At 42.0% G+C, this 57,671-nt stretch carries 52 protein-coding genes and 1 tRNA gene (1 of these 53 running past the window's edge); 21 read left to right on the top strand and 32 right to left on the bottom strand.

The window, feature by feature from the left end; translation table 11 throughout:
- The 4 genes from DYU05_RS00280 to DYU05_RS00265 form a co-directional block, all read left to right on the top strand.
- Positions 1-389, top strand: the end of a protein-coding gene (locus DYU05_RS00280; RefSeq protein ID WP_117381001.1) for a TonB-dependent receptor. It extends 1,936 nt beyond the left edge of the window; the window shows 389 of its 2,325 coding nt (coding positions 1,937-2,325); its start codon lies off the left edge, out of view; its stop codon occupies positions 387-389.
- 175 nt (positions 390-564) lie between these two features.
- Entirely contained in the window at positions 565-1,008 is a 444-nt protein-coding gene (locus DYU05_RS00275) for a DUF417 family protein (protein WP_205771744.1), read from the top strand.
- 30 nt (positions 1,009-1,038) lie between these two features.
- Complete coding sequence (locus DYU05_RS00270) at positions 1,039-1,332, top strand: putative quinol monooxygenase (RefSeq protein WP_117380999.1); 294 nt, start codon at positions 1,039-1,041, stop codon at positions 1,330-1,332.
- 174 nt (positions 1,333-1,506) lie between these two features.
- Positions 1,507-2,286, top strand: coding sequence for a hypothetical protein (locus DYU05_RS00265; RefSeq protein WP_117380998.1), 780 nt, complete (start codon positions 1,507-1,509; stop codon positions 2,284-2,286).
- 118 nt (positions 2,287-2,404) lie between these two features.
- On the opposite strand, the gene DYU05_RS00260 is transcribed toward DYU05_RS00265, so the two are convergent.
- The 5 genes from DYU05_RS00260 to DYU05_RS00240 form a co-directional block, all read right to left on the bottom strand.
- The gene (locus DYU05_RS00260) at positions 2,405-3,820 is read right to left on the bottom strand and encodes an efflux transporter outer membrane subunit (RefSeq protein WP_117380997.1); all 1,416 of its coding nucleotides are present in this window, start codon (positions 3,818-3,820) and stop codon (positions 2,405-2,407) included.
- A gap of 131 nt (positions 3,821-3,951) precedes the next feature.
- Positions 3,952-7,146 carry an efflux RND transporter permease subunit gene (locus tag DYU05_RS00255; protein WP_205771743.1) on the bottom strand — a complete coding sequence of 1,065 codons (3,195 nt, stop codon included), beginning with the start codon at positions 7,144-7,146 and terminating at the stop codon, positions 3,952-3,954.
- 160 nt (positions 7,147-7,306) lie between these two features.
- Complete coding sequence (locus tag DYU05_RS00250; RefSeq protein WP_317127846.1) at positions 7,307-8,521, bottom strand: efflux RND transporter periplasmic adaptor subunit; 1,215 nt, start codon at positions 8,519-8,521, stop codon at positions 7,307-7,309.
- Positions 8,522-8,760: 239 nt separating this feature from the next.
- On the bottom strand, positions 8,761-9,363 hold the full coding sequence (locus DYU05_RS00245; protein ID WP_117380995.1) for a TetR/AcrR family transcriptional regulator: 603 nt from the start codon (positions 9,361-9,363) through the stop codon (positions 8,761-8,763).
- Between the two features lie 211 nt (positions 9,364-9,574).
- On the bottom strand, positions 9,575-9,880 hold the full coding sequence (locus tag DYU05_RS00240) for a hypothetical protein (RefSeq protein WP_117380994.1): 306 nt from the start codon (positions 9,878-9,880) through the stop codon (positions 9,575-9,577).
- Between the two features lie 151 nt (positions 9,881-10,031).
- On the opposite strand from DYU05_RS00240, the gene DYU05_RS00235 reads away from it, so the two are divergent.
- The 4 genes from DYU05_RS00235 to DYU05_RS00220 all read left to right on the top strand — a co-directional run bounded on the left by DYU05_RS00235 (position 10,032) and on the right by DYU05_RS00220 (position 14,220).
- Positions 10,032-11,087 (top strand): glycoside hydrolase family 130 protein, encoded by a 1,056-nt coding sequence (locus DYU05_RS00235; RefSeq protein ID WP_117380993.1) that lies wholly within the window; start codon positions 10,032-10,034, stop codon positions 11,085-11,087.
- A 66-nt stretch (positions 11,088-11,153) separates the two neighbouring features.
- Positions 11,154-13,361 carry a glycoside hydrolase family 88 protein gene (locus tag DYU05_RS00230; RefSeq protein ID WP_117380992.1) on the top strand — a complete coding sequence of 736 codons (2,208 nt, stop codon included), beginning with the start codon at positions 11,154-11,156 and terminating at the stop codon, positions 13,359-13,361.
- 108 nt (positions 13,362-13,469) lie between these two features.
- Positions 13,470-13,790 (top strand): ArsR/SmtB family transcription factor, encoded by a 321-nt coding sequence (locus tag DYU05_RS00225; protein WP_117380991.1) that lies wholly within the window; start codon positions 13,470-13,472, stop codon positions 13,788-13,790.
- 1 nt (position 13,791) lies between these two features.
- A complete protein-coding gene (locus DYU05_RS00220; RefSeq protein WP_117380990.1) occupies positions 13,792-14,220 on the top strand; it encodes an SRPBCC family protein in 429 nt (142 codons plus the stop codon).
- 64 nt (positions 14,221-14,284) lie between these two features.
- On the opposite strand, the gene DYU05_RS00215 is transcribed toward DYU05_RS00220, so the two are convergent.
- Both DYU05_RS00215 and DYU05_RS00210 read right to left on the bottom strand, forming a co-directional pair.
- Positions 14,285-14,704: a hypothetical protein gene (locus DYU05_RS00215; protein WP_205771740.1), complete on the bottom strand. Its 420-nt coding sequence runs from the start codon at positions 14,702-14,704 to the stop codon at positions 14,285-14,287.
- Between the two features lie 156 nt (positions 14,705-14,860).
- Positions 14,861-17,188: a glycoside hydrolase family 31 protein gene (locus tag DYU05_RS00210; RefSeq protein WP_165851962.1), complete on the bottom strand. Its 2,328-nt coding sequence runs from the start codon at positions 17,186-17,188 to the stop codon at positions 14,861-14,863.
- Between the two features lie 212 nt (positions 17,189-17,400).
- Here DYU05_RS00210 and DYU05_RS00205 point away from each other — a divergent pair, with 212 nt between their 5' ends.
- Positions 17,401-20,133: an alpha-L-rhamnosidase gene (locus DYU05_RS00205; RefSeq protein ID WP_117380988.1), complete on the top strand. Its 2,733-nt coding sequence runs from the start codon at positions 17,401-17,403 to the stop codon at positions 20,131-20,133.
- Positions 20,134-20,143: 10 nt separating this feature from the next.
- Here DYU05_RS00205 and DYU05_RS00200 read toward each other — a convergent pair whose 3' ends face one another.
- On the bottom strand, positions 20,144-20,938 hold the full coding sequence (locus tag DYU05_RS00200) for a phosphatase PAP2 family protein (protein ID WP_117380987.1): 795 nt from the start codon (positions 20,936-20,938) through the stop codon (positions 20,144-20,146).
- 294 nt (positions 20,939-21,232) lie between these two features.
- On the opposite strand from DYU05_RS00200, the gene DYU05_RS00195 reads away from it, so the two are divergent.
- The 4 genes from DYU05_RS00195 to DYU05_RS00175 all read left to right on the top strand — a co-directional run bounded on the left by DYU05_RS00195 (position 21,233) and on the right by DYU05_RS00175 (position 24,700).
- Positions 21,233-21,817, top strand: a complete 585-nt coding sequence (locus DYU05_RS00195; protein ID WP_117380986.1) for a fasciclin domain-containing protein — start codon at positions 21,233-21,235, stop codon at positions 21,815-21,817.
- 74 nt (positions 21,818-21,891) lie between these two features.
- Positions 21,892-22,380 carry a cupin domain-containing protein gene (locus DYU05_RS00190; RefSeq protein WP_117380985.1) on the top strand — a complete coding sequence of 163 codons (489 nt, stop codon included), beginning with the start codon at positions 21,892-21,894 and terminating at the stop codon, positions 22,378-22,380.
- 82 nt (positions 22,381-22,462) lie between these two features.
- On the top strand, positions 22,463-23,875 hold the full coding sequence (locus tag DYU05_RS00185; protein WP_117380984.1) for a glycoside hydrolase family 125 protein: 1,413 nt from the start codon (positions 22,463-22,465) through the stop codon (positions 23,873-23,875).
- A gap of 459 nt (positions 23,876-24,334) precedes the next feature.
- Positions 24,335-24,700 carry a YtxH domain-containing protein gene (locus tag DYU05_RS00175; RefSeq protein ID WP_117380982.1) on the top strand — a complete coding sequence of 122 codons (366 nt, stop codon included), beginning with the start codon at positions 24,335-24,337 and terminating at the stop codon, positions 24,698-24,700.
- A gap of 62 nt (positions 24,701-24,762) precedes the next feature.
- Here DYU05_RS00175 and DYU05_RS00170 read toward each other — a convergent pair whose 3' ends face one another.
- Positions 24,763-26,649, bottom strand: a complete 1,887-nt coding sequence (locus DYU05_RS00170; RefSeq protein ID WP_117380981.1) for a M1 family metallopeptidase — start codon at positions 26,647-26,649, stop codon at positions 24,763-24,765.
- 499 nt (positions 26,650-27,148) lie between these two features.
- Between DYU05_RS00170 and DYU05_RS00160 the strand changes: the two genes are divergently transcribed.
- Positions 27,149-28,093 carry a Smr/MutS family protein gene (locus DYU05_RS00160; protein WP_117380979.1) on the top strand — a complete coding sequence of 315 codons (945 nt, stop codon included), beginning with the start codon at positions 27,149-27,151 and terminating at the stop codon, positions 28,091-28,093.
- Between the two features lie 6 nt (positions 28,094-28,099).
- On the opposite strand, the gene DYU05_RS00155 is transcribed toward DYU05_RS00160, so the two are convergent.
- The 3 genes from DYU05_RS00155 to DYU05_RS00145 form a co-directional block, all read right to left on the bottom strand.
- Positions 28,100-29,449 (bottom strand): glycoside hydrolase family 140 protein, encoded by a 1,350-nt coding sequence (locus DYU05_RS00155; RefSeq protein WP_117380978.1) that lies wholly within the window; start codon positions 29,447-29,449, stop codon positions 28,100-28,102.
- A gap of 2 nt (positions 29,450-29,451) precedes the next feature.
- Positions 29,452-31,599 (bottom strand): pyrroloquinoline quinone-dependent dehydrogenase, encoded by a 2,148-nt coding sequence (locus DYU05_RS00150; protein ID WP_117380977.1) that lies wholly within the window; start codon positions 31,597-31,599, stop codon positions 29,452-29,454.
- A gap of 98 nt (positions 31,600-31,697) precedes the next feature.
- Positions 31,698-32,120: a GNAT family N-acetyltransferase gene (locus DYU05_RS00145; protein WP_117380976.1), complete on the bottom strand. Its 423-nt coding sequence runs from the start codon at positions 32,118-32,120 to the stop codon at positions 31,698-31,700.
- Positions 32,121-32,370: 250 nt separating this feature from the next.
- Here DYU05_RS00145 and DYU05_RS00140 point away from each other — a divergent pair, with 250 nt between their 5' ends.
- The 5 genes from DYU05_RS00140 to DYU05_RS00120 all read left to right on the top strand — a co-directional run bounded on the left by DYU05_RS00140 (position 32,371) and on the right by DYU05_RS00120 (position 35,377).
- Positions 32,371-32,763 (top strand): hypothetical protein, encoded by a 393-nt coding sequence (locus DYU05_RS00140; RefSeq protein ID WP_117380975.1) that lies wholly within the window; start codon positions 32,371-32,373, stop codon positions 32,761-32,763.
- 60 nt (positions 32,764-32,823) lie between these two features.
- Positions 32,824-33,477, top strand: coding sequence for a hypothetical protein (locus DYU05_RS00135; RefSeq protein ID WP_117380974.1), 654 nt, complete (start codon positions 32,824-32,826; stop codon positions 33,475-33,477).
- Positions 33,444-34,253 (top strand): sensor histidine kinase, encoded by an 810-nt coding sequence (locus DYU05_RS00130; protein WP_117380973.1) that lies wholly within the window; start codon positions 33,444-33,446, stop codon positions 34,251-34,253. Before DYU05_RS00135 ends, DYU05_RS00130 begins: the two co-directional genes overlap by 34 nt.
- On the top strand, positions 34,250-34,915 hold the full coding sequence (locus DYU05_RS00125; protein ID WP_117380972.1) for a response regulator transcription factor: 666 nt from the start codon (positions 34,250-34,252) through the stop codon (positions 34,913-34,915). The genes DYU05_RS00130 and DYU05_RS00125 overlap by 4 nt, the downstream gene beginning before the upstream one ends.
- 201 nt (positions 34,916-35,116) lie before the next feature.
- Complete coding sequence (locus DYU05_RS00120; RefSeq protein ID WP_117380971.1) at positions 35,117-35,377, top strand: hypothetical protein; 261 nt, start codon at positions 35,117-35,119, stop codon at positions 35,375-35,377.
- 38 nt (positions 35,378-35,415) lie between these two features.
- On the opposite strand, the gene DYU05_RS00115 is transcribed toward DYU05_RS00120, so the two are convergent.
- The 14 genes from DYU05_RS00115 to DYU05_RS00050 all read right to left on the bottom strand — a co-directional run bounded on the left by DYU05_RS00115 (position 35,416) and on the right by DYU05_RS00050 (position 44,919).
- Positions 35,416-35,856: a phosphatidylglycerophosphatase A family protein gene (locus DYU05_RS00115; RefSeq protein WP_117380970.1), complete on the bottom strand. Its 441-nt coding sequence runs from the start codon at positions 35,854-35,856 to the stop codon at positions 35,416-35,418.
- Between the two features lie 9 nt (positions 35,857-35,865).
- Positions 35,866-36,681 carry a TerC family protein gene (locus tag DYU05_RS00110; RefSeq protein ID WP_117380969.1) on the bottom strand — a complete coding sequence of 272 codons (816 nt, stop codon included), beginning with the start codon at positions 36,679-36,681 and terminating at the stop codon, positions 35,866-35,868.
- Between the two features lie 122 nt (positions 36,682-36,803).
- Positions 36,804-37,769 carry a hypothetical protein gene (locus DYU05_RS00105; protein ID WP_235853917.1) on the bottom strand — a complete coding sequence of 322 codons (966 nt, stop codon included), beginning with the start codon at positions 37,767-37,769 and terminating at the stop codon, positions 36,804-36,806.
- A gap of 4 nt (positions 37,770-37,773) precedes the next feature.
- Positions 37,774-38,919: a toxic anion resistance protein gene (locus tag DYU05_RS00100; RefSeq protein WP_117380968.1), complete on the bottom strand. Its 1,146-nt coding sequence runs from the start codon at positions 38,917-38,919 to the stop codon at positions 37,774-37,776.
- A gap of 21 nt (positions 38,920-38,940) precedes the next feature.
- On the bottom strand, positions 38,941-39,555 hold the full coding sequence (locus DYU05_RS00095) for a TerD family protein (RefSeq protein WP_117380967.1): 615 nt from the start codon (positions 39,553-39,555) through the stop codon (positions 38,941-38,943).
- 11 nt (positions 39,556-39,566) lie between these two features.
- Positions 39,567-40,121 carry a TerD family protein gene (locus tag DYU05_RS00090; protein ID WP_117380966.1) on the bottom strand — a complete coding sequence of 185 codons (555 nt, stop codon included), beginning with the start codon at positions 40,119-40,121 and terminating at the stop codon, positions 39,567-39,569.
- On the bottom strand, positions 40,111-40,956 hold the full coding sequence (locus DYU05_RS00085; RefSeq protein WP_117380965.1) for a phosphoribosyltransferase family protein: 846 nt from the start codon (positions 40,954-40,956) through the stop codon (positions 40,111-40,113). Before DYU05_RS00085 ends, DYU05_RS00090 begins: the two co-directional genes overlap by 11 nt.
- 1 nt (position 40,957) lies before the next feature.
- Complete coding sequence (locus tag DYU05_RS00080) at positions 40,958-41,656, bottom strand: HAD family hydrolase (protein ID WP_117380964.1); 699 nt, start codon at positions 41,654-41,656, stop codon at positions 40,958-40,960.
- A gap of 107 nt (positions 41,657-41,763) precedes the next feature.
- A complete protein-coding gene (locus tag DYU05_RS00075) occupies positions 41,764-42,204 on the bottom strand; it encodes a Fur family transcriptional regulator (RefSeq protein ID WP_117380963.1) in 441 nt (146 codons plus the stop codon).
- On the bottom strand, positions 42,204-42,620 hold the full coding sequence (locus DYU05_RS00070) for a MerC domain-containing protein (protein ID WP_117380962.1): 417 nt from the start codon (positions 42,618-42,620) through the stop codon (positions 42,204-42,206). Before DYU05_RS00070 ends, DYU05_RS00075 begins: the two co-directional genes overlap by 1 nt.
- Positions 42,621-42,677: 57 nt before the next feature.
- Positions 42,678-43,148, bottom strand: a complete 471-nt coding sequence (locus DYU05_RS00065; protein ID WP_117380961.1) for an inorganic diphosphatase — start codon at positions 43,146-43,148, stop codon at positions 42,678-42,680.
- Between the two features lie 4 nt (positions 43,149-43,152).
- A complete protein-coding gene (locus DYU05_RS00060) occupies positions 43,153-43,629 on the bottom strand; it encodes a CinA family protein (protein ID WP_117380960.1) in 477 nt (158 codons plus the stop codon).
- A gap of 9 nt (positions 43,630-43,638) precedes the next feature.
- A complete protein-coding gene (locus DYU05_RS00055; RefSeq protein WP_117380959.1) occupies positions 43,639-43,890 on the bottom strand; it encodes a hypothetical protein in 252 nt (83 codons plus the stop codon).
- Between the two features lie 168 nt (positions 43,891-44,058).
- Complete coding sequence (locus DYU05_RS00050; protein ID WP_117380958.1) at positions 44,059-44,919, bottom strand: N-acetylglucosamine kinase; 861 nt, start codon at positions 44,917-44,919, stop codon at positions 44,059-44,061.
- 355 nt (positions 44,920-45,274) lie between these two features.
- Between DYU05_RS00050 and DYU05_RS00045 the strand changes: the two genes are divergently transcribed.
- Positions 45,275-45,348, top strand: a tRNA-Arg gene (locus DYU05_RS00045).
- A 1,129-nt stretch (positions 45,349-46,477) separates the two neighbouring features.
- Here DYU05_RS00045 and DYU05_RS00040 read toward each other — a convergent pair.
- Positions 46,478-46,927: a hypothetical protein gene (locus DYU05_RS00040; RefSeq protein WP_117380957.1), complete on the bottom strand. Its 450-nt coding sequence runs from the start codon at positions 46,925-46,927 to the stop codon at positions 46,478-46,480.
- A 237-nt stretch (positions 46,928-47,164) separates the two neighbouring features.
- On the opposite strand from DYU05_RS00040, the gene DYU05_RS00035 reads away from it, so the two are divergent.
- The gene (locus DYU05_RS00035; protein ID WP_117380956.1) at positions 47,165-49,981 is read left to right on the top strand and encodes a TonB-dependent receptor; all 2,817 of its coding nucleotides are present in this window, start codon (positions 47,165-47,167) and stop codon (positions 49,979-49,981) included.
- Between the two features lie 18 nt (positions 49,982-49,999).
- On the opposite strand, the gene DYU05_RS00030 is transcribed toward DYU05_RS00035, so the two are convergent.
- From DYU05_RS00030 to DYU05_RS00005, 5 genes are all read right to left on the bottom strand, one after another.
- Positions 50,000-50,701: an HlyD family secretion protein gene (locus DYU05_RS00030; RefSeq protein WP_117380955.1), complete on the bottom strand. Its 702-nt coding sequence runs from the start codon at positions 50,699-50,701 to the stop codon at positions 50,000-50,002.
- Entirely contained in the window at positions 50,702-52,879 is a 2,178-nt protein-coding gene (locus DYU05_RS00025; protein ID WP_117380954.1) for a peptidase domain-containing ABC transporter, read from the bottom strand.
- A 6-nt stretch (positions 52,880-52,885) separates the two neighbouring features.
- Entirely contained in the window at positions 52,886-53,692 is an 807-nt protein-coding gene (locus DYU05_RS00020) for a hypothetical protein (RefSeq protein ID WP_117380953.1), read from the bottom strand.
- Positions 53,693-54,395: 703 nt separating this feature from the next.
- Complete coding sequence (locus DYU05_RS00010) at positions 54,396-55,976, bottom strand: vitamin K epoxide reductase family protein (protein ID WP_117380951.1); 1,581 nt, start codon at positions 55,974-55,976, stop codon at positions 54,396-54,398.
- A 486-nt stretch (positions 55,977-56,462) separates the two neighbouring features.
- The gene (locus tag DYU05_RS00005) at positions 56,463-57,392 is read right to left on the bottom strand and encodes an ArdC family protein (RefSeq protein WP_133300134.1); all 930 of its coding nucleotides are present in this window, start codon (positions 57,390-57,392) and stop codon (positions 56,463-56,465) included.
- Between the last annotated feature and the right edge of the window lie 279 nt (positions 57,393-57,671).

The following is a 57,671-nucleotide window of genomic DNA, read 5'->3' as shown; positions in this document are numbered from 1 at the left end:
ACACTCACGCCCGTTATACCAACCTGCAGGTACCTAGTAATGGTGCGGTAGTGAACCTGAATGGCAACCACCAGGTTTACACGCCTGATATTACGAGCATGCTGGCAGCGCAATATGCTTATCCATTGGATAACAAGCAAACAAAACTCATCCTGCGCGGTGAATGGCGCTACCTGGGCGATCAGTACTTTGATTTGGCTAATCAGATAAAACAGGATGGCTATAGCACTTTCAATGCACGTTTTGGCGTAAGTACAAAGCGTTTTGACCTGTTTGTTTGGGGAAGCAACTTAAGCAACAAACACTATATTGATTATGCTTACGATTTCGGTGCGGCGCACCTGGGTAACCCAAGGGTATATGGTGCTACATTATCTACCAGGTTTTAAACCGGATTACAGTTAATAATAAGCAGAGTTCAAAATATTCCGATTCCAATTTTAGCGATCGCCCCGGCTGTTTAGCCGGGGCGATTTTGCGTTTGTTACAAGACATTAATCAGTGAGTTAAATTAATTGTAAGGTATTTGCCACTTGCTGTACTAAGCGGTAAAACATCACAACAATGAAACTTACAAAAACAGGCTACACGCTGGGTGTAGTATCAACCTCACTCATCCTGCTGTGGATTGGCATTTTTAAATTTACCGTTACGGAGGCAAACGCTATAATGCCTTTAGTTGAACACAGTTTTCTGATGAGCTGGATGTATAAGGTGGCAACCGTACAGGCAGTATCTAACTTCATTGGGGTTTTTGAAATAGTTACCGGTGCTTTGCTCATTGCGTCATTTTGGAATGATAAGCTGGGCAGCATTGCAGGATACCTTACGATAGTAATCTTCGCGACAACTCTTAGCTTTTTATTTACCACTCCCGGTGTGTGGAAGATAGTTGAAGGCGTACCAACAACCGAGTTTTTCATCTTGAAGGATCTTGGTTACCTCGCCATGGGACTAATGGTCCTGGGGAAACATTCTGCTCATAGCAAAACCATTACTATTGCTTAAACGTAATTGAATCAAAGCCCTACATCCATTATGATAAAAACCGGATTACTAGTAAAGCTCGTGGCCAAGCCCGGTCACGAGTACGATTTGGCGCAATTTTTAAAAAGTGCCCAGCCTCTTGCCGAAGATGAACCCGAAACCATTAACTGGTATGCTTATCGCGTTAGTGAAAGTGTATTTGGCATATTTGATACCTTCCCGGGCGACGAAGGCCGGCAGGCCCATCTGGCAGGTAAAATTGCCGCGGCCTTAATGGCCAAAGCTCCAGAACTGCTGGCGCTGGAACCCTTGATAGAACATGTTGAGATACTGGCAAGTAAGTAACTTAGTAACAAGTTTTTTGAAAAGCCCTGTTTGTTGTGCAAGCAGGGCTTTTTACGTAAAGAAAATGTGAACTAATCTTTTATAATATCTTCTAAACTGATTATCAATACTTTGAAAATTTTGCACTTTTTACTTAATTTTACAAGTGAAAAATAAACACCGAATCTTTATCACATGAAAAGAAAATTACTCTCTTGTATTCTTGCCGTTGTTGCCATTGTATTTCTTTATACTTCTTGTACAAAGGACCCGGTAGATTATGGCACCAGCAGTGTATCTTCCAAAGAAGTAAGCCAGCAAATTGCATTGAACCTGGCGCAAAGCCTTTATGGTGGCCTTGGCGGCTTTAGCTTAAACGATGGTTTAAGTCCGCAAATAAATGCCACTCCACCCAACCGTCCTAAAATAAGAATCAATTCTGTAAACCCAGAGTGCGGCATGCAGGTGGATACGACAATGAGTTTTGATTTAAGTGTGGATACTCTTAAGATGACCGTTGGAGGCCGCTTTAAATACAGTACTATTTGCACCAATGATCAGCCAAGTGGGTTAAGCGCTTACGACAGCCTGCTGGTAGCCATGACCACCCCAAGCATGGAAGCAAAGTACAACCTACTGCAAAACATCAATATGAGCAGTGTAAATCCTCAAAACCCGGATGCGAAACTAACATTCAGCGGGGTGCTGAATACCAAAGCTAGTCTTCAGTATAAAACAGGATCAAAGCAAAAATTAACGACTTTGTTTAATTACAAGCTTGTTTCGTTAATTATAGACCCAACAAAAGACGGTGATGTCGAAAGCGGCACCGCAACATTTGAAACTACCGGCGATACCCCTCAAGGTAAATGGAACTACAAAGGCAGTATTGTGTTTTTAGGTAATCACAAGGTGAAGATCACTATTAACGGAACTGTTTACACTGTAGACATACAAACAGGCCAGATAGTGTAGTACAGCGATAGAGTATACATTGCCCCTTTAAAGGCTGAGATCATATCTAGAGGCATTAAACTAAAAACGCCCCGCGAAAACCGCGGGGCGTTTTATCTGAACTAATGCTCATCCATCATTATTTCCAACCGCCCCCGAGGGAGCGATAAAGTTCAGACACAGCACTCAACTGTTCTCTTTTCACCGATGCAAGTTCCAGTTCGCTTTGCAGCACGTTGCCTTGCGCGGTTATTACTTCCAGGTAATTAGCCATACCATTCCTGAACAATAGGTTTGCGTTGATAATTGCCTGCTGTAGTGTTTTTACACGATTAGCCGCAATCGCCTGCTGCTGTTTTAACTTTTCTATACGCACAAGCGCATCGCTCACCTCACCTACTGCGTTCAATACCGACTGGCGGAACTGCAGCACTGTTCTCTCACGCTCAACCTTGGCAACCTCGTACTGGGTGCGAAGCTGCTTGCGTGCAAACAGCGGCTGGGCAACACCGCCCACCACAGTACCGAACAAAGATGCCGGCACATTGAACCAGTTACTTGCCCGGAAAGAGTTTACACCACCCTGCGCGGTAATGGTAAGTGCAGGGTACATTTGCGCTTTAGTAATGCCTACCTGCGCGTTGGCAATGGTAAGTGCCAGTTCAGAACTCTTTACATCCGGCCTGCGGCTTACAATAGCTGATGGCAAACCTGCAGAAATGTTATCCGGAACCTGTTGATCGTTAAGCCTTGCAGTGCGTTCTACCTTGTCAGGCAAAGCGCCAGTGAGTATGCGTATAGCATTCTCCTGTATAGCTATGTTCTGCTCAAACTGCGGCACCAGTTGCTGTGCTGCCTGGCGTTGTGCTTCGGCTTGTTGTACAGCCAGTGAAGTTACCTGCCCGGCATCAAACTGCAGGCGGATGATGCGCAGTGTGCTATCATTTAAGGTGACATTCCTTTGTGCAATGTTTAGCTGCTCGTCCAGCATCAGCAGGTTGTAATAACCCTGTGATACGCTGGCAACAATATTTGTTTGTATTGCCTTTTTAGCTTCGGCAGTTTGCAGATAGGTTGCTAAAGCTGCACGCTGGCGGTTTTTTATCTTACCCCAAATGTCAGCTTCCCATGAAAGAGCAAGGTTAGCATTGTAGTCCTCAATGTGCTTTGTGCCTACAAACTGGTTTAGGCTAAGGCCATTGAGGCTGTTATCACTAGGGCGGTTTGTTGATGCGGTAACATTAAGACCTACTGATGGCAGATAATTCCACTTTACCTGTTTAAATAGCAGTTGCGCAGATTCAATGTTCTTGACAGCGATCTGCATGTCGTAGTTCCTGGTGATAGCGCTGTCAATCAGCTTTTGCAGGGTAGCATCAGCAAAGAAATTCTTCCATTCTATATCTGCAATGCTGGTGGTGTCGGCTGTGGTGGTAGCCGCAGCATTCCTGAAGGAAGCAGGCAACTCTGGTTTAGGTGTATTGACATCTTTCGATACCGAACAGCCGGTAAGTACCACCAGTATTATTGCCAGCCTGTTTATTAACGTTTTCATTGTTTTATACTTTTTCTCATCTGGCTAAGTCTGCTTTCAAGACCTGGACTGTAGCTGGAATGAGTATGTTTTTGATTATATGAATCTCTGAATTCAACCCCTACTGAAAAGTAGAGGTTGAATTCTAAGTGTTATGCCAATTCTCCTTCTAATTGCTGTTGTTTTACGCCATGCTCGTCGCGGTGCCTGTCAAACGGTACGCCGCTGATCTTTTCCTGCAGGTGCTGAAATATTACAAACAGAACCGGGATGATGAACAAGCCCAACAGTACTCCGGACACCATGCCACCCGCAGCACCTATACTAATAGAGTGGTTACCCTGTGCAGACGGGCCGGTTGCTATACTCATTGGGAACAACCCGAACACGAATGCAAGCGATGTCATGATAATTGGGCGAAGCCTTAATCGAGCCGCTTCAATTGCTGCGTTAACCAAGCTTAAACCTGAGCGCCTTTTCTGAACAGCAAACTCAACGATAAGGATGGCGTTCTTGGCCAGCAACCCGATAAGCATGATGAGCGCTACCTGTACGTATATATTATTTTCAATACCGGTTAAGCCCAGTACAGCAAACACACCGAATATACCTGTAGGGATAGACAGGATAACCGCCAGTGGCAGGATATAGCTTTCGTATTGTGCAGATAGTAAGAAGTACACAAATATTAAACAAAGCATGAATACCACTGCTGATTGCCCGCCTGATGATATCTCTTCGCGGGTTTGGCCGGAGAATTCGTAAGTGAAGCCGTCAGGCAGTTGTTCTTTAGCGGTTTCCTCAATTGCCTTGATAGCATCGCCAGAGCTGTACCCTGGTTTAGGAATAGCGTTTACTTCGATAGAGTTGAACAGGTTATAACGTGAGGCGGTTTCGGAACCATATACACGGGTCAGTTTTACCAGTGTGTTGATTGGCACGCTTTCACCAGCATTATTTTTAACAAAAACACGGTCGATAGTTGTGGGGTCGGTGCGGTCGGCGACGTCAGCCTGTACCACTACGCGGTAGTATTTACCAAAGCGGTTAAAGTCTGATGCTTGTGCCGTACCAAAGTAAGCCTGCATGGTAGAAAGGATGTCCTTCACGTTAACACCCAGCTGACTTGCCTTTTCATCATCAATCTGCAATTCCAGTTGCGGATAATCTGCTTTGTACGATGTGAAAGCGTAGGCTACAGCAGGTTTCTGCATTAACTTTGCAATAAAATTATTGGTGATACCGCTGAATTTATCCAGCTTTCCGTTTGTTTTATCTTGCAGTACCACGTCTAATGCTTCCACATTACTAAAGCCCGGAACAGTTGGAAAACTAAACACGAAGAACGTACCGCCGGGTACAGCGCCTAATTTTCCTCTTACAATGTTCTGTATCTCGTCGATATTTTTAACGTCTCCTCTTTCATCAGTTGGTTTTAACAAAAGGAATATAACACCTGCAGACGGGCTGCTTGATTGTGTTAGAAAGTTAAAGCCGGAAAGGGCGGTAACAAATCGTGCTGAAGGCAACGTTTTTAGCTGATCTTCTGCCTGTTTAAATATCTTGTTTGTACCGCTTAACGAAGTACCTGACGGTGTTGACACTGCTATAGCCACAAAACCCTGGTCTTCTGTAGGGATAAAGCCGGTTTTGGTTTTGTTAACCATGAATACGGTAGCAACAATTACCAGCGCCAGGCCTGCCATACTCACCCATTTATTGCGGATAAGCAGCTTTATACCATCAACATACTTGTTGGTCATGTAGTTAAAGCTCCCGTTAAAACCAGCGTAAAACTTGTCTGCGAAGCCTTTCTTAGGTGCATCATGTCCGTCAGCAGTATGTTTATTCTTCAAGAACAGAGCTGCAAGCGCGGGGCTTAAAGTTAAAGCGTTAACAGCCGAAATAATAATGGCTATAGCCATAGTTAATGCGAACTGCCTGTAGAATATACCGGTAGAGCCGGTCATGAAGCTTACGGGCAAGAACACCGCCGCCATAACTAAGGTAATAGATATGATGGCGCCTGTGATCTCGTGCATAGCCTCAGTCGTAGCTGTTTTAGGGCTCAGGCTGGGGTCATGTTCCATTTTGGCGTGTACGGCCTCGACCACCACAATGGCGTCATCTACCACAATACCGATGGCGAGTACGAGTGCAAACAACGTTAACAAGTTAACGGAGAACCCAAAAAGGTTCATGAAAAAGAAGGTACCCACAATTGCCACCGGAACCGCAATGGCAGGGATAAGCGTGGAACGGAAATCCTGCAAGAAAATGAACACTACTATAAACACCAGGATAAAGGCTTCTACAAGTGTGTGCTCAACCTGGTTTATAGATTCGTCAAGATCCGTTTTAGTGCGATAGAACTGATTGTATTTGATGCCGGCAGGAAAGCTCTTTGAAGCTTTTTCCATCAGCTTATCAATTTGTATCTGGATTTCGTTGGCGTTTGAACCTGATAGTTGTATGATACCGATAATTACACCATCGTGCCCGTTAAGGTTGCTATAGCTGTTATATGAATAAGCGCCTAGTTCCACACGTGCAACATCCTTTAGGTGCAGCACGCTTCCGTCTGCGTTAGCACGGATAGCAATGTTCTGGTATTCTTCAGGCTTGGTAAGTTTACCTTTATATTTAATAATGTATTCAAACGATTGATCGCTGCGTTCGCCAAAACGGCCCGGAGCTGCTTCCAGGTTTTTGTCCTGTATAGCGGCCATTACTTCTGCGGGAGTGATTTTGTATGCAGCCATCTGCGCCGGGCTAAGCCAAACACGCATGCTGTAATCCTTAACGCCGCCAAACACCTGTGCCGAACCAACACCCGGGATACGTTTGATCTCGGGAACAATGTTGATCTGCGCGTAGTTGGCAACAAACGTTGCATCGTACTTTTTAGGATCGTCGGTATAGATAGCCAATGCACCAATAAAGCTATTTTGCTGTTTGGTGGTGGTAATACCATACTGTACAACTTCGGCAGGTAACTGGCTTGTTGCTTGCGATACACGGTTTTGCACGTTTACAGCGGCCTGATCCGGGTTGGTACCTTGTTTAAAGTACACCGTAATGGCCAGCGAGCCGTCGTTACTTGCCGTAGAGGTCATGTAGGTCATGTTCTCTACACCGTTAATTGCTTCTTCCAGGGAAGGTGTTACCGAACGTAGTATTGTTTCGGCATTAGCGCCCGGGTATACAGCGGTTACTAACACAGCCGGAGGTGCGATGTTCGGGAAACGCTCCAGGGGCAGTTTGGTAAGGCCGAGTATACCTACTATCACCAATAGGATAGAGATAACGGTTGATAGTACCGGCCTTTCTATGAATTTCTTAAACATGATTTTTGATGTTGTAGAGCCAAGAATTAAGATGCAAGAGCCGGGACGAGAGCTTATACCTCGTTATCTCCCCTGCTAATCCTGATCCTCGATTTCCTTTTTAAAGATTTCTGTTGTAGATCAAAGTTGCGAGTGCGCGCTGTTAACTTTTATCCAGCACTTAGTTACTTGCAATGGCTTTTTCAGCTGCTACGGGTTCCGGTTTGATAACGGCACCTTCCTGCAGTTTGTCAATGCCGCTAAGTACTATCCGGTCACCTACTTTTATGCCGTCTTTAACCAAATAGTTGTTGCCGCTTTTGCCTTCAATGGTGATAGGTAATTTCTTCACCTTATTGCTATCTGCAACTGCCCAAACAAATACCTTATCCTGCATTTCAACAGTAGCCGACTCAGGTACTATCAATGCGTTGGTATGCTGAAGGCCTAACCTCACTTTACCGGTGTTGCCGCTACGGAGTAAACCCTGCGGATTGGCGAAACTCGCGCGCACAGTTATTGCACCGGTAGTTTTATCAAACTGACCGTCTACAACATCAATCCGGCCTTCTTTAGCATACTCGCTATTATCAGACAACAGCAGTGTTACAGGTGGCAGGCGCTTAAGTTTAGCTGCTATAGTTTCACCCGGATATTGGTCTTTAAAGTTTACAAAGTCCTTCTCTCCCAGAGAGAAATAAACGTGCACATCGTGAACGTCAGACAATTGGGTTAATGCCTCAACATCCTGAGGAGCAACCAGGCTGCCCTGCTTCTTAATAAGGCGGCCAATGTAACCGCTTACAGGTGCTTTTATTAAGGTATACCCTAAGTTAATCTGCGCGGTAGATACATTTGCTCTTGCAGATTCAATGTTTGCCTTTGCTACCTGGTAAGCAGCTTTAGCGGTTTTAAGCTGATAGTCGGACACCACTTTATTAGCAACAAGCGGGGTAAGTTTATCAACCTCAAGCTGTGCATTAACAGCTGCGGCTTCTGCCGCGTGCAGGCTTGCTAATGCGTTGTTTAAAGCAGCGCGGTATGGCTGTTCGTTTATTTTAAATAATGATTGCCCGGCGTGTACAAATGCACCTTCGTCAACAAATACGCGGTCTAATGTGCCGCTTACCTGTGGGCGAACTTCTACGTTAACAGTTCCTTCGATAGATGCAGGGTACTCTTGGTAAGTAGTTTGGGTACCGGCTGTAATGCTGGTAACCGGTAATGATGGCGGAGGCGGAGCCTGCGCCGTTTCTGGCTTTGGCGAACAGCTAAATAAAGCTATCGCTATAATTGCAATTAAGATACTTTTCATGATGAGTAGTTTTGATGGTGAGCTAATAGGGTCTAGTGCTGCCCGAAGGCTGTTTATATATATAGAGTCGGTCGTTTTCATTTCAGTAGTGTTGCATTTATTACAGTGTCATTTATCGGCGCTGAATAACCCGGCTAATGACATTTACTGGATTTAAATGCTACAACATCGTTAAAGTATTTAACAGTGTTAGATGTTGTGGACATTAAGGAGCTTATGCGTTTCATTTATAATACATTCAAAAATTAGCTGCTTTTATTAACAAATTTTAATTAACACTGTTAAATAAACTAACTGTGTTAAAAATTTCTTAAAAAAACTTACGGAGTGATAGACCGGATAATTCCGGTTATCGCATCGCGAAGTACTTGTTTGTTTATGTCGTCACCTGAGTCGCGGTTTAGTAGGTTAATAGAAACCAACCCATGCACCACCGACCAAAAGGTGTAATACTTAGTACAGATGATGTCGGAGTCGAGATCATCAATCTTCATCAGTTCACCTATAGAACTGCTTATCAAATCCCACGGTAAAGAGGCTTCTTCAAGCTTGTTCACCATTTCGCAACTACAGGTAGTAGTAATGCCAAACATTACCTGGTACAACTCTTTATTAGCGAAAGCATAGTTCCAATAGGCAAGCCACATATCTTCCAGCTGTTTAGCCGGAGAGGTGTGCTTATCTTTAGCCTCCTGTAATTCACGAGCCAGTTTCAGATAACCCATTCGGGTTAATTCTAACAGTATAGCTTCTTTATTAGCAAAGTACTCGTAAATAATAGGTGCGGTGTATTCAATCAAATCAGCTATCTTACGCATGCTGAGTGCCTGCCAGCCTTCCTCCTTCACAATACGTAAAGCAGCAGTCAGGATGTTACACCTGGTCTCTTCTTTTAAACGTAATATCCTGTCTTTACTTCCCATTGCTAAAACGCCGATAACTTATTTAACAGCGTTAAGCAAATGTACAGCGATAAATCAACGAGCGTATCATTTATTTGTCATTAACATTAATGAGTTGATTATTAATTAGTTATTGTGATTTAACCAGCCGTAATCCGGTTGTAACTACTGGAAAGAATAGCTTTTAGAAGCTACAATCATGTTACAACATGGCTAAAAAACCGCGGAAACCTTATTTACGCATAAGCGGCAGCACAATTCTGCTTACAATAAGGTGTGCTACCAGCGATAACGCAAACGTAAAAAGTAGGATCATCCCTAATTTGATGGCAGTGTTAAAGTAGTCGAGGAAACCCGAAATACCATGGCCGCTGTAAAACAAGGCCAGCAGAAACACGCAGCCACCAGTAAGCCATAACGTAAGATGCGAATAGAAGTACCTGCGGGTGAGCAGTGCACCGTTTTTAAAAGAGATCAGTAAAAAAACTACATGCAGTACAAACAGTAATACCGCGGCAAATACAAGAACATACAACATAACTAAATATTAAATGATCAACAACATAAGCTGAGCGGCAAAATCGCCGCTACGTGCATAAAAAGGCTTCAGGTTAACTAATCAGATCACCAAATTTATAAAACTCATTCGTTTTTTGCCTGTTAGTTTATTATATTATACTGTTACTGTTATGCCCGACATTGCCAAGCGCTTCCCGCAAAACCCTCTGTTATCGCCTTCACACCTGAAACCCAGCCAACAAGGTTTACACATTGCCTGCTTGCTTAATCCCGGCGTGTTTAGATACGAAGGTAAAACATGGTTACTGGTACGGGTTGCAGAACGGCCCGAGCAAACAGAGGTGCATGTATCCTTCCCTATATTGACCGACACAGGCGAAACAAAAATAATGGAGATCGCCCTGAACGATGCCGACCTTATTGCTACTGATGCACGGGTGGTACGTTATAAAGGTGTAGATTACCTGACTACTTTATCGCACTTGCGCTTGTTATGTAGCGACGATGGCGTAAACTTTCACGAGCCGGAGGGTTATAAATACCTGTACGGATCTGGGCCATTACAAACCTTCGGGATAGAGGATTGCCGTGTAACCACTATTGAAGGAAAGTTTTACCTGACCTTTACAGCCGTTAGCGACAGTGGTGTTGGTGTGGGCATGCGCACCACAACCGACTGGAAAACGTTTGAAAGCCACGGCATGATACTGCCTCCTCACAACAAAGACGTAGCAATATTCGAAGAAAAGATAAATGGTAAGTACTACGCTTTACACCGCCCCAGCAGCGTTGATATTGGTGGTAATTATATCTGGTTGGCCGAGTCTCCTGATGGTGTACATTGGGGAAATCACAAATGCATTGTAAAAACCCGTGAAGGGATGTGGGACCGTGCGCGGGTAGGCGGCGGCTGCTCGCCTATAAAAACGGAAAAGGGCTGGCTGGAAATTTATCACGGTGCGAACTTTGAACACCAGTACTGCCTGGGCGCTTTCCTGCTTGACCTTAATGATCCATCAAAGGTAATTGCCCGTACACAGGACCCGATTATGATCCCTTCGGAGCCGTACGAACTTACCGGATTTTTCGGCCATGTGGTATTTACCAACGGCCATATTGTGGAAGATGATGGCGATACCATTACCATGTACTATGGCGCGGCAGACGAACATGTTTGCGGCGCACATCTTTCAATAAAGGAAATATTCACCGCTTTGGGTGTATAGCCAAAATCAAACAATTTTATAGCATGTGTGGTTAGCTATCTGAAACAAGAATAAATCACAATTACTATGAAAGGAATTTCTCCATGGGCTACCGTGGCCAGCAATATCTTTTCCGATACCAATTTAACGTTTACAGATACTAGGGCTTACGGGGAAACAGAATTTAGCATTTATTGTTCTACCGACTCACTATGGTGTATTGCTACCTGGCCTAAAGGTGGCAAAATCGCTTTCCGCATGGCCTATGCACCTGATGGCGGAATTGAACTGCGGGACAGCAAAGTTGATGGCAGTACCGTTACTTACCACTTAAACTCGCTGATAGGTAGCTATAAGGTAACGGTGTCCTTCCCTAACCTGGCAACCGGCGGGGTGTTACACTATCAAACCAAGCTTACACCAAAAACCGATTTGCTTATCCCTTACTGGCCAAGGGACATTGTTATTCCTGGCAAAGACGGCAAGCCTGAAAATACAGCCGGAAAAATACACATGAGCCAGGAGGGCACGCGTTCCGGCATGGTGTTCTTTAGCATGACCAGGCCAAAAGCAGGTTCGGTACTTTACCTACAAAATCTTACAGCACTTGCAGATTACTGCCAGCAAACTGAAACATCTGCAGGCAACGTTGTAGGCGGCAACTGGCCCGAACTGGGCTTTGCTTTACCCCCCAGTACTGATAAGCCGCTTGCCGAAGGCAAAGAGGTTATATTATCTGACGCGTTTATAGCATTTAATCCTGATGTACCCGATGGCGAACCTACTATGGTACGCTTGTTTTTGGACACCCTTGCATTGGTGTATCTGCAATTACCAAAGCCGGGTACAGAATACCATAACTGGCCGGAAATACTGGACCTTGGCTTACGCGATCTGCTGCACAGCCCGGGGTGTTGGTCACAGGCTGACGGTCACCACTACTTTAACGCTTACGTAAGCGACTACACCACTCCGCCAGAAATAATGGTTCAGCTGGCTGTGTTGTTGCCGTTAACGGATTATGTAGAATGGAGCGGCAAGACACTTGATGCAATAAAGATAATTAAAGACGGCTTACCTGCTTTTTACGACGATAAACTTAAAACCATAATGAGGTGGCTGCCGGCCAACGTAGATCAGCTGGAAGGTGAAGAAGAGCAGAAAAAACCTTTAGTGATGGATTCGTGGTACCTGCATCACCCGCTTTTAAACCTTTCGCGGCTAGCTTTGACCGGTGACAAGGAAGCCGAACGCCTGTTTATGGGTTCGATAGATTATGCTATTAAGGTTGCTCACCATTTTAAATACCAGTGGCCGGTGTTTTACAAGATGGACACGCTGGAAGTGTTAAAACCTGAAACAGAACCCGGCAAAGGGGGCGAAAAAGATGTACCGGGGCTTTATTGCCATGTGATGTTGCAGGCTTATGAACTTACAAAAGATAAAAAGTACTTAAGAGAGGCCGAAACTGCCGCCAAAAAACTCCAGGGCCTTGGTTTCGAACTGTTCTACCAGGCTAACAATACCTCTTTTGGTGCCGGTGCCCTGCTACGCTTATATAAAATAACAAAGGACAAAACATACCTAGACATCAGTTACTTGTGCATTGCCAACGTACTGCGCAACGTACAGCTATGGGATTGCAATTACGGCAACGGCAAGTTCTTTTCATCGTTCTTTGCCATGTTCCCGTTACAAAATGCGCCATACACTGCGGTTTACGAAGAACAGGAGGTTTTCTGCGCTTTACATGATTTTCTCCGGCACGCAGAAGACGTGGAAGAACTATTACCATCTATAAGGCTGTTGCTTGCAGAATACATTCGCTACCTGGTGTCCAGGGCAGTGTATTATTATCCGCCAATGCTGCCTAAAGAAGTGCTTGCAGACAAGCCCAAAATAGGCGAATTGACGCCTCACCTATGGATAGCGCTGGAGGATATGCAGGATGGATGGGAAAAATGCGGACAAGTGGGCCAGGAGGTTTATGGCGCAGGTAATGCTTTCGGCATATTACCAAGGCATTACATGAGAGTAAAGGATGAAGATTTTATGATCTGTGTAGACTATCCTACTTCAGGTTTCTCGCCTGTTAAAAAGAACCCGGTTTCATTTACGGTTCTTGGTGATAAGCGGCTTACCTGCAGATTGATGATCATCAAAGGCGAAAAGAAGCTGCCTAAGCTAAGTGTCGCCATCAAAGGTAAAAAACACGTGTTTGAAGGTAAACCAACTAAGGACGGCAACATAGAGTACCAAATACCGGGGAATACATCCTTAAAGATCTCCTGGTAGCAATTGTATTATCATTAATCCTGCCCTGCATCAACAAGAGCAGGATTTTTCTTAATCTAATTGCGTAACCGAATGGTTTCATTAAATTTGAAACCATTCGGTTACAATATGAGAAGAGATGTTTTCCAGGCAATTGCCGACCCTACCCGGCGCGAGATTATAAATATGCTCGCAAACCGGCAACTTAACCTTAATGCTGTCGCCGAAAATTTCAATATAAGCAGGCCTGCTGTATCTAAGCATATCCGAATATTGACCGAATGCGGGCTTATCACCATTCAACATCAAGGCCGCGAACGCTATTGTAAAGCTAATTTGAAAAAACTGAAGCAGGTGGCTGACTGGGCGGCGCAGTATCGTAGCTTTTGGAACAGCAAGTTAGACGCTCTCGAGAACTTTCTTAACGAAGAACAAACCAACAATCTATAACATGGAAACACAACCGTTAATTGTAGAACGCACCTTAGCTGCGCCGGTAAGCAAAATATGGCAGGCACTTACCGACAACGAAAAAATGAAAAAGTGGTACTTTCAACTTGAAAACTTTGAGGCCCGTGTTGGTTTTGAGTTTGAGTTTGTGGGCCAGGGCCGCAAGGGCGAAAAGTATTTACACAAGTGCAGGGTTACAGCCGTTGAATTTCAGAAAAAGCTGAGTTATACCTGGGCCTATGAAAATTATCCCGGTAGTAGCGAGGTGAGCTTTGAGTTGTTTCCGGAGGGCGATAGCACGCTGGTGCGAATCACACATAGCGGACTGGAAACTATGCCGGACAGCCCCGACTTTGCAATATCAAGCTTTACTGAAGGCTGGACATACATCTTAGGAACAAGCCTTAAGCAATTTGTAGAAGAAGTATAACTTAAATAGAAACCAAAAAGGCCCGCATTAGGAGCGGGCCTTTTATATTTAATTAGTCGGCTAATTAGAACGGCCTTGTTGGCGGAGTTGATGGCGCTGTAGGGCTGCTTGGAGTAGTCGGACTCATTGGTGTTGTAGGAGTAGTCGGGCTAGTTGGCGACGTTGGACTTGTAGGCAACGTCGGACTAGTTGGACTTGTAGGTGATGTTGGTGTCATTGGCCTGGTTGGTGTTGTTGGATTAGTAGGTGTTGTTGGATAGCTCGGGTTGGTAGGGTTTGTCGGGCTATTTGGTATTGTTGGCGACGTTGGTGTAGTTGGCACCGGAGTAGTTGGCATTGTAGGGCTTGTTGGAGACGTAGGCGTGGTTGGAGTAGTTGTACGCGTACGTTGTTTTGGTTTAACAGATGTATCGCGTCTTGTTTGGGCTTCGGCTGCAGTTGCAAATGCTAATGCGAATACTGCTGCTACAATTATCTTTTTCATAATAGATGTGTTTTGGTGAATATTTATTAACTATAGGTATAAATACTGTGCCAAAAACTCACATCAATAAACTTATAATAAATTAAATGCAAAACGCCCGAACAAAGTCCAGGCGCTTATTAGTTTTAAGTAGGGCAACAATTTTTTGTAGTACTATTATAATTTCACCGTTAAAGGTTTGCCATTATACACTACGCTTTTTTCGTAGGTACGGGTTTCCCCGGCATCTGCACCATGCGCACCCTTTACCATCACAATGTTAAAAGTATGCTTTTTCAGCATGCCCGCATAGCTGCCATTGGTAGCCGAAATGCTCAACTGCCGAAGCTTATCATTCCAGTTTAATGTAAAGGTCGCCCTCGCGCCTTTTTCATAATTGTAATTTTCGTTCTCGTCCTCGTACATCTTAAACTGGCCGTTTGCACCCGGGTAAATACGCAGTTCAATTTTATCTGCAGGCTTTTCCGTCGCGTATTCCATAACCGGGCCCATCGGGATTATTGATCCTGCCCTTACATACAATGGCATGGTTGCCATGGGTACATCAACTGTAAGTTTTTTACCGCCGTTAAGCACCTCTCCTGTCCAGAAGTTGTACCACCTGGTTCCCGCAGGCAGGTACACTTCCCGCGTTTTTGCTTTGCCTGCAGCGCCTGTACCTGTATATAGCTGAGATGTTACCGGGTTCACCAGGAAAGCCGGGCCAAACATATACTGATCTGGTATGCTGTACACGTTTGCATCCTTTTGAAAATCAAATGCCAGTGAACGCATCATGGTGTAGTTTTCGGTGTTCACCCTACCGGCAAGTGAATAGATGTAAGGAAGCAAGCGGTAGCGCAGTTTATCGTATTTTAAAAGTATAGCACGTGTGTCTTCGTCCCAGTTCTTAGAGAAGATAGCACGCTCGCCTTTGCCATGGATGCGGAAGATAGGTGAAAAAGCTCCAAACTGGAACCAACGGGTAAACAGCTCACGGAACTCCGGTTTCGACCAATCCGGCGCTGTCCAATGCCAATGGTAGCCGCCTATGTCCGATGTCCAATACGGTATGCCCGATGCACATGCGTTAATACCCTGCGGCACCTGGTTCTTGAAATTAGCAAAGGTACACTCAATATCTGACGACCATAGCGTAGAGGCATTGCGCTGTTCTCCGGCGAACGATTGCCTAACCAGGAAGAACGCCCTTTTACCGGGGATATCCCTGCGCCACCCCTCGTAAACACCTTTTGTATGCTGTAAGGAGTAAGTGTTAAAGTAGTCAATACCTTTGCCCGTGTAAAAGTTTGCTTTCCGTCTTTCATCAAGCAAAGCGCCGTTATCTGGTTCGCACTGGTCAATCCACCATGCATCCCAGCCGTAGCGCTTAACAAGGCTATCGCGTGCCTGCTGCCAATACAGCTCCCGGGCCTTGGGGTTATGTGCATCGTAGTAGGTATCAAAGGTATGTGTCACTACGTTGTCCCAGGTAATGCTGGTAAGGCCGCCTATCTTTTCCAACGCATCGTAATTAGGTGTACCCTTACCAAACACCGGCCAGATAGAGATCATGGCGTGCAAATTTGCTTTATGTAAAGAGTCCACCAGTTGCTTCGGGTGTGGGTAACGCTCCGGTTTCATTATGTGCGAGCCAATTGGCAATGGGTCCCAATAGTACCAGTCCTGCACCAATACATCTACCGGGATGTGGTTTTTACGGTAGTTATCTTTAACAGTTAGTATCTCCGCCTCGCTCAGGTACCTGTCTTGCGATTGAAATAAACCATACGCCCATTTGCCAAACATTGGCGCGCGACCGGTTGCCGTACGATAAAGATCGATAATCGTGTCGAAAGAAGGGCCGTAAAAAAAGTAATATTTTACCTCTTTACCGCTCTCAGATACATACTTGTACTGCGTGTTATTGGCTTCTGATCCGTAGAAATTTGATGCCGAATAATTATCCCACATCAGCCCGTATCCCTTAGTAGACAGCATAACCGGGATAGCACCGGTAAGATACTTTATCGCCATATCCTGGTTGCGCCCCTTATAGTTGATAGACAGAGAGTCCAGCGGGTGGCACCCCATTCCAAATAATGCCTCATCTGCCGGTGAGGTAAACTGGCTGGTACAGTTGTAGGTGTTAATGCCCGCAATAGTTGCAGCGGCCATGCTCTTGTTGGTACCGGCTTCAGCGGTTATTACATTCCCTGCAGCATTGCAATAGGTTATGGCATTTGTAGTTTTATCAACCTTAATCTTGAGCCTGCTTGTACTGATAACAACCTGGTTACCCACATCAGTTACAGTAAATGCTCCGGGCTGATCCCACTTGTTATTCACTACCAGCGATTCCTTGTTTTCAAAGGCGTTCAGGATAGTATACTTCACCTGCACAATGTCGGCTTTGCAGATGTTAAGCTGCATTAACCCCTTGTCAAGTTTAAAGGTTATCCCTTTTGAAGTTTTTGTGTAAGAGAGCACTTTGGCCTTGCTCATAGCGGCCGTAAAAATGCAAAGGAGAAGGATAAAGGCAGCCTTTATCCCCCGGGCATGTAAACGCATAATTTAGTCTGTTTATAATTTCGCCTAAAGTTAAAAACCACGGTTGTGGGACTAATGTGTCAAATGTACATTTTTATAAAAATAATGTTAACTATGTGTATTTAGCCGTAACTTTTACCGGCATTTTCTTGCCCCTCGTTATTGTCATGAGAAAAACGTTTACTCTTGTTCTTGTTGTTATTACTACAGCCTTCGCGCATGCGCAGGTGAAAATAACGTCCCTTTTGTGCGAAAACCGCGCTAATCCAATTGGACTTGATAATACTGCTCCCCGCTTCACCTGGGAGTTGGCGTCAGATAAAAGGAACGTTACGCAAACTGCCTTCCAGGTACGGGTAAGCACGCATCCAAATTTCAGCAAAGCCGTTTGGAACTCCGGCAAGATCACCTCCGATTCATCTGTGCATGTTGCCTACAAGGGCAAGCCGCTAATGTCTCACACCAAGTATTACTGGCAGGTGCGGGTTTGGGACAATGAAAAGAAAGCATCAGCCTGGAGCACTCCTGCATATTGGATAACCGCGCTGTTTAATAATAATGAATGGAAAGCGAAATGGATTGGTCCGGGTTTCAAAGAAGATACATTAAGGGCTTCGCCCATATTTAGAAAGACCTTTAACTCCAACAAAAAGGTAAGCTCGGCAATTGCCTTTATAACTGCACACGGGTTGTATGAAGCGCAAATTAATGGCAAACGGGTTGGGGATGCTTACCTAACCCCCGGCTGGACTACCTACAACAAAAGATTGCAGTACCAGGCTTATGAGGTAACTAATTTGCTGAACGAAGGGAACAATGTAATTGGCGTTACTTTGGGCAGCGGATGGTACAGGGGAATAATTGGCTTTACTAATCACCTGAACATCTACGGGAAAGACATCGCTTTGCTGATGCAGCTTCATATCACATACACTGATGGCACGACAGAAACGGTGGTAAGCGACGAAAGCTGGAAATCATCTACAGGTGAGATTACTTATGCAGAAATTTACAACGGTGAGACCATAGATGCGCGAAAAGTAAAGAAAGGCTGGACCACCGGCGGCTATCTTGATGCGGCCTGGAGCGGCGTGCAGGTGATGGACTTTGGTGTGAGCAACCTTTTAGCCACTTACAACGAGCCGGTAAGAAAACACGAGATATTTAAACCTGTACGGGTAATTAAAACCAAAAAGAACGAGCACCTGGTTGATTTCGGGCAGAACTTAGTTGGCTGGGTAAAGATCAAATTACATGGTAAAAAAGGGCAAACAGTAACCATTTCCCATGCCGAAGTGCTGGACAAAGATGGCGATTTCTACACCGAAAACCTGCGCTCGGCTAAGGCACAGGACACTTATATACTAAGTGGGCAGGGTGTAGAGGTATTCGAGCCGCATTTTACTTTTCATGGCTTTCAGTACATAAAGGTGGAAGGTTACAACGCCGAACTTAACCCTGACGATTTTGAGGCAATCGCTCTGTACTCTGATATGCCTGCAACAGGAACGTTCACATCATCAAACGCGCTCATAAACCAATTACAGCATAACATCCAGTGGGGGCAAAAAGGCAATTTCCTGGATGTGCCTACTGACTGCCCGCAACGGGACGAGCGCCTTGGCTGGACAGGTGATGCCCAGGTGTTTTCACGCACAGCATCGTTCAACATGAACGTGGACAACTTCTTTTCAAAATGGCTGAAGGATGTTGCCGCCGAGCAGGACAGCAAGGGCTCTGTGCCTTATGTAATTCCAAACGTACTGGGTGCCGGCGCTTCCGGCAGCGCGGGATGGGGAGAAGCTGCTACCGTGGTTCCCTGGAATATGTATATAGCCTACGGCGATAAACGTATCGTTAAAGATCAATACGCCAGTATGAAGGCCTGGGTTGATTACATGAAGAACCAGGCTAAAGATGACCTATGGAACACCGGCTCGCACTTTGGCGACTGGCTGTTCTACAGCCTGAATGACGATACCGATGGCTCTTCGGCAGTAACAGATAAATACCTGATAGCACAATGTTTTTACGCGTATTCCACGCAACTGCTTATTAACGCCGCACAGGTATTAGGCAAACAAGACGACTACGAAAGCTATGGCAAGCTATTAAAGCGCGTTAAAGACGCTTTTGTAAAAGAGTACATTACCGCCAATGGCCGTATGGTGTCGGGTACGCAAACAGCGTATGTGCTGGCACTGAATTTTGATATGCTGCCCGAAGAAATGCGCCCGCAGGCGGCTAAAAGACTGGTGGACAATGTAAAGGCTTACGACAACCACTTAACCACTGGCTTTTTAGGAACGCCATACTTATGCCACGTATTAAGCCGGTTTGGCTACACAAATGTAGCTTACCGCCTGCTGCTACAGGATACTTACCCTTCATGGCTTTACCCTGTTAAGATGGGCGCCACAACCATCTGGGAAAGGTGGGACGGCATTAAACCTGATAAAAGTTTTGAAACCCCGAGCATGAACTCTTTTAACCATTACTCCTACGGTGCAATTGGGGACTGGATGTACAGAGTGATGGTTGGACTGGACACGTATAACGATGGCCCTGGTTACCGGCATATCAAGATCATGCCTCATCCGGGCGGCGGCTTTACCAGCGCGAGCGCCAGTTTACAAACCTATTATGGCAAAGTAAGTTCCGGGTGGAAGATTGACTCGGGTATGCTGAGCCTTGATGTGGAAATACCGGTTAATACCACAGCCTCGGTGTATATACCTGCTAAAGATGCAACGGGTATCATAGCCGACGGCAAGCCGCTGCAAAATGCCAAGCAGTTTCAGCCAACCTACGGGAAGGAAAACTATATTATGGTAGAACTAGGATCAGGAGCGTACCATTTTGAAGCACCCATAGCTGACCGTAAGTTAGCAACGAATTAACAAGCTCCTGCTATAACCGAGCGCTGAACGATAAGCCCACCATGCCGTTACCAACTTGTGGCATGATAAGGGTAGTGCTTTTTGATTTATCGTCATGAAAGAGCTTGTTCCTGAACAACGGATACAGGAAGTAAGCTGCCTTTGTGGACAGTATACCAAAACCGGCACCGGCTACAATGTCGCTGAACCAGTGTTTATGGTTGTATACGCGCAGGATAGCCGTAGCGGAGGCAAACGTATAAGCGGTGATCCCATACCATGGCGATTTCTCCGCAAATTCCTGGGCCATAAACTCGGCTGCCACAAAGGCGCTGCCCGCGTGCCCGGACGGGAATGAAAGCCTGTCTGATCCGTTAGGTCTCAAACGGTCCGAAGAACTTTTTAAGCCGAAGGTTGTCAAAGCAAATATCCCTTCGGACATGCCTAATAATATAGACCTGTCTATAAAGGTGTTTTTACCCTGTACACCTGCAAAGTTCAACCCGTAGGTAAGTACTATAGGAGCATACTGAAGGAAATTTTCTACCGGGTACAATTTCCCCGGGTGATCCAGCTCCGCATCACGATCGATACTAAAGTCGAGGTTACGTATTGGCTTCACGTAAAAAGACAGCGCCCCGTAGGTTACGAACACAGCCGGCGGAATGTACGATTGCCAGGTGCTCTCCAGGTGGCGCACCGTATCCGGCAGTGCCGTTAACTTAGATGAATCGAGTTTAGCTGTATCTCTCTTGAGGGTGTCGGTAACCTGCGCGTTTACCGTTATCGAAATAAAACTTAATAGTACAAATAGTATCCTTTTCAAAATCTCTCCAGTTTACAAATAATTAACAGTACGATAATACAATTTTTTTGTTTGCACCAATCGCTATTTAAAACCATTCTCGTTCAACAGCTTAGAGGCTTAGGTTGTGCCTTTGCTTAAACCACAAGGCCGATTTAACGCAATGAGAACGCACTTTCTTGCGTTTAAAAAGAAATAATACTAAACATTTCTTTACTGGTTAAGTTATTTACCCGGAGAGCAATCAAACCAACTATGCAGAAAACTATACTTATTTGTTAACCCTTTTAAATAAAACAGTAAATAAGCATTAGTATGAAAAGATCCATTGTAATGGCGTCAGCCTTATTCGTTTTAAGTTTAACGGCAAGCCAGGTATTTGCACAAACCACACAAGACACCACCAAGAAAACCACTACCACTACTACTACAACCACCACCACTACAGAAGGTGCGAGTGACGTAGTTGGTGCGCTTGCAAGTAATGCTGATTACAGTACAGCGCTGTCGCTGGTAAAAGCCGCAAAACTAGACTCCGTACTTAAAGTAGGCGGTCCGTACACGATATTTGCACCTAATAATATCGCCTTTAGCAATTTGCCCGCAGGTAAGCTGGATAGTTTAGGTAAAGACCCTGCAAAACTTGCCACCCTGCTAAAGGGCCACGTGGTTACAGGCAAATACAGTAAAGCAGATATTATTAAAGCATTAACTGCCGGGAAGGGCAAATTCACGCTCACTACGTTAGACGGGCAGCCGCTCACCCTCTCACTTGCCGGCAGCAAACTGCAGCTTACCAACGCAGCTGGTAGTTCGGCCCAGGTAACCCTATTTGACCTTATAGGCGCCAACGGCGTGGTAAACGGCCTCAACGGTATATTGATGCCGAAAGCTAAATAAAACCTTTTCTTTTAATTTCTGAAAATAGCGGTGGGTGTTAAACTCATCGCTATTTTTATGCTTTATCATTTCTTATGCCCGAAACTGAAGCTTTATATTGGATAGAACACCTAAACATGCAACCTCATCCCGAAGGAGGCTTTTATAAAGAAGTATTTCGTTCCCATCAACAAGTTACCCGTGCTGGCTCAACAGAAGTAAGACAGGCGTGTACTTCTATTTACTATCTTTTAGAAGGTGCAGACTTTTCAGGCTTTCACCGTATCCAGTCCGATGAGGTCTGGTATTTCCACAAAGGTGTTCCCCTGGTAGTTCATGTGCTAACAGAAGATGGCCGGCACCTACCAATGGAACTATCCGATCTTCCGTCAGGCAACCTCTCGCTTGTTGTGCCCGCCGGGCTTTGGTTTGCCGCAGAAATACCATCAAAAACAGCTTATACATTAGTAAGCTGCGCCGTAGCGCCCGGGTTTGAATTTAGCGAATTTGAAATGGCTGATAAAGCAACCATGCTGGCAACTTATCCTAATCATGGGGCTTTACTAAACCAACTTTGCCGTTAGTCCAGGCGCATTTGTTGCTGCACATTTGCACTTCAAATGTTTATGATTAATTTGCCCCAATAAATCTATCTATAGTACATTCATGAAAAGAAGGCAGTTTTTAAGTAACACCGCCATTATAGGCGCAGGTGTTTTAACAAGTAAGTTTTCGTTTGCAGCAGCTCCGTTCCCTGTTGTAAGAGAAGCTGCGTCTAAACGCAACTTCACCAGCAAGTCGGTAGAACTGGCAATTTCCGAATTCTCCGCCAAGGTGAAAAATCCTGAACTGGCGTGGTTGTTTAACAACTGCTTTCCAAATACCCTGGATACCACCGTTACCTACAAAATGAACAATGGCCGCCCGGATACTTATGTTATCACCGGCGATATTGATGCGATGTGGTTGCGTGATAGCACCGCGCAGGTTTGGCCATACATAACTTTTATAAATAAAGATCCGGAATTAAAACAGTTGGTAGCCGGTGTAATCAACCGTCAAACAACCTGCATCCTGCGCGACCCATACGCGAACGCTTTTTACGACGACCCTAACAAAACAGGTGAGTGGAAGGACGATGTTACGGACATGAAACCAGGACTCCATGAGCGCAAATGGGAGATCGATTCACTGTGCTACCCTATTCGCCTGGCTTATCGCTACTGGAAGCTTACCGGAGATAACGCTCCTTTTGACGCTAAATGGAAGAGCGCTATCCAAAGCACATTAAAAACTTTTAAAGAACAGCAACGCAAAACCAACGATGGCCCTTACTCTTTCCAGCGGAAAACCTCATGGGCTACTGATGGTGTTCCGATGAATGGGTTTGGTTATCCTGTTAAACCGGTTGGCCTTATTTGCTCATCATTCCGCCCGAGCGATGATGCTACCGTATACTCTTTCCTGGTACCGTCAAACTTTTTTGCGGTTAGCAGCCTGAAGCAGGCATCTGAAATGGTAAAAACCATTCATAAAGATGCAGCCCTTGCTACACAATTATGGAACCTTGCTGCAGAAGTAAGTGCCGCGTTACAAAAACATGCCATTATAAACCACCCGGAATATGGCCGCATATACGCATACGAAGTAAACGGCTTTGGCAGCTTTAACCTTATGGATGATGCAAACGTACCCAGCTTGCTGGCAATGCCGTATCTCGGATCCGTAAAGAACACCGACCTGGTATATCTAAACACACGCAAAATGCTGTTGTCGCTAAATAATCCTTTCTTCTTTAAAGGCAAGGCCGGCGAAGGGATTGGTGGCCCGCACGCCGGGAAAGATATGATATGGCCGATAAGCATTACCGTACGTGCCTTAACCAGCACCAGCGATGCAGAGATTAAAGAATGTATAGAGTTGCTGCGTAAAACGCATGCTGGCACCGGCTTTATGCATGAGTCGTTCCATAAAGACGATGCGAGCAAATTTACCCGCAAGTGGTTTGCCTGGGCCAATACGCTGTTTGGCGAATTGCTGTGGGAAACCTACAAAACCAAACCGGCGCTTTTGACATAAGGTGATTAGAACAAATAAAAGAAAGCCGCTCCTCATGGAGCGGCTTTCTTTATGTTAGGCGTTGCCGTACAACCAAAAAATCAATCCCGATATAACGAGGGCTGCTATTATCAGCGTTATCAATGTATCCAGAAAAAAGCGCAAAGTTTTCTTACGCTGAGTTTCCCGCCGGTTTATAACAGGTAACACTTTGTACTTTATTACAAACAGTAGTAGTAAAGTTATTATGCTGATGAGGTAAAAATATTGCCGGAAATGTATAGAGCGGAACAGATCGTCCATAATAAAAATATGTTGCTGCTTTTTTTAACGTTTTTAGGCAACGTTTGTGTGTTCTAAGAAATCTCGTGGAGCAGTTACTACCTAAACAAAGCTTTTTTTGATTTTTATAGCTTATTTAAACACAACGGCATAGGGTTTGTTATCTTCAATGAAATCATCTACTAATAAGTAACAGATATGAAAGATCAAGCAAAAATTATAGCAGCACTTTTAGTGGGTGCTGCGGCAGGTGCCGCTTTAGGCTTATTGTTGGCGCCAGAAAAAGGCGAAGAGTTAAGAGGCGACATCGCTGATTACGTTAACGACCTTATTGACGGTGCTAAAACAAAAGCACAATCAACTGCAGACAACGTTAAAGAGTACAGCAGCACAGTTGTTGATTCTGTAAAGAATAAATACAACAGCCTGGTTGGCGAAGCTGGTAACGCTATTGACAGCGTACAGGGCAAAGCAGAAGATGCTGTAGCCGGTGCTAAAGAAAATGCAACTAACAAAGCAAAATCAACAGCTAACGACTGGAACAATTCTATCCAGAACGCATAAGCTGATAGCTATACATAAAAAAAGCCGCTCTAAATAGAGCGGCTTTTTTTATGTACTGAATTCTACTTTTTAACCGACCAGGTGTTATCTGCAGTATTTGCGTCAACAAAAATACCGGTATCAAGCGTTACTGATTTTAAGCTTTTGCCAATCACGGCTTTAAAGGTAACTAATGTTTGTTTTTGGTTGGCCTCCCAAACTGCCGGTGTCTGATGAATTGTCTTGGTGCTTCCGTCCGCAAAAGTAAGTACCACATCAAACGGGATAGCAAAACCACCCGGATTAGTAACCGTTAGCGTATAGCCATCTTTACCTGTAACGCCGCTTGCAATAGCAACATCGTTATAGTAGTTGGTAAAGAACCAGTTGTTAAAAAACCAGTTAAGGTTGCGGCCTGAGATGTTGCTCATAGAGTTGAAGTAATCCCATGGGATTGGGTGCTTGCCGTGCCAACGGTCCATGTAACCATGAAGCGCTTTCTTAAACAAATCATCGCCAAGCATATCTTTTAACGCCAGGTAACTTAATGATGGTTTGCCATAAGCATTATTGCCGTAACCGGCTATCTGCTCGTTAGATGGTGTAATAACCGGAAGGTCTTCGGCAGTAGACTTATCTCCTATCCAGCCATTTATACGAAATTGCTTGTAGAAAGCCGACGCCTTTTCAGGACCATTTTCGGCAATGCCAATCAAATACTCAAATGTGGTAGCCCAGCCTTCATCCATGAACGCGTAGCGGCTTTCGTTTATGCCCATGTAGAACGGGAACCAGGTATGTGCTATTTCGTGGTCTTGCACCAGTTGCGCAAAGGTAGCATCACCAAATTGGCTATCGTTAACCATCATTGGGTACTCCATGTCCGCAAAGCCTTTAAAGGCTGTCATCTTAGGGAAAGGATAAGGTACGCCCGGCCAGTTGTTACTAAACCAGCCTAAGGCATTGCGGCCATATTGTACAGACTTTTTGAAATCTGTTGCTGCCAGTGGATAAGCAGCCTGCATGCTGGAACGGCGACCGGTGTTCTTATCAACCACTACGCTACCCGCATCCCAAATGTAATGGTTGCTTATACCAACGGCCATATCGGTAATGTTCTCGGCCTTCCATATCCAGGTATTAGTAGCACTTTGTGCGGTAACCTTATTGCTGTTCAATTCGTCAAGCGTAGCAACGTGTATGGTAGAGTCGCTGGTCATAGATGTTTGCAGGCGTTTAGCAAACTCCGGCTGTAAAACCTGTGTTGGGTTCTGTAACGTACCTGTGGCCCAAACAACAAAGTTTTTAGGTACGGTTACGCTCAAGGTATAATCATTAAAGTCGTTGTAAAATTCTTTAGAGTCTACAAAGTTCAGCCTGTCCCAGCCGTTATAGTCGTCATAAACAGAAACGCGCGGGTAAAAATAAGCCAGGTAAAATGATGTAGAATCTATCACGCCCTCGCGGCCGCTTTCCTTACTCAGGTCATAGTGCCATGCAATGTTCATCGCTAATGACTCGTGTGGCATCAGCGGTTTAGGCAGGTTCACATTTTGATTGGTAAGCGCATTAGTTTTGTTATTCCATGGTTTGTTCTGGCCACCAACTACAAAACTATCTATCTGTATACCTTCGGTAAGGTAATCAAGGCTGGCTGATCCATCACGCGGGGCACCCGGGCGGTGAATGTTCAGGATCAACTTAAGATTGATACGTTTAAGTGTATCCGGGCTATTGTTTACGTAGGTAATCTGTTCGCTGCCTGTAACCCTCCGGTTTGGTGGCGCTACCGAAACTGATATATTGTAGCGGCCAGAGTTCTGCCAGTACTTGCTGCCGGGTTTGCCATCGGCAGAACGGGTGCCCTTTGCATACGCTTGTTTAATGTCTCTGGGCATGTAAAGGCTTTGTGCCTGTGTTTGCAGTAAGAATAAGGCGCTTATTGCTGTTAGCGCTATTTTTCTGATCATGTTTATAGGAGTTTAGATAAGTTTTTTGATGATGACTGATTTCGTAAAATTAGTATTTAATGCCCGATAATTGAGACCGGATTGGTAAACGAATTGTTACAATAGTCTCTGGAAATTAATTTGCTTACCACTTTATTAATGGTGTTATTTGTTTAAAGTTATTTTAGTAGGGGTATTAAATAACTGTACAAAGCCGGGCATTTTGCCTGGCTTTTGTTGTTTTAAATAATAGCTGCCGCTCTTGCTAAGAACGCTGTAACAGGCAGTTAAAACCTGTATCACCAGCCAAAAATGGCGATAAAACTGTATCATGGTTTCAAAAACTGTAACATGGTTTTCATTCAAGTAACTATCCATCAATTACTTAATTGTTTTTCGACCTGAAAAAGTGTATCAGGTGTAACACGTTGTCGTGTTACAGTTATCCTTACCTTTCTTTTGACAATACCCGGCAGCTATACCAGCTGGATATTGGTACCTTTGTTGCAGTTATACTACTATGAAATACAAGTTAGGCGACTTTGTGCGCTTTATAGATGAGAAGATGGAGGGTTATGTAACCCGCATTATTGATGAGCAAATGATTGGCGTTACCGGCGAGGATGATTTTGAGATTCCGGTGCTTGCCAGCAAGGTAACTTATATACACGGCCAAAAAACCGAAGTTGGCGATGAAGAACCAACTGCTGATGTTCCCGTTGTTCCCGGTGAGTTCAAAAACAAAGGCGTATACCTTGCCGTAGTGGCAGATGCCAAAGCATCGTCGGTTGTGCACTTGTTCATCGTGAATGAAACATCGTACCAGTTGTTAACGTCGGTAAATACGCAGCAACAGAAGCAATTCAAAGGTGAGTTTGCGGGCATACTGGAGCCACGTTCGTTTGCTAAAGTATACTCCAACAAACTTGCAGACCTGCAGCTTTGGCCAAAGCTTATCTTCCAGGTGCTGTTTCATACCAGGCAAGATCAGGCCGTACAAGAGCCTCTTAATATTACAGAGCAATTTAAGGCTAAAGACTTTGCTGGTGCAAAAAAGACAGTTCCATTTCTAAACCAGCAGGGATGGCTTATACAGTTAGACGAGCCTGAGTTGGTGCTTGACGCCCAGAAACTCAAAGAAAGCTTTTTTAAACCTGCAGAAGAAAAGCAGGAGGTTGCCAAACCTTCAGGAGAGATAGACCTCCATATTGAACGCCTGCGCGATGACCATCAGTTTTTAAGCAGCAGTGAGATATTGAATATACAGGTAAGCCACTTTAAAAAGTCTTTAGAGGCGGCCATAGTTCACCAAATGCCTGAAGTAACCTTTATACATGGTACGGGCAATGGCATACTTAAGCACGAGCTTCACAAATTGCTGAGCAAGAACCAAAAGGTGCAAACCTTTTTAGATGCACGCAAAGAGAAGTTTGGCTACGGGGCAACAAAGGTGATGCTGAAATAGCAAAAGTTACAGCATTTTGTACTGTTTGGAGGCATCATCCAAAACAAAAACCCAATCCTGCCCGTAACCGGTTGATGGTGGCGTATACCTGTTATTCTGCTTGTTAGATACCGGCTCAAGAGTGGTCACCTTTCCGCTGCGCGGATCGAACCAATAGGCATTAAGCTTGTCGCCTGAGATCTTACCGGCAATAACGGTAAAGGGTTGTCCTGCCGCAGTATAAACATACAGGAAGTCTTTGCCTCTTGTAGCTTGTATACGATCTGCAGGACCGTTATTGCTTTCGTTAAGTATGGTTTGATCGGGCACTCTATCCAACATCGGGTGCGATTCCATCAGTTGTCGCACTAAGTTCATCTGTTTTGCTCCGGGTAAGTCCAAGGCATCATACCAGTACATATGTGGCCCGTTGAGTGGCGCTACTTTGGGGTTGTACATTTGCCACACATCATGACAGCCGTAAGTATGCCCAAATGCACCCGAAAACAGGTCGAGGTAAGCATACTTGCGCACGTCATAAGCGCTAGATGTTCCCAGGTCGTTTACATTGAAGCAGACAGGATGATCTTCATAAATGGGTTCACCATCAAGCACCGGTCTCACCGGTGTAGAACTATATGACGAGAAGATCTTATCGTAAACCGGCGTGTCACGGCAATGCCCGTTCTGGAACATATTAAAAGCAAACCAGCTTTCGCTGCCGAACCATTCCGCCGATCCCAGCTGATTTGGCTGGCAATGGTAGGTAATTATGGCCTTACCAGCAGTTGCCTTCATTATCGCCTCGCCCATTGCACGCCAAACAGCCATGTCAGCTTCGCCGCGGGGCTGCCGATCTCCGCCTAGTACCCAAATGATGTTAGTATAGTTCTGATATCTTTTAGCTAACCAAGTTGCATATACTTCGGCGTTGCCGACCGTAAACACCTCCGGCCCTACTCCCCAACTGCTCTTGAATAGTTTATCTCCCCAGGTAGGCAGCAGTGCTATGTTGATGCCGTATTCTTTTGCTTTGTTTATGATATAGTCAACGTGCTTAAAATACTTTTCATTAGGCTTGGTAGGGTCGTTGTCAATCAGGGGTTTTTCGCCATAAACATTTGGCGTGTTTAGCCCGTCCAATTCGGCTAGTGCTACAGCCTGTACTACTGTAAAACCCTGCTCACTGCGGTGTTTAAGGTATCTGTCTGCCTCTTCCCTATTCAAACGGTGAAATAGCTCCCAAGCGGTATCTCCTAGCCAAAAGAAAGGTTTGCCATCTTTCAACAAGTAATGTTTGTTGGCGCTTACTGCGAATTGAGCTTTGGAGGGAACAACAAAAGCTAAAGCGAGGATCAACAATAAATATCTTTTCATAACTACTTCTTATCAGGTAAGGCAAACGCAACATAACTGTCACCGGAACGTGTGCCCATCTTTCCGCCACCGCAGGCAATCACGATATATTGCTTGTGGTTTACTTTGTATACAGATGGCGTTGCAAAGCCGGGTGCAGGTAAGGCTACCTCCCACAAAAGTTTACCGTTGCGTTTATTAAATGCCCTAAACTTGCCATCCTTGGTGGCGGCTATAAACAAAAGCCCACCTTTGGTAATTACCGATGCGCCATAGTTTTCGGTTCCGGACTGAACACTACCATGCGGAAACTCGGGATCGTCGCCCAGTGGTTTCTGCCAAATGTACTTACCCGTATTCAGGTTAACAGCGCTCAAGGTACCCCATGGTGGTGCTATTGCGGGTTTGCCATCTGTGGTTAAAAACTTATTGTAGCCCACAATAGAGTACGGCATTTTGTAAACGTCGTCTGCTTTGTTCTCCTGATTCACAAAAGCCTTTGGCTGATCTGCGTTTATATTGAGTATAAAAGATGCAAGTGCTTTCCTTTCTACGGGTTTCAACTGCCGGAAAGCAGGCATCATCCTCCTTCCCGACTGCACCAGCGTGTCAAATGCAGCCGCAGTGTATTTACGGTTTATGTTTACAAGTGATGGGAATGTGCCAGACCCTTTCCTGTCTGCGCCATGGCAGGTCATGCAATTAGCTCTGAAAATCCGTTCGCCCGCTTGCAGGTTTGTTTCGTGTGCCGCGGCTTCATTCACTTTAGTTGCCTGTATTATCCACGCCATTTGGTTGGCATTCACATATAGCACACTGGTTTCCGGGTCATAAGAGGGACCACCCCACTCAGCCCCGCCATCAAGACCGGGGAATACGATAGTTCCATTGAGAGATATAGAGTTGAACACGTTGCCGTGATGATAACCAGCGAACGCTTTTTTTACTTTTTGCAAAGAACTATCCGGCAGATACGGATTGATGTCCTTTTCCGTCATGTTCTGCCGCATAAAGGAGGCAGGCATAGTTGGGATAGGCTGCGTTGGTGATAGTTTCTCGCCTATAAGATCAGTAGCTGTTGGCACAGGCGTTTCTTTTATTTCATAGACAGGCTTACCGGTAACCCTGTCAAAGGCAAAGATGAACCCGGCTTTGGTGGTTACCGCTACAGCATCTTGTCCTTTAATTTTTACCAACATTGGCGGTGCAGGTATATCCTTATCCCATACATCATGATGTATATCCTGAAAGTGCCACTTTAATTTACCTGTATTGGCGTCCAGCGCTAAAATACAGTCAGCATACAGGTTATTGCCTAACCTTTTTCCACCGTAAAAATCGTAACTGGCAGATCCGGTGCAGCCGTACACAATACCCCTGTCCTTATCCAGGCTAAAACCTCCCCACGCATTCGAGCCGCCTATAAATTTGTAGGCATTCTTATCTTCCCAGGTCTCGTAACCGGGTTCGCCAGGATAAGGTATGGTGTGGAATATCCACTTGCGTTTACCGGTACGCACATCAAATCCGCGTATATGTCCCGGGGCCGCATGGGCTCCTTCGTCTACCCTTGTACCGGCTATCATTATGTCATTATAGATAATGGGCGGAGATGTGGCGGTTACAAAGAAGTCTTTTACATCCCTGTCCAGCCCGTCATGCAGGTCTATTTTCCCGTTATCTCCAAAGCTTTTAACGGGTTTGCCGTTGACAGCGTTTATTGCATATAGATAAGGGCCGGCTGTATAGAGTATTCGCTTATCGTCTCCATCTGCCCAGTAGGCTACACCACGGCAGTTATTCATAATAAAGAAGCTACGTTTATTGCTTTCCAGCGAATCGAACGGATTAAACTTCCATTTCTCCTGACCCGTTGCAGCATTAATAGCAAAAAGTTTCATTTGAGGCGTGGTGCCGTAAAGCACGCCATCAATAATAATAGGGTTACATTGTATTTGAGACTTATTAACTGTATCCGCATCCCTGGTGTGGTACTCCCATGCCATTGTAAGTTGCTTTACATTGGCGGTATCTACTTGCTTTAGGGATGTATAATGAATATTCTCGTTAGATCCGCGGTATTGCTGCCAGGTGGAATACTTATCCTCTCCTAAACAACCGGCAACTAACAGAACAACTGAGAACAGGCCATAGCTGATATACTTTTTCATGCGTTGTTATAATTGGTGCGGAAGCTTATAGCGTAAGCAAAATGCAAAAAAATCAGCAGTAATCAACCCAACGTGATAAAGTAAAGCAGGCTGAAGCACTAAACCTTCAGCTCATTAACATCGCTTAACATAAAACAGTGTTCGTGTTTAGTCATGCCTGTTTTGGGGTAGTAATCAACAGCCTTGGGCGCGGCAAGCAGTATTAGCTTGGCAACAGGTGTATGAAGCTTTGTTTCTTTTATCAGCCTTATGCCAATCCCCTTGCGCTGGTAAAATTCATCAACCGCAAGATCGCTCAGATAAGTACAAAAAGAAAAATCAGTCAGCGAACGCGCTATTCCTATCAGCTTACCATCTATTCTGGCGGTGATAATCATGTTGGCTGTATCACACATCTGCTGTATGCGGGTTAAGTCATGCACAGGCCGCCGTTCTGCCAGGGTACTGCGTTGCAATACATCAATAAAATCCAGGGGGTCAAGGGTATGTTCGCGCTGGTAAACAATTTCGCCTGCAGCCATAACGATAGGTATTTAGAGTGGTAAACGGTGTAAATTCAGGGTAAACATAGAAAATTGTACAACATATAGTTAAAGTAAATTAAATAATATATAAACATCTATTTTTTTGCAAGAGCTTGTATTTAGCTGTATTGTTTGCTTAATTTACCCTCGCAATGGTACATATGCTTTCAAAACAGCTTTATGTTATTGTGATACTTAACTGCGTACTTATTAATTAACCTAACCTTTAACACTTAATTCCCCCGAAATGAGCGAAGCAAATTACCCAACCGAAGGACCTGATGGTACCATTCCTGTACAAGATGGTGTAAACTGGACAACAAACTGGAGAACTTACCTTGATCAATCAGATAATGATTTCCACATTCAGTACTTTAACATTCCTATTGTGGACTTCCAGAACATTTTAACGTTTAACCCCGGTGCAGAATCAGTAAGAGCGTACATCGGACTAACAGACGCAACTGATCCGATGACGGCAAAGCTTATTTTAGTACCGGTTGTTGACGGCCATGACGTTATTGTTGTACACCCTGACCTTGGTGGCGGAGTTGCAGGCGACGGACAAAGCAACATTTACGACATGACGCAGGCCTGCCCGCCTAATTGCCCGGCAAACGACAGCATTATGTACGCTTAATTTGAAAATTAACCGGTTTAAATTTATGAGCTTTAATATCTTTAAGGCTCATAAATTTTCATGCTACAAACAATTGAATTTTACACGGCTCCCTTTTATGTTTTTGCAACGATAATACCCGGCATTATAACCTACAAACATCTGTTGCGCCCATATCGCATCATTTTTTGGTTTGCCCTTTTTAGCTTTGTAATTAATGGCACGTCAATAATATGCTCGCAGGGTTTTCACCTGCGTACTACCGGCTTTATCCATTTATATACCGTTTTTGAGTTCGTATTTCTGTCAGTTTACTTTGCAGAGATTTATGGTCCAAAAAAACGTAATATTATTTATGGTCTGGCTACGCTTTTTGTATTGTTCTGCATTGCTAACACCCTTTTTTGGCAAAGCACCATGATCATGAATTCGTATACAAGGTCTGTAGGTGCTATCATTCTTATTGGGTACAGCCTTGTGTATTTTTTTAAACAGGATGTGCACGAGGAAACTATCGAATGGAGCAGCGAGGGGCTCAACTGGATTACAGCGGGCTTATTGCTCTACTACTCATGCTCCTTATTCATGTTCATCTTTTTTAACTACCTGCTTGTACCGAGTACTATTGTATCTATTATTTGGGATGTCCATAACCTTATTTTACTAATTGAATATATTCTATTTGCCATTGGTTTTTATAAATGCAGATCACGACAGATAACGCTTACATACTGATAGTACTTGGGATGTGCGGAACCTTTTTACTGGTTACTGCTTTCATTCTCTTCTCTGTACGCAATCAGAACCGTTTGTTAAAGCAGCGCCAGCGTTTTCAGCACGCCGAACTGGTGCATCAAAAAGAGCTGCTTCGCGCCATTATTGAGTCGCAGGAAACAGAACGTAAACGCATAGGCCAAGACCTTCATGATGATGTAGGCACCACACTCTCCGGACTTCGATTACTTATTGAAATGTTTAAGCCGACCGATAAAACGGACAATTATTACCTTGAATTTATAAGATCAAGTAAAGCTACTATAGACAAGATAGTAACCGATGTGCGCAACATATCGCACAATTTATCCCCGGCAACTTTAGGGTACTATGGGCTTGCTGCAGCTATTGAAGAGCATATCGACGTTATTAATCAATCAGGAAAATTAGAAGTTATTGTAACTGATAATTCGGGAGAACTGCTTAACAATCTTGAACTACCAATAGCCACGGCGCTGTACCGCGTTTTAGAAGAGCTGCTGAACAACACCATTAAACATTCGGGCGCCAGCAGGGCCGAAATAGAATTTAGGAACGATGAAAATGGCCTGAGCATCAATTATAATGATAATGGTAAAGGTATAGCGCAGGCACAATCAACCTTAAAAAAGGGAATGGGACTGCAAAATATAGAAAGCCGCTTACTAAATATTAATGCAGCATACTTAATAAGTACTGAACCCGGACAGGGATTTAACGTGCTGGTAAAGTGCCCTATAACACTGAATGACACATGAACAAGATGAATGTTGCCATAGTTGATGATCAGAACCTTTTCAGGCAAAGCCTGGCATTGCTAATAAACTCAGTAGATGAGTTTAACCTGGTAAATGACAGTGCCGGCGGTCAGGACTTTTTAGATACACTCACGTCAAAAATCATCCAGGTAGATGTAGCGATTATTGACATGGACATGCCGGGCATGAATGGCATACAGCTGAACAAAGCACTTCACGAACTTCACCCTGAGATAAAAGTGATTATCCTTTCTGTACATGTTAGCGAGGCATTGATATCTCAAATGATAAATGCGGGGGCTGCGTCTTACCTTGCAAAAAACTGTGATAAAGATGAACTAATAACCGCTGTTACGCAGGTATATCAAAAGGGTTATTACTTTAACAACGAAGCACTAAAAGCCATAAGCAAAAGTGTGCATTACAGAAACACCCCAACCCTAATAAGTAACTTACCTGTTGAGCTCACTAGACGCGAAAAAGAGATCTTATTACTTATTTGCAATGAATACAGCAACGCAGAGATAGCTGAAAAACTTTTTTTAAGCATACGTACTGTTGAAGGTCATCGTAATAATCTGTTAGCGAAAACAAACTGCCGAAACACCGCTGGCCTGGTGCTATTTGCAATAAAATACAACTTGCTCGACGTGCCGTTATAATAGGTGTACTTGTTCTTAAACCAAGAAAAACGCGACACAATTACATATCAATTGCTCAACATCGTGGGTAAATACTGGGCGTTGATACATTGAGGAAATAGATTTATCTGTCAAACGTTATAACCATTTTTTAAAGCTGAACGTACAAATGGTTAAACTCCGTAGATATTGTATTTGCGTAAGCTTAAATGTAAGGCTCAAATGGACATCGTTTACATCAGCAATCAGGTAAAGTACGACGTACTTTCTGTCAGCGGGCAATCTGCTGCAAGAGCCTATAATTTGATGACCAATACTCCGCTTTATGCAATTGGTTACGACAACAATGATGAACTATGCAGGACGCTTGAAGTTAAACTGAGGCTTATTGCGGAAGAGTACCAGACCGGTAAAGACATAATGCCGGGAGCTGTTTCAAAAGATCTTACCGTTCGGCAGTGCATTCAACTGGTTATTCTTTAAGATCTCTTGTTATATCACCGCAGACAAAGAAAATAGAACTAGAATTTGAAAAGCACAACTACTATCTGGAGGACTATGTTACCATAAACGCCGGCTAGTACGTCGTCCATCATCACTCCGGTTCCGCCGGGCAGGGCTTCCATGCGTCGTATATATAGAGGTTTTAAGATGTCGAAAAACCGAAACAACACCAATCCTCCTAGTAGCAAGTACAAGTTTGCAGGTATAAAAAGCATAGTGACCATCATACCGGCTACCTCGTCGATCACAACCCTATAACTATCTTTACCCCATTCCGGTTCTACCTTATCGCCGACATAAATACCTAATAGAGTAATCACTATAGTAGCGATAAGTAGTGTCCAGGAAATGTTAAGCTGCCATATAGCCCAGATAAGCGGGCAGGTAACAATAGCGGCAAGGGTGCCCCCACCTTTAATGTATCCTATGCCGAATATAGATGCAATTATCTTGTTCACGCTACAATATTAGCTTTTATCCAAAACATCTTCGGCAGCTTCGGCAACTTCTGGCTCAATAGTGTGCTTCTTAGGAAAGTTGAATATTACAGATGTGATCACCGGTATCAGGAATATCGCCACAGTAAATACCGAAACAATAATGTCCGCAGTCTCTCCTTCCATAAACTTAGCAACAGGGCTTTCCGGCGAGAAGTGCGTGTAAAGAGATGCGGTAAGTTTAATACCGAGCACACCTATTACAATAAAGGCCACCGTTTCCAAAAAGGTAAACTTTTCCATTAGTTTAACAAAGGCTTGTGCAACAAAGCGCATTGCTAATATACCGATGAAAACGCCGGTGTAAATAAGAAACACATGGTCTGTAAAGGCCACGGCTGCAAATACGTTGTCTATGGAGAAGGCCAGGTCCATCAACTCCACCAGTGCAACGGTCGCCCAAAAGGTACCAAAGGTGCCTACTGTAGCTTTATAAAGCCAATTCTTGCTCTTATCTATTTCCTCCTCTTCGCCTGCTGCCTTATCTGCCTTTCCTTTGAAATAATCGAAAGCCAGATAGATAAGGTATAAACCGCCCAACGGTTTAAGCCACCATATCTTTACCAGCCATGCTGCTAAAAAGAGGCATACGCCCCTTAGTACATATGCGCCTACAATACCATACTTAAGCGCCCTGCTTCGTTGTTCCTTAGGGAGATCGATCACCATTGTTGCCAGAACTGCCGCGTTGTCTACAGACAGCAGGCTTTCTATAACGATCAGGTTTAATATAACCAGTAACCCGGCTTTGATGTCCTCTCCCAATAGGGTATGTAAAATATCCATAACAGTTGCACTTGTTGTACCTGCAATTATAACAGAAAATCCCTGATACAGTTGTCGGCAGTTGTATTTCTTTGATTAATAATATGGCCGTATGTTACAATCAGCGTTACTCCGGAAGTGGTTTAAATAATATCTGTGTTCAACATTGCCTTAAGGATGTTGGCTTGCACATCAAAATTATTCATGTGCTGCAGAAAGTCAACGTCGCTTATTTTCTTGTAATCTTCTTCCAATAGTTGTAGTATTTCTGTAGGTAAATGGCTTTTTATAACGCCTGCACTGCTTTGCAGTCGAACGTTTTTATCCAGCAGTTCCTGCATTATACGCTCCTTTTTAGAAAGGGTGCTTTCCACCGCAATATTGCCTATTTTACCTAAATCGCAAAACAAGAAAATGTTATTTGCCGGAGAATACAAAAAATGTTGGTCTATCGCCGCGAACTTGTAAACTTCCAGCGTGATGTCGGCTGTGCGTAAACCTGCAAAAAACTCAATTTTAAAGTCATACTTGCATAGGCGGCCCATCAGCTTTCGCTGTATAGTGGCGTATTTATTAGCGTACAGCTCTGCAGGGTTGTATTGTAGAAGTTCCGCCAAGATTCCAGGAGGTATCTCGGCGAAGTAATCCGCGGCGTAGCGGGAACTAAACAAGTTTATGTTTTTGGCAAATGGATAGTTATCCAGATTATTGGATAGCGCTTCGTACAAGCTGCGTAACGACTGGCTAATTTTAAGTGCCTGCCGTTGCTTGTCGTTCTTAAAGCTGCTTTCGGTGAATGCCGTATCGCCCATCTGGTTGATCAGCTCATTATTAAGCTGAACCTCATCCATTAGCAGATCGGCATTCACCTCGTTGTGCTTCTTTACCCTTTTTAATAGCTCAATAAGCGAAGCTGTAAACTGTACGTGAAACAGTTCCAGCTTGTTAATATCCAATTCAGGGTTGGTTGCAAATAGCTGATGTATAACTTGGGTGCGCAGGTAAATTTTATAAATGATATCGTTATTAAAGAATACGGTAAGCAATTGCAGCTTGCTTATTACCCGGGTCGATTCATTTAAAATATTTACTCTGCTCTCATCCATCATTCACTTAACGCGTATTCGTCACATTTTTCTTTAACTCCGTTTCTAACGTTTGTAGCTCGGTGTTAAGAGTGCGTCGGTTTTGCGTACCCTCGTCATGTATACGCTTCACTTCTGTAAGTGTTTCTATTAGCGACTGCGTGGTACGTTTTAAAGTTTCTATCGAAACTACGGTTTTTTCGTTTTCGCGTGCTACATCAATGCTGTTTTGTTTAAGCAATTCCGCATTTTTTTGCAGGATGGTGTTAGTGGTTTCAGATATTTTCTTCTGCATTTCCACATTTTCCTTTTGCCTGTGCAACGCTACTGCAATGGTAAGTTGGTTTTTCCAAACCGGTATTGTAGTAGTAACAATAGACTGCGCTTTTTCAGCGATAGTTGTGTTGTTGTTCTGTACTACACGTATCTGTGCCAGCGATTGCAGCATGATAAATCTTACCACTTTCAGGTCTGCAAGGCGTTTATCCAAACGGTTTACAAAGTCGCGCAGGTCGGCAATTTCATAATCCTGGTAGTCGTCCGGCTTGCCATCCATTACAGCCAGCTGTTCGTTAAGCTCATTGTATTTAAGCTGACCCGAAATGATAAGCTCCTCCATCTGGTGGATGTAAGTAACGTTGCTATCGAACATGGTTTGCAACGAAGCATTATCCTTAAGAGAGTTTACTCGCCCGGCTTTTATCTTGGTAGTGATTTTATCAATGTTGTTTACCACCGTATCGTACTTGGCAAACAACTTTTTGGTATCCATCACTATCTTTTTCAGGAACGGGATACTTGATATAAAACGGGTGAACCCATTTTGGTTCAGCTCGTCTACATCAATATAGTTCAGCTCGTTGAGCAGATCAGTTATCAGTACACCAACCTCGCCTGAATTGTAAGTACGTACTGATGTGAGGAAGGTATTGCTATACCGCTCCATTGATGCCTGCACCTCGGTACCAAAATTAAGTACCGAGTTTACATCCTTAGGGTCGATAGCCTTAGCTATCTCCTTAAATTTCTGCTCCTCTTCAGGCTTTATATTTGTAAGGTCAACATTGCCCTGCTTATCTAATTTAACGGGAGCTGTATTGCTTACCTCAGGTACATTGGCCGTAATATCCGGAGAGTTAAGGCTCAATTCGTTATTGCTTGGGTTGGTTTCCATTGCTTTGTTGTTTTGTAACTATTAAAGATAGTTTTGTGTAACCGTACGCACGGTCTCCTCGAGTCTTCGGTCCTTGGTAGGCTCTCCAATCGCGTTAAACTTCCACTCGCCGTTCTTTTTATAGAATACGCCCATAACCATGCTTACGTGTCCCGCAAAGCCTGCACCATGTGCAATGTCGTACTTTGCAAATACTTCGTTCACGCGTTTAGGTGTCCCTTCGTAGATGCGTATAGAAGCAAACGGGATAGCGCCAAAATCCTGCCCGCGAAAGCTGTTTAACATAAAGGCTACATAGTTTATTGATGGGTTGAGTCTTGCAAGATCAACGGTAATCACTTCATTATCCAATCCGTCGTCACCGCCCATATCGCCGGTAAGGTCATCACCGCTATGGCGTACTGATTGATCCTTGGACTTGAGATTACCGAAATATACAACTTCCACCAGTTTTTTGTCCTGATCGTATAACGCGCAGCTCGCGTCAAGGTCCACCGCTTCTTTACTTCCGCCAAATCCGAAAAGGCCTTTCTTTTCGATAGCGCCCCAGTTAATGCCTACGCAAATATTTTGGAGCTTACTGCCATTTTCCTTTTCCAGGCTAATGCGTTGTCCTTTTTGAAGATTAATTGCCATTGTGTATAGTTTTAGTTGTATTTGTTTAAGTAATCCTGTAAACCACCCTTCATACCCGCACCTACTGCTTCAAATTTCCATTTACCATCACGTTTGTAGATACGACCAAATTCCACAGCGGTCTCAATTGAAAAATCTTCTTCCAACTCGTATTTAAGCAGATCGGCACCTGTACCGCTATCAAATATGCGGATGAAAGAATTACGAACCTGCCCAAAGTTCTGGCGGCGGTTCTCGGCTTCATGAATAGTAACCACTACGGTAAGCTCAGTTACGCGCGAGTCGATCTTAGACAGGTCGATCTTTATCTGCTCGTCGTCTCCGTCACCGGCACCAGTAAGGTTATCGCCCGTATGTTCAACAGCACCATCAGGAGATACTGTATTGTTGTAAAACACAAAAAATTCATCAGCTACCAGTTTGCGATTGTCGCCCATTACAAAAACAGACGCGTCAAGGTCAAATGCCGCACCTGTTGATGATGAGTTGGTGTCCCAACCTAAGCCTATAGTAAATTTAGGTGCGTCGATTGCTTCGCGCTGCCCTTTTTGAAGATTAATTGCCATATTGTATAAGTTTGTAATTGTCTAAAAATAGAAGTTGTTTAATAAAGTTGAGGTTTCGCTGATAAGCCGGAATGGTATGATATCCGTTTCCTAAAGCCATGTTATACAATACCTCTATAAAACTTCCCGGCTGCCCCTCAATAAATATGCAGAACTCGTCATGGTCGTAATTTAGTATGTATTTCACCAGCCTAGTATTAATACAAAACGCTGCGCTTTGTACAATATCCTCCAAGCTAAAAATGTTTTTTACAAAGTGGTAGTTAAGAAAATTCTCTACATTAGGATGGATAGTTTTGTTAACCAGTTCGGCAAAGTAAAGCATGTAGATCTCGTTATCTAAACCGTACTCTCCTACCATCTTCATGATCATCCGCTCGTGGCTACCTGTGATTTTGATGTCGTCTAAAAATATGAGCGTTTTCCCGGTTAGGAATTGCTTGTCGATGTGAAACTGGTCATTTCCAATAAGCTTCATCCGCTGTTCGGCATCCAGTTCGCCATAATCTTCTTTGTAAGTAATTGTACGGTGTACCTTGGCCTCTTGCACCACGGGTAAATTATTGTCAGCCAGCCATTGGTTTACACGATACACAAACCAGGTTTTCATAGCAAGGGTAGCGGTGGGTATAAAAGAGTAAGGACTGGAAATAACTACAATTTGTTGATTGATATGTCTGTTGCGTAAGTGTTCTTTTATAAAGCCGTCGGCAAGCTGAGTGCCGAATGTTCTGGAAACACTGCCGTCGCCGAATTTAAACCGGCTATAGTCGTCAGCACTAAAGCCAAACGCCGCAGTATTGCTAATGTGGTGTAACGAATAGGTGGTTGTCATATCAGCTAAGCAGGTTTAGGATTGTTTTGTTATTTGAGTTGATGAGCAGGCTTTTAATACCAAGCAAATCAGCAGGCTTTACGTCGTTCTTGGGGTTATCCCCGATGTGAATTATACCTGTTAACGGCACCGACTTTCCGGCATTGCATATGTCAATATTCTTGAGCATCACAGTAAAAAACTCCGGATTTGGTTTCGAGAGTCCCGCCTCATCCGAGTACAACTGAAAGTCAAAAAAATCATTTAACCCGTACAAAGCCAATACTTTTCTCAATGTTTTACCGGTGATGTAACCTGTGTTGCTGAGCAAACTAAAAGTTGCCCCGCTATTTTGTTTTAGATGCGACAATGTATCAAATGTTACATCTGAATACATCACGGGCGGATGGCTGAACAGCAGATCGTCCATATCGGCCAGGACCTTTAACAGGTCGATATCATCCAGATCCAACTTGCCGTCGTTAATAAAATTGATAACCATAAGATACATCTCGTCGGCATCAACGTTTTTCCCGGTCTTCTCGTTTACAGCGTTACACATCAGGTCCACCTGACGGAAGATGCCGGCTATTTCCTCCTCAGATTTATTATAACTATTGTAATGCTGATGAAAATACCTTGCTCGGGCTGGTTTAAAAGCAGGGTTAGATTTGATAAGGGTAAGCCACAAATCAAAAGAATAATGCTGAAAATAAGGCATTAGTAATTAGTTGTTAATAGTTACGATGTGATGGTAAAGTACTAACAAATAAGCAGAAAACGCCTTTAAGAGTGTTATTTAGAGATGAAGATATTGCAACCTGGCAGTTAAGCCTTTTTGCTGCTGCAGCTTGGGCACAAGCCGGAAGCGTAAAGCGTAAAGCCCTCTGCCCGGAAACCCGCAGGCAATTTGATGTTGGGCAAGCTCATATCATTTAAGCAGAACACACTTTTGCAAACTTTGCAGTTAAAGTGCAAGTGCTCGTCGTGGTGATGATGTTCTTCACATCCTGATGAGCAAACAGCGTAATTTGCTGTTCCGTTCAGGTCAAAAACTTTGTGAATAATGCCTTTTTCTTCGAACACATTAAGAATACGGTAAAGCGTTACGCGATCGATGTCCTGCAGAACGCTTTCAAGCTCTGGTTGAGATGTAGCAGATTTCTTCCCATACATAGTGGACAGCACGTTCAGGCGGGCAGTTGTCTTCTTAAGCTGGTGCTTCTCCAGTAACTCTTCGAAGCGTTTTGTAGTACTTTGGGCTACCATTAATGTGTATGTTTAACGTGAAGAAAGCTATCACTTGCTTGGCAGGTACCCGCATACTTATAATTGATAAAGTGGGCAACTGCAATTGTAATTCCTCCCAGGGGTACAATAATAGCCTCCAGCGTACTCTTTGTAAAAAGATGCCCTAAAATAATGATAACGAAGCCGGCAATTAACAATAAGACAGGAAGAATTTTATGATGTGAGCGGGAATAAGAACCGCCAATTGCCCATACACCCACTACCAATGCAAGCAAGATCATAGTCCATTCTACAACCGGATTAGCTAAGAACTCCATACCCATCAACGGTAAACTGGTAAATAGTACCGGTACAGCAGCACAATGTATAGCGCAGAGTGTAGAAGCAGTCATCCCGATATGGTCGAGCTTACGGGAGGGTTTTGGCGAATTCATGAAACAAATATACAGTTAATGCAACTTTATTGCATTTAAGAAATGTAAAATAAACTCTTATTTGATAAGTTTAAATGCATCCTCTTCATTAATCCGGCTAAGAACCTCAAATTTCTTACCAGCCTGATCGTTATAGTTTTTAAAAAAATGCTCAATCTGATTCATAACTGCTTCAGACAAATGAAGAATGGATGTAACCTCTGCGAATAGCTGTGACACTACTGGTACAGCCAAAAAACGATCGTTCCGTGTGGTTTTTCCGTCGCGTTCAGTCTGCTCTGCTTTAAGCGCGCCAATAATGCGGCAATCCATAGCACAACCCGGGAACCCGGTTATCTCAGATATCACAACAACATCAAGCGGATCACCGTCGCCACCTTTGGTGCCCGGGATAAATCCAAAATCAAACGGAAACACCATGCCGGCAGGCAAAATTTTCGCCAGCTTAAACCGATTTTCTTTTGGCTCGTAATTAAATTTATGATTAGCGCCTCTCGGGCTTTCTACTATAACGGTAACTGGTTCCATTTTCTTAGCTTAATTTTTCTAGTAATAGCGTTGCAACTCTATCTACTGTTTGTAACACGATATCTTCCTGGCTTCCCTGATAAAGCTCCCGCAACGCGTAAGGTTGTCCATTTACAACAGCATGTATAAACATGGTACCTACCGGCTTCTCGTCGGTTTCGCTACCTCCCGGCATAGTAAGGCCGGTCACTCCTACCGTAACATCTACATCAAATAACTTTGGTAAACGCTCAGCTAGTTCTTTCGTAACTTCGGCCGACTCGGGAGTAAACTGCTCTACTACATTAGCAGGTACGCCTAACACCTTTTGCTTTATATCCGCATCATAACACACGAGTCCTCCCTTTAGCATTTTTCCACAATCAGGCACCAGTGAAAACTCGGCAGATAAGCGCCCCGCGGTTGCGCTCTCTGCAAAAGCCATAGTAAGGCCTTTTTCTAACAATAATTTACTGCATTTAACTACAACGTCTGATGGCATATGTATAAGTTAATTAGTTTTACCCTTATTGTCCCAATGGTCTTTTACTACTTCCCCACTTGAATTAAACACTAATCTTCTTGCAAAACGATCGCCCTTTATTTTACCGTTCTCATCCATTTTGCCAATAAACAACAGTATAGGCCGCCCGGCATTATCTGTTTTAAATCCAAGATCGTATCTTTTAAAAGAGGTTTGTACAAAGGTGTCCGGCTCGTAGTTTTTATTGAGGATTTTAAGTAATTGTTCACCTAATATCATGTCTCTGGTCGCATTGATATTTATACAACCTACACATTCTATTTTTGTTTAAGATAAAAATATATCTTATAATTTAATCCTAAAGGCTAACCTTGGCTCCGTTTAAAATAGGTGAACACAAAAAAAGCCGGAAATGACTTTCCGGCTTTTCGTTTGCGTTTGTAAAAATTAAAGCTGACTTGGGGCAAGCTCCAAGTGAAATTTCACGAGGTTATCTATAGGAGAACGAATGATGTTGCCTACAGTCATGCCATTTTCGGTAACTACCTCTTCTAGTACATTACGGAAATTGTAGCCAACAGAACCAATACAGTTGAAGGTGTACTTTTTATAATCCGGGTAATGCGTAACCAGATTTTTGAAGAAGTCTTCGAAAGATGTACGAACCAAGTTGCGTGAATACTCTATGTTTACGTTATTATCATAAACAAACTTACTAAAGCTTGCGCAGAAGCGGTTTGCACGTGGTTGTGTATAAACAATTTCGTTGATATCATCAGGAGTGTATTTAAACTCTTCCCAAAACGCCTTACGTACAGCTTCGGGCATATATCCGCGCAGATAATCGATCAATAACTTTTTACCGATATAGCAACCGCTACCTTCGTCACCTAAAATGTAGGCGCCAGAGTCAATATTGTTGATTACCTCTTTACCATCATAAAGGCAAGTATTAGTGCCAGTGCCTAAAATAGCAGCAAAGCCTTCGGTGTTGCCAAGCAGTGCACGCGCAGCTGCAAGCAAATCATGGCCGATGTTAACTTTAGACTTGGTGAATACAGCTTCCATCGCCTCTTTAACCAGCTGTCGCATTTCATCTGTACTGCAACCTGCACCGTAATAGTTAACTTCGGTTATTTTATCTTTCTCCAGGTCTGTCGGCAAGCTTTCCTTTAAAGATTGTATTATGTAGTCTTTAGGGGCGAAATACGGATTGTAACCTTCGGTGTTGAAATACACTTTCTTACCATCTTCAGTAACCAGGCACCAATTTGTTTTAGTTGAGCCGCCGTCAGCAATTATGATCATATTTTTTTGTGAGATTTTAAAATTGGTTAAAAGTAGGATTAACTTATTGTAAAAAAAACACTTTGAAGTTCCAACCTTCTTTTTTGCAAATCAAATAGCAAAAGATGATTTTAAATATGAGAACCAAAATATTTTCCGACTTTTTATAAGATTTTCAAATCTGCAGTGTAGCAGTTTTTACTCACCTTTAATCAAGCAACTGCTTAAGCTCCTTAGGGAAACTAACACTACAATTATAAATAATTATTTTCAAGATATTAGCTGGGCATTACCGCAGCATAAAGTTTATTGTACTTGATAAAAAACTGTTGGCGCTAAAACCTTATTTCCTATATTTGCGACGCAATTTATAAATGGTCTCATAGCTCAGCTGGATAGAGCAACAGATTTCTAATCTGTCGGTCTCAGGTTCGAATCCTGATGAGATCACCTTTCAATAGACGGCCTTTGGTATTTTTATCAAAGGCTTTTTGTATTTAAAGAGCTTTTAAGACGGATAAGCGCAGATTTGATAAAATAGTTAATTAATATTCCTCTACAGCATCATTGGAATGCTTTATCAAATTTAACTAATTGCACGATCAGCTCAAACTTTTGGCGCAGTTTTGGCGCAGTTTTGGCGCAGTTTTTCGTCTGCTTCGTATTGATTGTTTAAAGTGAATAATGAATTATGGTGACCATACAGGCGTATGGATTAACTAAATGCAAGGAGGAACGGAATAAATGAAGGGCAGTGATTAGGGGAGTGTTTATGCCGTAGTTCCTTGCCTTGTGTCATATCCTCTTGCCTAACTTTGCTACATAATTCATTACATCACTCACTCCCATTGCTTTCATCTTCGTTACCATTTAAATGAACAGACCGAAATGGAAAAATCAATATTTCAATTTGCTACAGACAGACTATAAATAGGGGTTTTTAACACCCCTAAAAATAACTGTAGCAAACGTACTAAATAGCACAAAGTGGCAATAGCATTCTTTACTATGACTTATGACCGCCATTCCACATGCAAAGCCACCAATGGTCATTTAGCCTAATTCAGAAAAAGTGAAAATCCTTGTTTTAAGAGGTTGTCAAAATTCTGAATTGAAGATTTTGTATTTGGATGTTTTAGAACAAGGTTTTCCTGACTTCTTAAAAGGTAACCAAAGTGTATAAACTATAGATAATAGAATCAGTAACCTTATATAAAGCGCTAAAAATTTAACACACAATAGCATTAGCAAAAAAATGCACATAAATTTCTCCGCAATTCGCCTTGGGCTTCTATTTTGTTTCCCGTACTACCGTGTATGTACCGTTTTTGAAATTCAATTGCTATCGGGGTTATGATAGGCCGAGCCCAACCTAATTGAAAGGTTTGATGATTGCAATTTAGATAGTTCATTTTGAATTCAAGCCAGTGTCCTCGCACTTATATTGCACTATTACACCTGAGCATCGATTTGCAGAATTTTATTTAGAAAGTAATAACAATTTCTTATGCTACAATGGTTAAAACTAATGCTTCTGAAAAGTATTTTAAAATTATAACTAGAACTACACAAATTGTATTTACAAGATATTATTTATTCCAGCTACTTCGTAACGCGTAGCAATTTTACCGCATTTAACAATTGCAAATCCTTCAAAGAACTCGGCAGAATGAATTCGCCTCTTTTGGTAATACAACTCTAAGGTGTAATTGTGACCTGTAAAGGTTTCAGCTGTAGATCCATCAATTGATTGCTTTATCCTTTTTAAATCAAGTATAACTTCTTTTCCATTTATTCTGATAATGGCAGCATAAGCAGATCGATCTTCAATTGTATCAATCGTTCCAGTCTGTATAAGAAATTCATTTAATTCCACAATTGACTTTCTGGTGCCAGCAAAGACTTTGTCGCAGTTTAGGAGTTCTGACGTTTCGTGGCTAACTTCCAGCTTAATATATCTTTCGCAACTCGTTAATACTCCCAAAAAAAAACATAAAAGAGTTAATATTTTCAAAAATGTTGTTTTCATTAATTAACGATTAGTTTAACGAATTTAAACTTTCACGAAGTAAATATAGTAATATCCAAATACAACAATGTGTTACTCACGTCAACCAAGTTTGTCAATAAAACTTATTACGGCAACAGAGGGGCAAAATACAATCACTTTAATTGAAAATTATGGAGTATTTTTTTTAAGAGTATGTAAATGATTTGAATTTTTTATCTTTATGTTAATCTATAACCATTATTTAATTTCTTTAACTTGATACGATCTTTAATCCTGTTATTGTTTGTATTTTTTTCGATATTACCAAGCTACTCATCAGCTCAAAATGAGGTATTAAAAGTTAAACGGCAAGTTAGTGGAATAATTGTAGATTCATTAGGTACGCCAATTAGCAACGTTACAATAGTTTTAAAATCGAAGCAGGATAGCTTAACAACTTCATCTGATCAAGATGGTATATATATATTTCCGAATGTCGTGCAAACCACTTTTACTTTAAGCGTCACAAGTGTTGAATTCGTAGCAATCGTAAAGAAATACATCTTCAATGTCAACGCAACAAAGATAGTGGTTCCACCCATTACGATGAATAAAGGAACACTTGTTTTGAAAGAAGTCAAAGTAAATGGCACTCCGACTATTGTTTACAAGACAGACACAGTTGAATATAGAGCAAATGATTACAGCGTTTCACGTGACGCTAATGTTGGTGAGTTGCTTCGAAAAATGGAGGGTATAGAGGTTAGCAAAGATGGGGTTGTCACTCATAATGGGCAACAAATTACAAAAGCAAAGCTCAATGGTAAAACGTTTGCAGGGGGTGACGTAGCACAGGCAATAAAGAACTTGCCTGCCTTGATTGTTGATAAGATACAAATAGTTGACGATTATGGTGAACAAGCAAATAGAACTGGAATTAAAGATGGAGAAGCACAAAAGGTAATAAATATAACAACGAGAGCTGATAAATCTATCGGCAACTTTGGACATTTACTAAGTGAATATGGCTCTAACAACAGATACAATTCAAATGTGTTTGCTCAAAGAATTAACGCCAACCAAGAAATCGGTGTTATTACTGAATTCAAACGAACGATTGACGGCATAGCTAATACTACATCAACCACTTCAGCGTCTAACAACTCCTCTAACAGTGAAAATTTTAACAATCAGGTAACTAGCCCAGGCGTGACATTAAACTTTTCACCAACTTTAACATATAGAGATAATTTATCAGGAAGGACAGAACTTGTAGCCAATTACAGCTACAAATTAAAAAAAAATGACTATTCAACGTCAAGATACGGGTACCTAAATTATGAAAGTGGCATAAGTGATTTCAAAAATAACAACCTCGGGAATGGCACTGTTAACAACCATAACCTTTCTATAGAAATCAATTATTATATTGATAAATTTAATTTCCTGCAATTGTCGCCGTCATTGACGACTTATAATTCGATTTTTTTTAATAAAGATGAAAGTAATTATATTAACAATTTCACCAGCGGTTTTGAACATCAACGTATCTATAGTAGCAACAACAACAAAAACGAAAACTTGAACCTAAACGCAACGGCTTTGTTTGTTCACACTTTTCTAAATCCTCGGAAAGCTCTTTCTATTCAGGCAGGAGTCGGTAGGCAACGAAATACCATTTACAATGACGTATCTGCATTTTACCAGTATTTTGGCGATACAACAGAAAACGAGTTAATCAACGATTCTACAAGTCACATACGAGCATTTAGAACAAACGATGTCAAGACCTATCAAGGGTTAATAACATTTGGTCAGCCTTTATCCAAATCGTTGATGTTTGATTATATCGCTCAAATTAAAGCGTCGGAGAATGAAAACACTGCCGAGGCTGATAATGTATTAGATGCTGAAACTTCACAAGTGACGCCTTACCTTAAGAGTAACTATAATTACACTTATATTGACGATAAGTTTACATTGGATATGCGGTGGCTGAAGGGAAGATCGGCTCTTACGCTTGGCATATCTTTTTTGAATGCACGACTTTTTGGCAGTGGGAAACAAGATCAGCAATTGTATAGGACTAATAGGAATGCTACTAAATTGTCTCCTATAATAAGATATTCATACACTTGGTCTAAATTGGAAAAACTGTCATTAACTTATAATGGAAACTATATTCAGCCAGAATTCCAATTACTTCAGCCATTTACGGATCGAATGGATCCAAATTACCAGGTTGTTGGTAACCCATCACTTAAGGTTGGATTTGTTCACTTAATAAGGGCGGCCTACAATAAATACATTCCTAATAGTAAAATTAATCTCTCCCTCAATTCAACATCTAGGATATATGAAAACCGAGCTGCGGTAAACTCTACACAGCTTTTAATTCCGCTTAATGACAATGCAACGAAAACTGTAAACATAACTCAATATACAAATTTAAGTGGTGATGTAAGTTCTTCGACCTTTTACTCTGTTACAAAACAATTGAATGATAGAAAATATTCGTTGTCCCTTAATGGCTCATTCTTATTCAATCAGACTAATGCTTTAAGCAATGGTTCTAAATACAATATCCAAGATTTCCGTTCCAATCAACGTTTTGGACCTAAAATTAACCCAAGTGAAAAGTTGGAATTATATCCTTTTTTAGGATATGAAATTGCTAAGACGCAAAGCAGTTTTGCAAATGCTAAACAGACGAGTATTAACACAGTTAGGATTGCAATAGATGGCAAACTGCGAATTAACGAAGCGTGGAACGTAACAGGTTTTATCAGTAAAAATTATGTCAAAGGTCTCACTAATTACAATAAAAACCCGTTTGTAATAAATGTGGGATTAGATAAAAAAGTAACGACTAAAAATAACATCGTAGTAATGTTTAATGCGTTTGACATTCTACACCAAAACGATTTTCTTCAACAAACCGTTGGTCCAATGGGAACAACATATACGTCATCTTCAGATAAGAGTAGATATTTTCTAATAGGTGTCAAATTTGCGTTTCAACGTTGGGGAGGAACCCCAATGAAGGATGGAAAGCCAATGAAACGTCGCGGAGATGGCAGTTTTATCCCTTAACTGTATTTTAATGACTACTTATCTTTTTCCTAAACCAAAATTCTCAATAATCTGTGCTAATAGTGGGCGGTCTGATAAGGTTATTAATGCGTCGGCAAGCACACCATCCTCGATGGTAGAGCTAAATTCCTTCCTTAATTTTAATACTTCTACTTCAGCTATCTTCTTTTGAGGATTAAGTCTGTCATGTGTTACATACGTTATTACACCACTACCTATATCTTCCGAACCATCCAATGATTTGAAAATAACTTTTTGTCCAGGACTTACTTCATCCATTCGTTGATCCGGAACTTCAAGTTCACCGTAATAACTTGTATTAGGATGAAGATCAAAAATAAGTTGTGACGAATCTATTAACGCCCCTTCATGTACAATCCCAGCGTAGAAAACGCGACCGTTTATAGATGAAAATACTGAGTCTTTTCGTCCACGATGTTCCACGACTGCAAGTAATTGCTTATTATTTACCACTTGTCCATTCACGACCAAGATTTGTGTTACTACACTTGAGTCTGGTATACGGACATTTACCAAAGATTTAACGCCATGAAATTTGATTCTAGACATCAAAAATGAGGGGAAATGTATAAAAGCTGAGAGACACAAACAAGTTAATATAACAATCATAATAGAAGTTATACCCCATCGGTAAATAAACCTCGGTGGAGTATATATGATATCCTCTATATCATCACTATGTCTTTGTTCTTGATTCATTTATAAACCCAGTTCAAGTTGATTTCTAACAAGTTCATAGTAAGAACCCTTCAAAGTCACAAGCTCTAAATGAGTGCCACTTTCTACTAAATTTCCTTTGTTAAGAACAACAATGTTATCTGCATTCATAACTGTGCTTAGTCTATGTGCGACAATTAAAACCGTGCGACCAGAAAAGAAGTAGTTTAGTTTTTCCATAATTTCTCTCTCGTTATTAGCATCTAGCGCATTAGTGGCTTCATCAAAGAACAAATATGGAGGATTTTTATAAACTGCCCGGGCGATCAATAAGCGTTGTTTTTGTCCTTGACTTAAGTTATGACCTTTAGGGTCAATTTTTGTATAAAGACCAAATGGCAATTCTGAAACAAAATCAGAAAGATTCGCAACATTTAAAGCTTCCTCTACGTCGTCTATTTTGGGATTTTCGTCTCCTAAAGTAATATTTGCGAGCAATGTGTCGTTGAAGATATAACCATCCTGTGAAACTACACCAATACTCTGCCGCCAAATTCGGTAACCAAGACTACTTAGACGTACTTTTCCTATTTTAATTTCTCCATTTTTCATTTCGTACACGCGAAGAAGCAATTTCATAAGCGTCGTTTTTCCACTACCACTCATTCCAACAATCGCAGTAATTTTCCCTTCAGGGATGACTAAGTTTATGTTTTTTAAAACTAATGGATTGTCTACTCCAGGATAAGAAAAATTAAGATTTTGAATTTGAATTGTTCGCTTTAGAGGCAAATCTTGTATGTAATATCCGCTTGATAACTCCTCATCTTTTTGGTCATGTACTTCGTTAAGCCTTTCCAAGCTGATTTTTGCATCTTGGTAAGCCTGAATAAAACTTACTAATTGTTCAATAGGATTACTTACCTGGCCTACCAAATACTGTATTGCCATCATACCTCCAAGTGTCATTTCTCCAGCGATCACAGATCTAACACTTATAAAAGTTATTAGAATATTTTTAGTTTGGTTTATAAAGGCTGATCCCGCTTGTTGATACTGATTAAGCGTCAAATTATCGACTTTAAATTTAAATAGTTTTGCCTGAATTTGTTCCCAATCCCATCTTTTACGTTTTTCGGAGTTGTTGAGTTTAATTTCACCTATTCCGGAAAACAATTCCATCAGGGATGTCTGGTTTTGTGCTGAAAGATCAAATTGTTTATTGTTCAGAGATCTTCGTCTTTTTAAAAAAGCTGTAATCCATAGGGTGTAAAGACCACTTGCAACGATCGATATAAAAAAAATCAATAGATTATAATGAACCAAGAGCAATGTGAATACAAATAAATTCAATATAGAAAATAAAGTATTTAATGTAGTATTGGTTAAAAAATTTTCTATTTTTTGCTGATCTGTTATCCGCTGCATAATGTCGCCTATGGTTTTCCGTTCAAAATAGCTAAGAGGCAGCTTCATCAATTTAATCAAAAAATCTGTAAGTATGGACAAGTTAATACGGACACTAATATTCAAGAGAATCCATGATCTTATAAAATTAATACTTATGCTTCCGATAAATAAAGCAATCTGAGCCATTAGAATTATCGTTACAAAGCTTAAATTTTTTGTATAGATACCTACATCTACTATAGACTGTGTTAGTAGCGGCGCAAACAACTGAATGATCGTACCTGCAATTAGGCCTAATATCAGTTGTAAGAATAACTGTTTGTATGCTAAAAAGTAGGAAAAAAGGTGAGACCAAGTAATAGTGTTAGATTTATCTTCATTGATATCTAAAAAATTGGGAGTTGTTGAAATTAGAAGACAAATTCCGTTATGCAATTCTGAATGACTAAACCAATTCTCTTTAAATTCCTTTTCACTTAATGTTAGTAACCCGATCGAGGGATCTGCGATGCTATATTTGTTGTTTTTTATTTTGTAAAGAATAACAAAATGATTTTGACGCCAATGCAAAATACATGGCAAAGTAACGCCATCAAGTTTGTCAAAGTATAATTTAACACCTTGAGTTCTAAATCCGATCTTTTCTGCAGCATCGCTTATCCCTAACAAAGTAGAGCCATTTTTATCAGTAAACGAAAAGTCTCGAAGCCTTTGGATTGAATAAGATTTGCCGTAATACTTGGCTAACATTCGTAAGCAAGTTGGTCCACAATCCTGCAAATCCTGTTGTTTAAAAAAAGGGAATTTCAACGGATTTTATTTTACTAATGTATAAACTCCTTTAAAATCCGTAGTCGACATCATTATTGGCAATGTTGACGGTGGCATTGCTCCAGGTCCAATTGTTAAAACCTTTCGGGCGTTTGTTCCAGGCTTTGGAGTGTCAAAAGATATCCCGTTTAATGACATCATTGTCGCTCCGTTGGAAGTTACTTTATATTCAAATTTGTCAGCGGTGTTCGCACTAAAACCCAAATGTCTCAATTGAATTGATAATTCAATTGTATAATTCATCTGATTATCAAACCTTTGCGCTGCTTTTATTCCTTCTCTATTGTAAACTGACATTAAGGTATCTAGTTCCTTAATACCTGAAACCTTGATCCAACGGGACTTTTCAAATAATTTTTGATTGTTGGCAGTCATAAAAGAATCAGCTTTAATTTTAGATGCTTTAGAAGAATCGATTTTAGGGGTATTCTTAACATCTATTTGAGGTTTATTATTTACGTCAAAATACGGGTAAGTAATCGATTGTACATCGTTTAAATTCCCGTTCTTTTTAATAGATAAAGTTATGCCGGCACTAATTACTTTATTAATAATCACCGGATCATTGATTTGTATAACTAAGTACAAATTATTTACATCGTTTGCTAAAGTATAATTTAAACCTGTAGCGCGATTGTGAGCTTGTAATTTCTTAGACCATTCCTTTGAAATTCCATCTATTTTAACGTCCCCTGGAGCTTTCATAGCAGCTTCTTGAATGTTGGGCATTTTTTGGCTGAATACTACAATTGAAATAAAAATAAATCCGATAGTTAATAGAGCTTGTTTCATGTAGTTTATATATTAAATTACATGAAGTTACGATGTAACTTCATGTAATAATAATGATTTAGCAGTCGACGTCAGTGCAGCAATCGTCTTGAGCACAAGTATAGTCTAAATAACCTTGACAGTAATCTCTGCTACCGTCACATGGTACATAAGAATAGCCGGGGGATCCTGCGCCACCACAAGCGGGATTAGTTTTATCATACTCGTAATAGCATAAACCTGCAGGTGGAAGCTTTCCACCGGTAATTTTTCTCATTTGATCACGAGACAATGCTTCGTTTGACATTTGTAAGTTTTCCATTTTTGTTTTATAAATTTAGTTTTTAAGAAGCGTGAGGAGCTGTAGATTGATTGCAATCGACCCCATCACAGCAATCATCTCGTTGACATTCAGCATCGTAATAGCCTTGACAATAATCTAGAGTATCTGATTTACACTCCCAGCCGCCATATTGCAAACCAAAAGGTTGGCACCCAGGACCCGATGCATTAGTCTGTGAGCACCAGAAAGCATATTGTTGTAGCTTTCCACCGTTAATCTTTCTCATTTCTTCTCTGGTAAGGACTACGCCTTGTTCGAAAGAACTGGGTAATGTTAAATTTTCCATAAAAATGTGTAGTTTGATTTTTTTGCCTCAAATTAAGGGTTTCAGCATTCCCTCCTGTTTTTACCATAAGACAGGTACTTAATACCTTGATCTGTCTAATATATATAAGCTAAATCTGTCGCATGATAAACAGGCGATAAACGCCTTCCATTAAAAAAAATGGTCGGCGTTGTATCAATGCCTACAAAACCGCACCACTCACGTTGGCGCTCAACGATTCTATCTAAGTCCTTTGTTTCTTGAATTGGATATTTTTCGGCCCATTTTTTATAATCTTTTTTTTCTTGATTATACCAATCAAATAACGAGCTTTTTAACAAAGCTTCAGAACAATTGTGCTTTAATGAAAAAAGATGCGCAGCCACAATTGAATCATTTTTTCGACTGTAAATTCGCGGCACAAAAACTATTTGCAGCTGTATTGTGGAATTCTTTTCAACTACTTCTTCTAGCTCACGATGAGTTACCGAACAAGCCTTACAGAACGGATTAGAAACCATTGTGATAACATTTTTAGCATGGGGATTACCAATTACGATTGAATCTTCTGAAGGTAGAATTGCATACGCAGGTTCGGTACTTAACAATGTATGAAAAACATCGGTGTTCCTTTTGAATAAGCCAAGTTGCTCTTTTAAAGGCTTGACCAACATTGATTGTTGCAATAAATGTTTACTGAATGACCAAAAGGTAATAGGAGCAAGTATACTCAGGAAAATTATTGTTAAATCCTCAACTGATAATTTTTGCAAGGTTAAAGAATTACTCCATAAAGCCGTTGCAAATTCAAGCCAAAGCAACACTAACACTGCGCAACATAATACACACCATTGTTTTGCTATTCTCCATTGATAAAAAAGTGAATATAGGGTGTATGGAATGCATACAATATTAGCAAAGGCGCAAAAATGGATTAACCTTAGGTTGTTCATGCCACAAATTGTCGTTAGGGCAGTACTTGAAAAGTAGAAAAACCCAATTTCAGACCAAGTCAGAAACGAGGTTACCTTCGCTGCCCTAGAGTTTAGAATTGCTTGGCAATTTTTCTTTTCATCGGTGCCACACAATTTTTGAATTATTGGGTTATTTGCATTAATACTTTGAAGTAATAATATTACAGATACAATAAGTCCCGCTGCCTTTAGCATTAAAAATACTAATGCTACACGTTCACTACTGGGAGAAATATTCAAAAAAGCAACAATTGCAAAAATCAAAATCGATGACAAAACCAAAAACGGTTGCCGGATTGCTTTTAAAATTTCAATCTGACGTTTCGTTTTATAATCAAATTCTTCAAAGTCCTTTGATTTATTTAAGACTAATAGAACGTTTTGGAACTTATCTTTGAGTTCATCAAGAGATATCATGCTTCTTTGGTGTCCATTATTGATTATGATATTTTCACTTTTGACTTCTTCAACTAGATAAAACCCTTCAACTTTAGAACAGATAACACAGGGTGCCGATTTTTTGAGGTGCTTTGTTGTAAACTCAGGCACTTTAAAAGCTTCGTTCGAAATATTCCATACGTTTAGAATATCACTAATAGTCAAAAGGCTTGGATAATCGGGATGTCTGAGCATCTCCAATTCAATGGATTGCTTCGTAATTAAAACATTAAGCTTGTGGGCAATTAACGTTAAAATTTTGTAGGAGTTTTCGTTTTGAGGCATAGGTAAAAAAAAACGAATTATAACTTGAAAGCAAAGTTTAATTTATACGAATATAATAAATTTTATTTCTGAATTCATAATTAATATAATTCAACTTTTTTTAATATTTTTAATCGACATGAACAGATTAGATTTACAATATAGACTTGATTACAGTTAAGCAAAACTATTCTATTAAGGTAAGCCGCCTTTTGACAAAGAATCATTAACTATTGGAGCATATTTCTTGAAAATCGCAAAACCATCGTGCAAATCTGTTTTACCAGAAACCTTGTCGGCTTTTTGGAAAATAAGGTTATCAGTTATAATGAATTGGATCGACGAGCATCCATAACGCAATATTTCAATTCGGTACTTACGATCTCCATCAAGATGTGCGCGAAAGGGCGTAGTTGGCCCTTTCTGTCAGTACGTTGCCGATAAATGGGTTGATAATGGGTATGAAGTCTTGTAAAATCGTATAAAGCCCATCTGGGCTTCTCCTATTTAAGCTGTTTCATATTCAACTGATAGGATATAGTCAGCAGTCTTTTGAGCCTGTGCAGCCGCTTTAATTACAAGTGTTTTATCATTTCTCAAAGCTTTAAGCCAGCTTTCGATGTAGGCTGCACTATTGTCAATTGTTGATTGTGCAATGCCAGTTACTGCACTTAGGAATGCAGCAGTCATTTCAGCTGTAAGTTCTTCCTTTGCATAAGCAGTACTGCCGAAGCCATCATCGCTTAACAGCTCTTTACGATTCAGCCTGCTCACATGTCCGGTGCTGTGTGCCAGTTCATGGAATAATGTGCTATAATACGCTTCGCTCGATTTGCATCTTTTTAGGCTTGGTACAACAACCGTGTCTGTAGATGGCTGGTAGTAAGCACTTGTACCATTCTTGCGAATAGTGGGCCTGTTAGGCATATTGTCAACAACAATCTCGCAGTTAGCAATCTTTTCACGTTCGCTTGGTGTGCCTACTTCAAAGTATGGAAACTCAATCCCTTCAGTTTGGGCGATGTTAAAGACGGTGTAAGTCTTAGGCACCATTATTTTCTTAGGCTTATCAGTTTTATCAGCCGGTTGCTGTGTAGTTGCATCAGCTTGTTGGTTCTTGAGTTCTACCTCTGCCCAGTAGATGATCCTTACACCTTTCTCACCTTTCTTTATAGAGCCCTTAAGATGATTAGCCTGTTTGTAGGTGATGTAGTAAGGCGTTGGATAGCCTTTGATCATTGTGTGGAAGTTGAGTAGAAACAGGTTCCATCCTCGATAATTTACATCAGAGGTGATGTTCTTTGGTAAGCCAGCCTGATTCCATGGACATTGCCAGATAATTGTACCTTCTTCAAGTATTTTAATAACTGCATTTGTTACCTCCTGGTAGGTGTCAACGAATGTGTTTGTTGTGGTTGGTTGTGCTGTAGTAACCATAATGTTTAATGATTTAAAGTGATTAAATGAATTAATTATGGCAGCTATACAGCCTGTAAGACGGAATAAGGTCAAGGTGGAGAGCAAAGAACTTGACGAGTCATGGAATAAATGGGATTGAGCATAGGCATAGCGGGTTTATGCCGTGAAAGTGTATGTTATGGAGATGTTGACCACCTGATTCCGGGCCAAACTGACCAGGCAATTAGCTGACGTGGGGCGTGCAGCAAACGCTATAAAAGCGTGTACAAAAATAGTTATTTAAAAGGTATTTTCATT

This window comes from Mucilaginibacter terrenus, assembly GCF_003432065.1.
GTDB lineage: Bacteria > Bacteroidota > Bacteroidia > Sphingobacteriales > Sphingobacteriaceae > Mucilaginibacter > Mucilaginibacter terrenus.
Note: the sequence above shows the minus strand (reverse complement) of the source record. Positions and strands in the feature narration are given on the sequence as shown.

Coding starts and splice junctions, on each gene's coding strand:
- DYU05_RS00275 (WP_205771744.1), top strand. CDS start 565: ATGAAACTTACAAAAACAGGCTACACGCTGGGTGTAGTATCAACCTCA.
- DYU05_RS00270 (WP_117380999.1), top strand. CDS start 1,039: ATGATAAAAACCGGATTACTAGTAAAGCTCGTGGCCAAGCCCGGTCAC.
- DYU05_RS00265 (WP_117380998.1), top strand. CDS start 1,507: ATGAAAAGAAAATTACTCTCTTGTATTCTTGCCGTTGTTGCCATTGTA.
- DYU05_RS00260 (WP_117380997.1), bottom strand. CDS start 3,820: ATGAAAACGTTAATAAACAGGCTGGCAATAATACTGGTGGTACTTACC.
- DYU05_RS00255 (WP_205771743.1), bottom strand. CDS start 7,146: ATGTTTAAGAAATTCATAGAAAGGCCGGTACTATCAACCGTTATCTCT.
- DYU05_RS00250 (WP_317127846.1), bottom strand. CDS start 8,521: ATGAAAACGACCGACTCTATATATATAAACAGCCTTCGGGCAGCACTA.
- DYU05_RS00245 (WP_117380995.1), bottom strand. CDS start 9,363: ATGGGAAGTAAAGACAGGATATTACGTTTAAAAGAAGAGACCAGGTGT.
- DYU05_RS00240 (WP_117380994.1), bottom strand. CDS start 9,880: ATGTTGTATGTTCTTGTATTTGCCGCGGTATTACTGTTTGTACTGCAT.
- DYU05_RS00235 (WP_117380993.1), top strand. CDS start 10,032: ATGCCCGACATTGCCAAGCGCTTCCCGCAAAACCCTCTGTTATCGCCT.
- DYU05_RS00230 (WP_117380992.1), top strand. CDS start 11,154: ATGAAAGGAATTTCTCCATGGGCTACCGTGGCCAGCAATATCTTTTCC.
- DYU05_RS00225 (WP_117380991.1), top strand. CDS start 13,470: ATGAGAAGAGATGTTTTCCAGGCAATTGCCGACCCTACCCGGCGCGAG.
- DYU05_RS00220 (WP_117380990.1), top strand. CDS start 13,792: ATGGAAACACAACCGTTAATTGTAGAACGCACCTTAGCTGCGCCGGTA.
- DYU05_RS00215 (WP_205771740.1), bottom strand. CDS start 14,704: ATGAAAAAGATAATTGTAGCAGCAGTATTCGCATTAGCATTTGCAACT.
- DYU05_RS00210 (WP_165851962.1), bottom strand. CDS start 17,188: ATGAGCAAGGCCAAAGTGCTCTCTTACACAAAAACTTCAAAAGGGATA.
- DYU05_RS00205 (WP_117380988.1), top strand. CDS start 17,401: ATGAGAAAAACGTTTACTCTTGTTCTTGTTGTTATTACTACAGCCTTC.
- DYU05_RS00195 (WP_117380986.1), top strand. CDS start 21,233: ATGAAAAGATCCATTGTAATGGCGTCAGCCTTATTCGTTTTAAGTTTA.
- DYU05_RS00190 (WP_117380985.1), top strand. CDS start 21,892: ATGCCCGAAACTGAAGCTTTATATTGGATAGAACACCTAAACATGCAA.
- DYU05_RS00185 (WP_117380984.1), top strand. CDS start 22,463: ATGAAAAGAAGGCAGTTTTTAAGTAACACCGCCATTATAGGCGCAGGT.
- DYU05_RS00175 (WP_117380982.1), top strand. CDS start 24,335: ATGAAAGATCAAGCAAAAATTATAGCAGCACTTTTAGTGGGTGCTGCG.
- DYU05_RS00170 (WP_117380981.1), bottom strand. CDS start 26,649: ATGATCAGAAAAATAGCGCTAACAGCAATAAGCGCCTTATTCTTACTG.
- DYU05_RS00160 (WP_117380979.1), top strand. CDS start 27,149: ATGAAATACAAGTTAGGCGACTTTGTGCGCTTTATAGATGAGAAGATG.
- DYU05_RS00155 (WP_117380978.1), bottom strand. CDS start 29,449: ATGAAAAGATATTTATTGTTGATCCTCGCTTTAGCTTTTGTTGTTCCC.
- DYU05_RS00150 (WP_117380977.1), bottom strand. CDS start 31,599: ATGAAAAAGTATATCAGCTATGGCCTGTTCTCAGTTGTTCTGTTAGTT.
- DYU05_RS00145 (WP_117380976.1), bottom strand. CDS start 32,120: ATGGCTGCAGGCGAAATTGTTTACCAGCGCGAACATACCCTTGACCCC.
- DYU05_RS00140 (WP_117380975.1), top strand. CDS start 32,371: ATGAGCGAAGCAAATTACCCAACCGAAGGACCTGATGGTACCATTCCT.
- DYU05_RS00135 (WP_117380974.1), top strand. CDS start 32,824: ATGCTACAAACAATTGAATTTTACACGGCTCCCTTTTATGTTTTTGCA.
- DYU05_RS00130 (WP_117380973.1), top strand. CDS start 33,444: ATGCAGATCACGACAGATAACGCTTACATACTGATAGTACTTGGGATG.
- DYU05_RS00125 (WP_117380972.1), top strand. CDS start 34,250: ATGAACAAGATGAATGTTGCCATAGTTGATGATCAGAACCTTTTCAGG.
- DYU05_RS00120 (WP_117380971.1), top strand. CDS start 35,117: ATGGACATCGTTTACATCAGCAATCAGGTAAAGTACGACGTACTTTCT.
- DYU05_RS00110 (WP_117380969.1), bottom strand. CDS start 36,681: ATGGATATTTTACATACCCTATTGGGAGAGGACATCAAAGCCGGGTTA.
- DYU05_RS00105 (WP_235853917.1), bottom strand. CDS start 37,769: ATGATGGATGAGAGCAGAGTAAATATTTTAAATGAATCGACCCGGGTA.
- DYU05_RS00100 (WP_117380968.1), bottom strand. CDS start 38,919: ATGGAAACCAACCCAAGCAATAACGAATTGAGCCTTAACTCTCCGGAT.
- DYU05_RS00095 (WP_117380967.1), bottom strand. CDS start 39,555: ATGGCAATTAATCTTCAAAAAGGACAACGCATTAGCCTGGAAAAGGAA.
- DYU05_RS00090 (WP_117380966.1), bottom strand. CDS start 40,121: ATGGCAATTAATCTTCAAAAAGGGCAGCGCGAAGCAATCGACGCACCT.
- DYU05_RS00085 (WP_117380965.1), bottom strand. CDS start 40,956: ATGACAACCACCTATTCGTTACACCACATTAGCAATACTGCGGCGTTT.
- DYU05_RS00080 (WP_117380964.1), bottom strand. CDS start 41,656: ATGCCTTATTTTCAGCATTATTCTTTTGATTTGTGGCTTACCCTTATC.
- DYU05_RS00075 (WP_117380963.1), bottom strand. CDS start 42,204: ATGGTAGCCCAAAGTACTACAAAACGCTTCGAAGAGTTACTGGAGAAG.
- DYU05_RS00070 (WP_117380962.1), bottom strand. CDS start 42,620: ATGAATTCGCCAAAACCCTCCCGTAAGCTCGACCATATCGGGATGACT.
- DYU05_RS00065 (WP_117380961.1), bottom strand. CDS start 43,148: ATGGAACCAGTTACCGTTATAGTAGAAAGCCCGAGAGGCGCTAATCAT.
- DYU05_RS00060 (WP_117380960.1), bottom strand. CDS start 43,629: ATGCCATCAGACGTTGTAGTTAAATGCAGTAAATTATTGTTAGAAAAA.
- DYU05_RS00055 (WP_117380959.1), bottom strand. CDS start 43,890: ATGATATTAGGTGAACAATTACTTAAAATCCTCAATAAAAACTACGAG.
- DYU05_RS00050 (WP_117380958.1), bottom strand. CDS start 44,919: ATGATCATAATTGCTGACGGCGGCTCAACTAAAACAAATTGGTGCCTG.
- DYU05_RS00040 (WP_117380957.1), bottom strand. CDS start 46,927: ATGAAAACAACATTTTTGAAAATATTAACTCTTTTATGTTTTTTTTTG.
- DYU05_RS00030 (WP_117380955.1), bottom strand. CDS start 50,701: ATGAATCAAGAACAAAGACATAGTGATGATATAGAGGATATCATATAT.
- DYU05_RS00020 (WP_117380953.1), bottom strand. CDS start 53,692: ATGAAACAAGCTCTATTAACTATCGGATTTATTTTTATTTCAATTGTA.
- DYU05_RS00010 (WP_117380951.1), bottom strand. CDS start 55,976: ATGCCTCAAAACGAAAACTCCTACAAAATTTTAACGTTAATTGCCCAC.
- DYU05_RS00005 (WP_133300134.1), bottom strand. CDS start 57,392: ATGGTTACTACAGCACAACCAACCACAACAAACACATTCGTTGACACC.